The following is a 57,671-nucleotide window of genomic DNA, read 5'->3' on the forward strand; positions in this document are numbered from 1 at the left end:
AAATGGAATAGCCGTTCCGCAGTAGCGGAACTGGCATTCCGTTTAAGCATAATTTGCAGAATGTATTTACCAGCCAACAAAGACCGAATGCTAGAACTACTGCAAACATACCTGTACGAAATACTGGCTGATCCAGAAGCTTGTTACTGTCTGTTTTTGTAAGAAGAACCATAAGTGCTGCTGCAACCAGCATGAAAATCTCAATAACTGATGTCAGCGGAAGGCTTGTTTCATCTGCAAATACCGGAACAAGAGATTTTACTGCACCAAGTAATACGATTCCAACCATTGCAATAAGAAAGATTGCTACGGAAATCTTTGCCTCTTTTGTTGCCTGGAATTTTGTTTCTTTTTCGTTTCCCTCTAATGTTTTTTTTGCAAGATCTTCAATCTCACCAGCTGCAACTCTTCTCTGAAACTCCGGATCGTCCTTCAGTTCTTTACCTTTTTTCAGAACAGAAAATGCTGCTGCAACTGTACCGATCAGAGTTGCCGGAACACATACCAGAAGCAATGTGAAAATATTTACAGATGTGTACTGTGATTCTGCAAGAAACGCCAGTACACTGACAGTCGCTGCCGAAATCGGACACGCTGTGATTGCCTGCTGTGATGAAATAATAGATGCGGAAATCGGTCTTTCCGGACGAACTCCTGTTTCGATGGAAATTTCATTGATAACCGGAAGAAGACTGTAAATAATATGTCCTGTTCCGCACATAAAAGTAAAAATATAAGCAACGATCGGCGCCAGAACCGTTACCATTTTGGGGTTTTTACGAAGGATTTTCTCCGCAATCTTTACAAGATAATCAAGTCCTCCACAGGACTGCATCATTCCAGCTGCACAGATTACTGCGATCATGATTAAAATTACAGTTACAGGTGGATCTGATGGTTTTACATGAAGCCCAAATGTCATGATCAGCATTCCAATTCCACCTGCAAATGCTAAAAACGGTCCACTAAGGCGAACACCCACAAAAATAATCGCCAGGACGATCAAAAGTTCTATCCAAAACATAAACTCTACCTCCCAATTTTTATTTGTTTTGATAGTATCTAAAGATCATGCGCATATCTTTATTAGTAGTACATACAATTGTAATTTCATATCTCATGTTTGATATGTATTACTTTGTATCTGCTACAATAGTATATCCGCAAAACTCCTTTGTCAATCCCATTTGTTTTTTTCGCTTAATTTTACAATTTTCCCTACTTGTTTTTGTTGTATCTGCACAATAAAAATACATTATAATACATATTCTATTTCGAAATATATCTTTTTCGCACTTATAAATGCACCCATAGATGTATTTATCAATATCATCCAACTCATTCTCTGTATTATATTGTTATATTAGAATCATAAAAGTTTGTATTTTATTTTTCAATATTTTTTTCTTTTTTTGCTTAAAAAGAACAAATCTTCATATACAAACAGTTTTAAATGTATTATCATATATATACAAAAAAGTATTTAACTATAAAATCAGATTACAATATCTGTTTTTTATTTATCGGAAAGGAGTTTTCATTAAATGGAACTTGATAATGCCATAGCCACACCACTTTATAAACAGCTTGAAGAACTGATCCTAGACAAGATCACCAGTGGAACACTTACTCCCGGCAGTAAACTCCCGACAGAAAATGAACTAAGCGAACAATATCATGTCAGTCGTGTTACTGTAAGAAAAGCCCTTGCTGCACTGGACAGTCAGGGATACCTGGAGAAGAAATCAGGAAAAGGAACCTTTATCGCAGAAAAAAAAATGCAGCGTTCTCTTTCTCCTGCTGTTGTAAGCTTTTCTCAAATGTGCCAGCGCATGAACAAAAAACCCGGAGCAAAAACCATAAAAATTGCCATTGAAGATCCAACTCCTAATGAAGCAGAATTAATGGGACTTGATGAAACCGAAAAAATTTTAGTAATAGAACGTATTCGCTATGCGGATGATAAACCTATGCTTCTGGAGATCAATAAATTTCCCGAGTCCTTCAGTTTTCTGTTCAGTGAAAATCTGAATAATACATCTTTATATGAGCTCTTGAAAAATAAGCATAATATTGTCTTTGATCATTCTTCCAAAACCATTGACATTACCTTTGCTTCTTCAAGAAATGCCAAAATACTGGGAATCACAAAGGGTTACCCTCTTCTTCGGATCGACAGCATTATACATGACTCAACTTCTGCCTATACACAGCTTTCTCTGCAGCTGTGTATAGGAGATAAATACAAATTGATCGTCTAAATACCAACATAGTCAACAGCAAAAAATCCCCGGGGGCAATTTTGAAACCCCCGGGGATTTTTTCTTAACAGCTATTCATACTCACTGTATCTTTTTCCATTTTTCTTCAAAAAGAGCATAATCCTTCCACAAGGTATCTGCTCCTGTAGTATCTTGCTGTACTTCAGCTCCTTTATATCCTATCACATAAGCTCCTGCTGCTTTTCCTGCCCGGATTCCAGAAGGAGAATCCTCTATGATCACCGTTTCTTTCGGCATAACTTCCAGATACTCCATTGCTTTCCTGTACCCCTCCGGGCTGGGTTTTTTCTTTGTTACCATATCACCGCAGATCAGAACCTCCGGAAAGCTCATAAGCTTCATCCGATTTAACGCCGTTACAATAAGTCTGGTGCTGGTAGATGATACAATGCCAATTTTATACCCTGCCGTTTTCAGCCAGACGAGAAATTCTACCAGTCCTTCCATAGGCTTCAGATCCTGACTGTTTTCATATACATTACCAAGTGTCCTTCTTTCTTCCAGAAATTCCTCTGCTGTTTTACAGATTCCATTTTTTTCGAGCAATTTTCTTGTTGGTTCTTTTCCATCTGTTCCTATATATGAAATTTTTTCTTCCATACTCAAAACCGCACCGTACTTAAAAAACAGTTCCTCTGTATAAGCAAGTGTCTTCATTTCCGTATCTGCGATCACACCATCAAAATCAAATAATACTGCCTTTTTCATTTTTACCTCTTTTTGTGATTGTTTATAGCTTATCAATAATACATACTAATACATTTATTATCATGCGTCAATTATTTTTCCTATACTATCTTTTATTTTCAGTCAGTGTTTTCTTGTTAAATATATTTATATGTGTATTTTATACAATTTCTTTCTTGTATTTTTTTATATTATGCCGAAATATACAATACTTGTTGACATTCCATATAATTTTACGCATAATTGTATTAAATACATTTTAATACATTAAAAATAAAGATCTGTGCACAATCTTTATATAGCAACTCAAAACTAACGATGAAAGAGGTTAACGCTTATGAAGTCATACAAATTTCTGGCAGCCATAACTGCCGCAGCTATGATCAGCACCATAACACCAACCATGATATTTGCACAAGAACAGGAAGAAAAATCCGAAAATAGCAGTCAGACAAGCGATGAATATTCTTTTTATGAAACAAAAAGTGGTCTTTCCGTAACTGTTTCCAACAATGAAAAAGAAGATCTTCCTACTGTAGCAGTTTTAGCAACAGGCGGTACTATCGCCGGATCAGGAACTGCCGGGAAAGCTACCAACTATACCGCTGGACAGTTAGATGTAGGAACACTTGTAGACAGTGCTGCCGGAGTAACAGATATTGCCAATGTCCGTGGTATTCAGGTATGTAATGTAGGCTCCGATGATATCACCGACGAAAACTGGATCACCCTTGCCAATACGATCAATGAATTAGCTCAGGATGAAAATATTGACGGTTTTGTAATCACACATGGAACAGATACGCTGGATGAAAGCTCTTATTTTCTGAATCTTACCGTGAAAACAGATAAGCCAGTTGTTATGACCGGCGCTATGAGGCCTTCTACAGCTACTTCCGCAGATGGCCCCATGAATCTTTACCAGTCTATCGCTCTCGCTGCCAATGAACAGGCTAAGGGAAAAGGTGTCATGGTAGTATTCTCTGATGGCATTTACGGGGGACGTGATGTTCAAAAAATCAGCACCTGTCAGACAGATGCTTTTGACTCTAAAGACTTTGGCGGAATGGGATATATGGTAGATGGTGTACCTTATTTCTATAACGATTCTGTCAAATGTCATACCACCGAAACCGAATTTGATGTATCCAGCTTAAAGGAACTTCCTAAAGTAGGAGTTGCCTATTTCACAATTGACGCAGATCCTGAAATTCTGGATTATTACAAAGAGAGCGGCGTACAGGGCATTGTCATTGCCGGAGCAGGATCCGGTTGCTACAGCGAACAGTGGAACAATAAAATTGATGAGCTGGCAGAAACAGGCATTCCTGTAGTTCGGTGTTCTCGAATTGGTTCCGGTGTTATTACACAGGATGATTACTTTATCGGAAATATTGCAAGAGGAAATGATCTTGCTCCTCAGAAAGCAGCTACATTGTTAAGATTGATCTTAACTGTGACCAATGACATCGAACAGGTTCAGAATATGTTTGATAAATATTAAAGAAAAAGTGCTGTGATATTCTTTCAATACCACAGCACTTTTTTACAATAATGCAACTCTTTGCAATCTGCTCTTACTTATTTCTATTCCTCAACAAAATAGTTATCTGTATGACTGGAACCGCTTCTGTGGTTTCCTGTGATGGAATATTCCACCCACTCTGCAATGTTCACAGCGTGATCACCGATACGCTCGAAATATTTTGCAGCCATAAGGATATCCAGACCGATGCTTGCATCCGGTTTTCCGTTATTCAGAACCTCGGCCAGCTTTTCCTTAATATCATTGAAGGCATCGTCCACCTTATCATCATCGTCAATAACCTTTCTGCAAAGCTCAAGATCACCCTTTACAAAGGCATCGATACTTTCTGTAACCATCCGGACAGTATCCTCTGCCATCTTCCGGATATTAATGATATCTCCGGTAACTGCTTTGTCCTCGATATGCTTGGACAGATCCGCAATATCTGCTGCCTGATCACCGATGCGTTCCATATCGGAGATCATCTTCAGCGCTGCGGAAATGGATCGCAGATCTCCGGCTACCGGATGCTCATGAAGAAGAAGCTTCATGCAGAGATTTTCAATCTCTTTTTCCTGTGCATCGATCTCTTTTTCCGTCTCAAAGATCTTGCCAATGAGAGTCATCCCGCCTTCACCCTGAATAGCTTTGGCAGAAAGTGAAATTGCTTTTTCGCAGAGACTTCCCATGGTGATCAGTTCCACGTGAAGCTCTTCCAGCTGTCTTACAAAACGTTCTGACATAATCTCAACCAAACCTTCCTGTAATATAATCCTCTGTACGCTTATCTGCCGGCATGGAGAACAGCTTGTCTGTATCCGCAAATTCCACAACCTCACCAAGAAGGAAAAATGCCGTCTTGTCGGAGATACGGGTTGCCTGCTGCATGTTATGTGTGACCATGACAATGGTGTAATCCTTTTTAAGCTCTACTGCCAGATCCTCGATCTTGGAAGTGGAGATCGGGTCCAGGGCAGATGTGGGCTCATCCATAAGAAGCACCTCCGGCTGTACTGCCAGGGCACGGGCAATGCAGAGACGCTGCTGCTGTCCGCCTGACATTCCAAGAGCACTTTTTTTCAGACGGTCCTTGACCTCATCCCAGATGGCCGCATCACGGAGAGATTTTTCCACGATCTCGTCCAGCTTCGCCTTGGAACGGATACCGTGTGTTCTCGGGCCGTATGCAATGTTATCATAAATGCTCATCGGGAACGGATTGGGCTTCTGGAATACCATTCCCACACGTTTACGCAGAAGATTCACGTCCATATCTCCGTAAATATCTTCCCCGTCAAGCTCTACCTTTCCTGTGATGGTACAGCCCTCCACAAGGTCGTTCATACGGTTTAAGGATTTCAGAAGTGTGGATTTACCACAGCCGCTTGGTCCGATAAATGCTGTGATCTCTTTTTCCGGGATCTCCATATTGATTCCCTTCAGGGCATGAAAGCTTCCGTAATGGAGATTCATATTGTCAATTGAAATTTTTGTATTTTCACTCATGATCGATCATTATCCTTTCGCAATTTTTCTGGCTACCAGACCGGACAGTCCGTTGATAACAAGTACAAATGCCAGAATGACTACTGCTGTTGCAGATGCCTGGTTTACATGAAGTCCCTCGCTGGAAAGCACATACATGTGAAGTGCCAGGGTACGTCCGGAACCCATCAGGCTGTTTGGAACTGCCGCAACGGTACCGGAAGTATAAAGAAGTGCTGCTGTCTCACCTACCACACGTCCGATGGCAAGGATCACACCTGCCAGGATTCCGGGAACTGCGGAAGGAAGTACAATGGTAAAGATCGTACGGAGTTTTCCTGCTCCAAGTCCGAAACTTGCTTCACGGTAAGAATCCGGAACTGCTTTCAGCGCTTCCTCAGAAGTACGCATGATCAGTGGAAGTACCATAATTACCATAGTCAGCGCACCGGAAAGAAGGGACATGCCCCAGTGTAATGCGGTTACAAAGAACAGCATACCGAACAGACCATATACAATAGATGGAATACCGGAAAGTGTTTCTGCGGTGATACGGATCAGTTTTACAAAACGGCTGCCTTTTTTTGCATATTCTACAAGGAAGATTGCTGCAAAAATTCCAATCGGTGCCGCAATAGCCAGAGATACCAGTGTCATGATCAGGGTATTGATCAGGGACGGGAGAAGGGAAACGTTCTCTGAGGTATAGGTAAAACTGAACAGGCTTGCGTTCAGGTAAGGGATACCTTTTACCAGCACATAGCCGATCAGGAAAAACAGCAGTGCAAAGGTAAGTACTGCGCCAAGTAATGTGAGAAATGCCAGGATTCCTGCGCCAGGATGTCTGGTGTAGGATTTCAGCTGGTCTCCCAGGGAAATTGTATTTCTTTTCTTCATAATAGTTTCTGCCGCAGGATCTGCGGCTACAGATACGTTAGTTTGCATGTTCCGCCCTCCTGTTCAGCAGTGAAAGACTTAAGTTGATGATGAGAATAAATACAAAGAGCACAACTCCTGTAGCGATCAGTGCTTCTCTGTGAAGGCCTGATGCATATCCCATCTCTGTTACGATGTTTGCAGTCATGGTACGGACACCCTGGAGAAGTCCCTTGGGCATACGTGGCTGGTTTCCGGCTACCATGATCACGGCCATGGTCTCACCGATGGCACGTCCGATCCCAAGGACAACGCCTGCCAGGACTCCGGACTTTGCTGCAGGAAGCATAACAAAGAAAATGCTTCTTTCTTTTGTTGCGCCAAGTGCAAGTGAACCTTCATAGTAGCTTTCCGGAACGCTTCGTACTGCCGATTCTGTAACTCCGATGATGGTTGGAAGGATCATGATTCCCAGAAGGATACATGCTGCCAGCATACTGCTTCCGGTTCCTCCGAACAGCTGACGGATCAGTGGTACCAGGAGAACCAGGCCAAAATAACCATATACGATGGATGGAACGCCTGCCATAAGCTCAATACCGGATTTCAGTGGTTTATAGATTTTTTTCGGACAATATCTTGCCATAAATACGGATGTAAAAAGTGCGATCGGCACTCCGATAAGGATTGCTCCTGCAGTTACATAAATACTTGCCACGATCATTGGCAGGATTCCGAATTTATCGTTGGTTGGCCGCCACTCTGTTCCGAAGAGGAATTTTAACGGTCCGATTTTTCCCATTGCCGGAAGGCCGTTTGCAAAAAGGAACACGCAGATCAGAAATACTGCAAGTACCGATGCACAAGCCGCAATGAGGAAAACGATCTTCATGACCTTTTCTCCTAAATGATTCATAAAACACCTTTCCTTTTGATACAGTGAGTTTCCACTGTCCTGATATATAACAGAGCGGCTTTCCTGACCTGGTCATGATTGCCGCTCTCTGTAAGATACTTCAATCGTTTTTTTTGCCTGGGAAAATTATTTGGTTACGTCTTCCCAGTCTGTGATGTCACCTGTGAAGATGGATTTTACCTGATCGCTTGAAAGCTCCTCAAGGTCATTGTCGTTGTTTACGATCACTGCGATACCATCTCTTGCGATCTCTGTAGCCTTGACACCTTTTGCTGTCTCTTCGTCTTTCAGATCACGGGATGCCATTCCGATATCACATACACCCTCTGTTGCGCTGTTGATTCCTGTTGTGGAGTCGCTGACCTGAACCTCAACGGTGATGCCTTTGTTTGTTTTCTGATATGCTTCTGCAAGCTTCTCCATTACAGGGCCTACAGAAGAAGATCCCATAACTACTACTTTACCTTTTGCATCGCCGGCTTTGTATGCTTCTGCTTTATCATCTACTTTGATGTAGCCTTCTTTTTCGATGATGTCCTGTCCGTCAGAGCTCATGATGTAGTTGATGAAATCCTGTGCTGCATCGCTGAGCTTGTCGCCTGTTACGATGTTGAACGGACGTGCTACCTTGTATGTATCGTCTGCAACGTTCTCTGCTGTTGCCTCTGCTCCGTCGATCTTTACTGCTTTTACTGTATCGTTGAGGGAACCAAGGGATACATATCCGATAGAGTTCTCATCGCCTGCTACTGTGGTAAGCATTACATCTGTGTTGTTTGTGATGCTTGCTTCCTGTGTTGTCATATCTACTTTCTCGCCGTCTTTTTCTTCTTCGATTCCAAACAGCTCTACGAATGCTCCTCGTGTTCCGGAACCGTCCTCACGGGAAATTACATCGATCGCTCCGGATGGTGCTGCCATTACGACTGTTCCCATTACTGTAGTTCCGATCAGTGCTGCTGTTAAAATACCTGCGATTCTTTTTTTCATGATTTTTTTCTCCTCGTTTCTATGATCATTTTTGTTTGCTTACTGCTTAAGTACAGGTGTTATTATAGGAACGGAAGGTAAAATATAAAATCGCGGTTTTGTAAAATATTGGTAAAGAAATAAAAAGAAGCGGATATATGTAATAAAAAAAGCTGCTCGCGCAGCTTTTTTTATATCACGTATTCATCCGCCTTCACGGCCTGCCAGTTCATCAGGTCTTCCAGCGTTATATTGTCTACCACACCTTTGATAGCATCGTCCAGTTTTTTCCAGAGGATCTGTGTAACACAGTTTTCCTCCCGTTCGCAGATGGCCCCGTTGTCGTCCAGACATTCCACAGGGGAAAGACTTCCTTCTGTGAGGCGGAGAATCATGCCGATGGTGTATTTATCCGGTGTCTGCTGCAGTGCATAGCCGCCCTGAGGGCCGCGGACGCTGCGGACAAAACCAGCTTTGTTCAGGATGGAAATGATCTGCTCCAGATATTTGTCGGAGATCTCCTGGCGTTTGGCTACGTCCTTCAGACGGATAGGCTTGCCTGTATAGTTTGTGGCAAGATCCAGCATCAGTCTCACCGCATATCTTCCTCTTGTAGAAATCCTCATGTAATATTTACCTCCAATACTTCAATTCTTATCTTGTAAACTTTATTCTGTATATTCTTAATAGGTTTTATTCGTTTTCTTTATTATACCCGAAAAAACTACGGGATACAATGGAATTAAGAACAAAACCGGCGCTCCGGCAGCCTGCTTGGACAGGCATTCAGGAGCGCCGTAAATAATTCCGCAGAAGTACGCTTCGGGGCAAAAGAAGCGGTCTTCGGATCAATTATTTTGTAAACAGTGGTGTGGAGTAGTAACGGTCTCCGCTGTCCGGAAGAAGCGCTACGATCACTTTACCTTTGTTCTCCGGGCGTTTTGCAAGCTGGATCGCAGCATAGAGAGCTGCACCGGAAGAAATTCCTGTAAGGATTCCCTCTTTCTTGGTGAGGAGTTTGGATGTCTCAAATGCATCCTCATTTTCTACTGCGATGATCTCGTCATAAACCTTGGTGTCAAGTGTGTCCGGAACAAATCCTGCGCCGATACCCTGAATCTTATGCGGGCCTGCTTTTCCCTCGGAAAGTACAGGAGATGTTGCAGGCTCAACAGCTACTACCTTCACGTTCGGATTCTGGCTCTTCAGATACTCACCTGTACCTGTGATTGTTCCGCCTGTACCAACACCAGCTACAAAGATGTCTACCTTTCCGTCTGTGTCGTTCCAGATCTCAGGACCTGTAGTTGCTGCATGTGCCTTCGGGTTGGCCGGGTTCTCAAACTGTCCGGGGATGAAGCTTCCCGGAATCTCTTTGGCAAGCTCTTCTGCCTTGGCAATGGCACCTTTCATTCCTTTAGCTCCATCTGTCAGAACTACCTCTGCGCCGTATGCTTTCAGGATGTTTCTTCTCTCAACACTCATGGTCTCCGGCATGGTAAGGATTGTCTTATATCCCTTGGCAGCTGCGATGGCTGCAAGTCCGATTCCTGTATTACCGGATGTTGGTTCGATGATGGTTGCGCCCGGTTTCAGAACGCCTCTCTGCTCTGCATCCTCGATCATTGCCTTACCAATTCTGTCCTTAACACTTCCTGCCGGGTTAAAATACTCAAGCTTGGCAAGAATGGTAGCCTCAAGTCCCTCTGACTTCTCTACATTCTTGATCTCTACAAGTGGTGTGTTTCCGATCAGTTCCAGTGCGCTTCCGTAAATTTTCCCCATGGTGATATCCTCCTTAATTCCTTATCTCTATTTCCTTATTTCCTAGTAACTATATATGTTTTCTGTGATTTGATTGAATTATATCATAGTACAGGGATTTGTCAATACATTTCCGCCAAAAAAACGCAGGAATTTTTCTCCAGAAAAATCCTGCGTTTTGTGCTGTTTCATTTATTCTGTTTTTATAATTTGGGCCAGCAGACGCATCATCTCATCCACGTCCAGTGGCTTCGCCAGAAAACCATCCATTCCCGCTTCCTGTGCCTTCCGTCTGTCTTCATCGTAGGCATTGGCAGTCATGGCGATGATCGGGATCTCAGCTCTCGAATCGTCCAAATCCCGGATCCTCTGTGTTGCCGTGTAACCATCCATATTTGGCATCTGGACATCCATCAGGATCACATCATAATATTTCTCCGGCATCTTTTTCAGTTCTTCAATACACTGGAGGCCATCTTCCACCCGTTTCACTTCTATCCCAGCTTCGACCAGAACAGTCTCCGCAATTTCCGCATTCAGGTCATTATCCTCCGCAAGAAGAATCTGTTTTTCCTTCAGCTTCTCTGTAATATCCGGAATATTCTGTTTTTCTTCTTCCCGAACCTGATTTTCTGAACTGACAGGAAAAGAAAATTTCATAATAAAGCGGGTACCTTTTCCCTCTTCACTTTCTACTTCGATGGTTCCACCCATTCGGTCAACCAGAGATTTTACAATCGGAAGTCCAAGCCCTGTGCCTGCAACTCTGGTTTCCGTAGAAGTATGCTCCCTGGAAAATTCCTCAAAGATATGTGGAAGATAATCCTGGCTCATTCCAATCCCGTTATCTTCTACAACAACTTTATAGTCTGCGTTTTTCTCATCCTCGGAATCCAGCTCATCAATAGATACTGTGATCTTTCCATGAGGATTGGTATACTTGATGGAGTTGCTGACAACATTCAGAATGATCTCTTCCATCTTTGTTTTATCACACAGGATCTGATCGTGGACCACATTCAGGCTGCACTGATATTCCAGAGATTTTTTTGTAAGGGATGATTCAAAAACGGTGTTCATGGCATCCACCATCTCACGGATATTTACACTTTCCGAACTTAGAGTGATCTTTCCACTTTCGATACGGGCCATTTCCAGAACCTGATTGATGATCGTCAGCAGAATATCGCTGGAAACCCTGATCTTTTTTATATAATCAAGAGATTTCTTTTCGTCATGAATGCTTTTTTCAAGGAGTCCGGAAAATCCTACGATGGCATTCATTGGTGTCCGGATGTCATGACTCATGTTAAAGAGAAATCTCGTCTTTGCCTCATTTGCTTTTCTGGCTTTTTCCGCAGACTTCCGGATTTCTTCTGTATACAGTTTTTCTCTCTGTTTTCTGTGAAGCATCAGATAACAGATCGCAGTGGCCAGAACCGCTATGCTTACAGCAACCAGAAAAACCAGTGCCTGCTGTTTCACGGTAACCCATCCGGTATGTGGAATAATCTCAAAATACCAGGTGTCATTTGGAACCTTACAGCTGATCTGTACAGCTCCTTTGTGAATCGCATCTCCCCCCTGGGCGATGATGGTTTTCTTTCCGGAATTTCCGTCTTTTTTCCACATCTGATAACAGTAGGAAGCATCGGTAAGCTTATCCAGTTCCAGTTCTTCCAGAAATCGGTTCCAGTCAAGTACCAGGATTGAGAATCCCCAGAAGGATTTTTCCCCGGATTTATCTGTAATATAAATCGGTTCAAACAACAGTGAGCCAAGGCCTCCCTGATTCAGCTCATAAGGACCGGCTATGGTATACTGGCCGCTTTTCATTGCCAGATTCGCTTCATATTTACGGGCCGGATTATTTAGCATATCAATTCCAAAAGCTGCCTCATTTCCTTTCAGAGGATAAATATCCTTAACTACTCCGTCCGGTGCCTGTTCAATAACTTTTATAATTTGAGAATCATCGGAGATCATCTGCGACAGAGCCTGAAATTCTTTGCTGTCCATCTGATGTCCGGATCCAATGATATTCTGAAAGAATTCTGAAACATCAAGATATCGGTTAAGCTGTGATTTTATCCGGTTCACGGTTGTTTCCGCTGTAAAAGCAGCTCGCATTTTCTCTTCATTTACAGTATTCCTGTTGAGCAGCTGTCCACAGACGGATACTATAAAGAAGGAAATGATCCCCACGACCAGACAGTAGATCCTGATCTGTTTTGAAGTATTATCTTTTTTTATCATTTGATTTTTTTAACCTTCTCCTGCTCAGTGTAACGTTATGTCAAATGTATATTTTACCATCCTGCTATTTTATTTACAACAAAAAGAATCTCCCAAACAGCAGTGTTTTTGTCTGCTGCTGTTCAGAAGATTTCTTTTTACTGGATTATTCTTTTATTATCTGGCGGATTCGGTTAATGTAATATCTCCGTCGCTGCTGTTCACATTTAAAGTCGGTGCGGAAGCGCCCACTTTGTTCTCATAAACCGAGAGGTCTTCCTCATTGCTGGATTTTCCCCGGGAAAGATCTCTGGTATCCACATCCCCGTCTGTGGTTTTCAGATAAATGTTGGTTTTATCCACGCTGCCATTTTTCATTTGTATGGAAACATCTCCGTTGGAGTTAGTGATTTCCATATCTCCGTTAAAACTGCTGTTGCCCATCTGAAGCTCACCATCATCAAGAGAAATCTGGCCGTCTGTAAGATCTACTTTTTTTATGCTCACATCCCCGTTTTCAGATTTCAGCTGCATGTTATCCGTGCATTGCAGCTCTTTTACATCCAGATCTCCGTCGCCAAGCTTTGCCTCAAATTTTTCAAACACGCCTTTGTCCAGCATCAGATCTCCATCGGAAAGTTGCGCTGTCATTTTTTCACATAAAAGCTGATCGGCAGTAAAATCTCCGTCCGAAAGCTGAATCTCAGCTTCCAGAAGCTGCGCTTTCTCCGGCACATAGAGAATCACTGTATTTACCGCATCTTCTTTCTGGGTCTGCTCTATATGTGTCCGAAAGACTCCCAGATCATATGTTATAAAATAACCTCCCGTTCCTCCTTCGGACTCCTTAAGTGTAAGTTCTCCGTCTTTATCCTCCCAGGTCAGGGGATCTTTCTTTCCGTTTTTCTCAAGTTTATATTCCATATAATAATGGTCATCATCCGAAGTCCGGATATCCAGGTCAAGATCCTCAAAATCTACATTCAGTTTTGTAAAATCATCGATCTGTTCTTTTTTCATAACTGCAAGGTTTTTATGAGCAGAAGAATTTCCTCCGGATACATACACATGATCTGAAGCATATGTGAAATCTTTTCCCCCGGCAAAATATCCTGCTGTAGAAAGAACGACTCCCGCCACACAGAGCGCTGTGCCTGTCATCAATGCTGTTTTTGCGATCTTATTCATTTCTTTGCACCTTCTTTCTTACAAATCGGTTTACCAGACGTCCGATTCCTGTTGCACACCATTTACAGATATATATGGTAAGCACACCGACCAGGATTCCGGCTCCTGCCATAAGAAATCCGCCGCCAACCATCATGCAGGCTGCTGCCACAGATTTCAGGATCAGTGTGGCTCCAAAACCGGCTACCATGATTCCTCCGGCTATGGTTGCGATGCTGGCCACACCCAGGGAAAAAATCACGGCTGCGATCACAACTACTACGGCAAACAATACTGCCAGCGCACTGAACATAAGTGCCAGACTTACCGGTGACGCACAGAGGACAAGAATTGCAAGGAGGATGATCTTACCCGGAGAACGTTTCTTCTTTGTAGAATCACTGGTTGAAGCAGCTGCATTTTGTCCTGCTGCACTCCGTCGGTTGCCAGAACCTTCTGCCGGCAGTTCCGTCTCTTTTTCTCCGGTACTGTCTTTCCCGTCTCCCACACTCTCCTGCAGAAGATTCAGAAGCAGTTCCCTGGCTGCTTCCTTCGGCTCGCCAAGTTCCTCCATTACCTGCTGCTCATTCTCCGGACCTGCCTCATCGAAATATTCCGAAAAATATTCAATGGCATTCTCATAATCTTCTTTCGGAAGCCGCTTCAGATATTTCCTGAGCTGCTCCATATACTCTTTCCTCGTCATTTTCGAAGTCTCCCTTCCACAATATCATCTATGGTATCGCGGTATTCTCTCCACTCTTTCCTCAGATATTCCAGATGACTGCGTCCTTCCTCTGTGATGGAATAATACTTGCGCTTCCTTCCCTGGAACTCCTCGGAATAAGTTGTCAGATATCCGCCTGTCTCCAGCTTCCTCAAAATAGGATACAGAGTTGATTCCTTAATCGATGCTACCATCTTCACAGTCTGACTAATCTCATATCCGTAGGAATCCTGCTGTTCCACAACAGAGAGGATCAGGCATTCCGTCAGCACAGCTGACACCGGATAGTAATACATACGCTCACCCCTTTATGTAATTATTTTATATATAAAATTTTTATATATAATTATTTTACATATATAGTATCATACTTTTCTCTTTTGTCAAGGAGAATTTCGCAATTGCTTTTTCCGAAGTCCTTCTTTATAATGTTTTACAAATACAAACTATTTTCCCAGAAAGGACATGATCTTATGGAAAAAAAGCCCCATCTGATGGCGATCGTCCTGTTTCTGACGGGTCTTATCTGTATTGGACTGCTTTTTGGCTTAAGTTACAAAACCTATCAGAAAATTGATGCCGCAGACCAGAAAATGACTTCCGTCATCGAACCGGTCAAAACGAAGCAGAAAGCCATGAAAGAAGATATTGACCTTTATACAGCCAAGATCGAAAAGAAACAGGCAGCCGACAAATATCTGCAGCAACGCTCCCAGACTGAACAGGCAGTAAAGAACAACACCGGCGAACACGAACGCGCACCGGAATCCGAAAACAGCCAGAAAAGTTCCAAACCTTCTGTTTTCAGTGAAGCCGGTGGTGAGGGATTCTCTGACGGAGACAGCGATAACACTGCTTCTGCTGCAAATGGTCACATCGTAGGAATTGATCCCGGACATCAGGGTGAAAACGTTGATATGAGTGCCACCGAACCAAATGGTCCCGGTTCCTCCACCATGAAGGCAAAAGCTTCTACCGGAACCAGAGGTTCCTACAGCGGCCTTCCGGAATATCAGCTGAACCTGGATGTATCCCTCCTTCTAAAAAATATTCTGGAACAGCGTGGATACCAGGTAGTAATGACAAGAACTGATAATGACACTGCCATCAGCAATAAGGAACGTGCAGAACTGGTTGCTTCCCAGGGTGCGGAAATCTGCGTACGTATTCATGCAAACGGTGATGATTCTTCTTCTGTTTCCGGAGCTCTTACCATGTGCCCGTCCCAGCAGAATCCTTATGTTTCCAGTCTCTATGACAGTTCCAACCGACTTTCCCAGTGTATTGTTGATTCCTACTGTGCAGCTACCGGTTTTCAGAACCGTGGAATTATCTACACAGATACCATGACAGGTATCAACTGGAGTACCATACCGGTGACCATTGTGGAAATGGGATTTATGACCAATCAGAACGATGATCTGAAAATGGCAGATTCTTCCTTCCAGCAGACAATGGCCGAAGGGATCGCCAATGGAATTGATGCTTATTTTCAGTAAAAAGGAGTAACTTTTATGAAAAAAAATGTTTTCTTATATATTGTGATTGCAGTCCTTGCCGTTGCTCTGGCAGGACTTGGCGCACTGAATGTCCGATCCCTGGACAAACTTGCATCCCTTCAGTCCAAGGTCAATGAACTGCAGAAAAGTGTACAGGAAGTTTCGGATTCTGCTGCAGAATTAAGCACCAAGGCAGACCAGCTGGATGCCCTCTACCCGGATGACCCTACTGTTGCCAGCGCCGCTGCTGCCGCAGGCGTACAGTCTGATTCTCAGAATTCCGGAGAAGTTGCAGGTCCGTCCGCATCCTCTGACAGTCAGGACAGCTCTTCTTCTCAGGAAGCGGGAACTCTTTCTCCTTCCAGTGGAAGCAGCACTTTTACAGATAATTCTGATTCCAGCATGGACAATCTTCTGAATCAGGTACAGTCCCTTCTTCCTTCCGGCAACGGTACCTGGTCTGTATACGTATGTAACCTTGCCAAAAATACCGAAGGTTCCATCAATGACCAGCAGATGCAGGCTGCCAGCCTGATCAAGCTCTATATCATGGGCGCTGTATACGAAGATTATGACAGTCTTTCCGCCACCTACGGAAAAGATAAACTGGATGACAATCTGAATTCCATGATTACAGTCAGCGACAATGATGCTGCCAATACCCTTGTCAATTATCTTGGCGGTGGTGATGACGCTGCCGGAATGGCCCGCGTCAACAAATTCTGCCAGGATCATGGATATACCAGTACTTCCATGGGACGTCTCCTTCTTGCAGACAACTCCAATGGAGATAATTACACCTCCGTAAAAGACTGTGGAAAATTCCTGAAAACCATTTATCAGATTGATAAAGGTACTTCCACCGATGACACGCTTGCAGGTGCGGAATATATGTATCATCTTCTGAAGATGCAGACAAGAACAAACAAAATCCCGGCACAGATGCCGGAGGGCGTAAAAGTTGCCAACAAAACCGGCGAACTTGACACCGTAGAAAATGATGCAGGTATCATCTACGATACAGCCAAAGGCATTGATCTGGTTGTCTGCTTTATGTCCCAGGATCTTAATGATACTGCCGCTGCCCAGAATAGCATTGCTCAGATCAGCCGTTCCATTTACGGTTATTACAACGAATAAAGCACAGACAAAAAAGGATGACGCGCCAGATACGCATCATCCTTTTTTTCAGCTTTTTTCTTCCCCTTCTTCGTAGGATTTCTCCCATATCTCGGAAAATACTGCCAACGGGCAGTCTGTCAGCAGACACATGAGGATGAAACACTCATATGGATTTACTATGTAGATCTCACCCATGCCGCATCGTGCCAGGATTTCCTGGATCTCATCCAGAAAATAGCGGTATCTTGTATATGGATCATCATCTGCCATCTCCTGAGAGATCACAAAAAATTCCAGCGTGATCAGATCAAATCGTTCTACCGGAAACTTATGGTTCAGAATGTTATTGATCCTCTGGCGGCTGAACCGCTTCTGGCTGAAATGTTTTGCCAGAATGGAAGCGGACATTTTTTTCAGATTTCCCATCTTGTTAATGGGAATTCCGCTGCATATCACTTTCTCCAGATCGGAAGCACTGATATTTTCAGGTTTCCAGATTTTTTTACCGCCATTTTCCTCTTCATCTTCCTGATACATGGCTGCAATAATCTTTTTTGCACGCTCCACAAGAATCATAAACTCCTGAAAAGCCTGGCTCTTTTCAGATTTCGGATCATCGCATCTGCCTTTGAGAAATGCCAGATATTCCAGAAGTTTTTCCTCACTGTCCAGACAGAGCCCTGTACCATATACAACCTCACCGGTCTTTTTTTCCACAGGCGTCAGCTCTTTATAGGTTTCTCTGTATTCTTCCGCCTTATAGTAACCAAGATGGTTCCGGTAACAGTACCAGTAAATCACTTCTTCCGGATTATGAAAATCAAAATCCTGCTCCCGGAGCACCCTGGTCAAAAAGTCGGATACGTCCTCCGTACTCATTCGAAGTCCGAATCCCAGCAGAAAAACGGTTTCACGCTTCACAGACGCCTGTGTCAGCCAGTTGTTCACCAGCGAACTCAGTTTGGCCGAAGTCGGAGACATGGATTTTGGTGTATAAGTTTCCTTGAAAGATTCCACCACAATATCCCTGTAAACCTCCTGGGGTACCTGGGAAAAAGGCTCTTCCAGCTCTGCACGCTCGTAAACATATCGTTTCAGATAATCACCGAAAGAAACCAGTTCCATTTCTTTATAAAGATAATGAAAAATAACGTCCGCATCCTCATCCTCAAAAGAATCCAGACTGACAACCTGGCGGAACTTCTGTGCCGCCTTTCTTGTAAATTCAAAGTCCTTCACAGAATCGAAGGCAACTGTCTGTTCAAAATCAAGATCCTGCATTCGATTTCTCATCGTAAATTCTCCTTATCCCTTAAATTCCTCCCCGGCAGAATTGTCCAAACAGCAGTATGAACATCCTTTGCTGCAGATTTTCTACCGCCCGGTACTGTACCGTTCTGCCCATCGTTTGAGAGGATTCCTTTCTTCGTAGCCACTGATCTGTGCAAGAACCATGGTTACATTATCTCTGCCGCCTTTGGCCAGCGCCATTTCCAGCAGTTCCTCTACTTTCTCCTCTGCTGTACTGTTTTTCCCAAGGATTTCCCGGATTTCCTCATCAGAAAGCATATCCGTAACTCCATCCGAACAGATCAGATAACTGCTTCCGGTCTGATATCCGATTTCCACAATAGACGGCTCCAGAGCCATATTTTCTTCCTGAAAGCCCAGATATTGTGTCAGAGGGGCTTTTCCCAGCATTTTCCCGCCAATGACATGGTCTGTGGATATCTGGCGGAGTTTTCCCTGAAAATGCCGGTAAATACGGCTGTCTCCAAGATTACAGGCATAAATAGCTCTTTCACTGAAAGACAGCAATGCCATGGTGGTTCCCATGCTGTTGATACAGTTTTCTCTGCTGTAACGACATACTGCTTCATTCATATTTTCGCAGGCTCCTGTCAGAAAAGCCACCGGTTCCTTTTTCAGGCTCCTGCGGTTTTCTTCATAAAAACTGCCCAGTGCTTCCACCGCAGCAGAAGCCGCCATTTCTCCACAGCTTTCTCCTCCCATGCCATCAAAAACAGCCAGAACGGGAAGCTGCCAATGCTGTGTATGACCTGCCAGGATTCCGTCAACTCCCTGGTTGTGCACCGGCAGGCGCACACCGCAGCACCAGAAATTATCCTCATTATTTGCTCTCACCTTTCCGGTGTGGCATGTGTATGCATAATCAATCTGATAGGCCATTCTTTTTCCTTTCGTAAAAACCCTTTCGACATTACTGCTGAAGCTCCATTACCGAATTACTCCAGTATTTGTCTCCCAGTTCTACATATTCATCGTTATCGCTCTCTTTATCATGGACCTTTCCATCCTTATCAATCCATCGGATCAAAAGGCCGTCCTGATAATAGAAATACTGTTTCTCGTCTCCGTCCCATACATAAGTATAAAACATCTGCTCTCCCCAGTAAAAATATTCCTCATAAACACCATCAGCGGAACTGTCCGGATATACAAGCACTTTGGCAATTTCTCCTGACCCATTATAAAAACGCAGGCGATCCCCCTCTGTGCCTTCGCGTTTATAACTGTCCAGAGCATCCTCTATGGTTGTCGCATGTTCTCGTATGGTTTCCATTTCCTGGGCAAAACTCTTATCCGAACTGTCTGCAGTCCCAAAATTTCCTTTATTCAGAGCATCCGAATCATCGGTATCTACATATGTATCTTTTCCACCATCTGCAGAATTCAGAACATTTCGTGCCACGAGGATTCCGCCGATCAGCACAATAAGTATAACAGCTGTAATGATAATCCTGGAAAAGCTCTTCCGCTTTTTTCTTTCAGAAACACTTCCGTCATACTCTGTTACAGGTTCTTCCCATTCCCGCAGATCCTGGTCACGGCTGTCTTCCAGATCGGTTATAGAAGTGACTTTTGGCTTTACCGCTCTGGATACTGGTTTTCCAGGTGCTGATTTCTGTGGACTCTGTACCACACTCTGCACTTTTGCCGTATTCTGCGCTGTATTTTTTGCCGTTTCTCCTGTGGAACGTTTCTCAGGCTGTACAGACACCTGCCCGGAATTTTTCCGTGCCTGACGGATCGCCTCTGTATTCAGCTGACTTGTTCTGGCCAGCTGTTTGGCGGCACCTTCCTGAAGAAACTTCGGCATGGACTCCGGAACCGGCCTTTCCCCGGTGGTTCTCGGTTTTGAAGGAGTTGTACCCTCATACCGGATTCGCTCCAGCGCCTGCCTCAGTTCCTGCGGCGTCTGATATCGTTCCTTTTCCTCATAGGCACAGGCTTTTAAAATAACCGCGCCAAAAGCTTCTCCCGCATCTGCCGGCGCAGGCGGTGTTTCACCTGACATTCTCCTTGTCAGCGCATTTTCTTTATCTCTGTATGTGATCAGCTGTTTTTCAAGATTCAGAAACGGAAGCCTGTTATGATTCATCAGTTTATATAACACCAGGCCAAGTGCATAAATGTCCACTCTGCTGTCGTACTGTTCTCCCCTGTACATCTCCGGCGCCATATAGGAATAAGTTCCCTTTTTGGAAAGGGTACTCATGGTTTTTTCCAGTTCTCTGGCGATTCCAAAGTCCCCCAGCTTGAAATCCCCGAACCTGGATACAAAAATATTCTCAGGTTTGATATCCCTGTGGATGATGTGAAGCTGCCCACAGTATTCCAGTGATCTGCAAAGATCGATACCCAGCTTCATCACTTCTTTTTCTGTGAGATTTTTTCCCGCATAATATTCCATGAAGCTTGTGAGATATTCCATGCGGATAAAAATATCCCATCCGATCTCGTCCAGATATTCCATCACCTTGTAATCTTCTACAGATACAATATGGGAATTTCCCCGGAAATACTCCATGGTGCTTACTTCCTGAATGCACTCCTCCACCAGATTTTCAAAATAACCGCGGACAGATTTTTCATCACCGGATTCTGAGCGCACACTGTCCAGCTCCCCTTTACTGGCGGGGATTGTGATTATCTTAATTGCCGAGTAAAAAGAACGTCCCTTCTCAGTTCTCTGAGCTTTATACACTCTTCCAAAAGAGCCTTCCCCGATCTTGCTTACGATCTTCCATTCCGGCCACGGGGAAATTGGCAGTTCCTTGTCCATCGCAATCCCTCCTCTCTCAGAAAATCCCTGCTTATAAACAGAAATCTCCCTCCGGATTTCCGGGGGGAGATTTATTTATATTAGCAAGGTATATCGACTTATTCTTCTACCGGTGCAGTTTCCTCTGCTGTCTCTTCAACAGCAATGGTCTCTTCCTCCGGAGCAGTCTCAGTCTTCTCTTCCTCTACGGAAATTTCCTCTGTATCCTCAGGCTCCTCGGAAGCTGTTTTTACCTCCGGCATTCCTGTGTCAAGACTGATCTCACTGTAACGCTTCATACCTGTACCTGCAGGAATCAGCTTACCGATGATAACGTTCTCTTTCAGACCGATCAGCGGATCGATCTTACCTTTGATAGCAGCCTCTGTCAGGACTTTTGTTGTTTCCTGGAAGGATGCTGCTGACAGGAAGGAGTTTGTAGCAAGGGATGCTTTGGTAATACCAAGCATAACCTGTTTGCCCTCTGCCGGCTGTTTGCCCTCTGCCTCAAGTTTCTCGTTAACTTCCTCAACATCAAGGACATCAACAAGTGTTCCTGGCAGGAACTCTGTATCTCCGTTATCCTCGATACGGATCTTCTTCAGCATCTGATGAACGATAACCTCGATATGCTTATCGTTGATCTCAACACCCTGCAGACGATATACACGCTGAACCTCACGAATCATGTAATCCTGAACTGCACGCACACCCTTGATTCTCAGGATATCATGCGGATTTACACTACCTTCTGTCAGCTCATCGCCGGCCTCAAGAACCTGTCCGTCAAGGACTTTGATACGAGAACCGTATGGGATCAGGTAAGTCTTGGAATCGCCTGTCTCCGGATCGTTTACGATGATCTCACGTTTCTTCTTAGTGTCGTTGATCGTGGCAACACCTGGGATCTCTGTGATGATTGCAAGACCCTTCGGCTTTCTTGCCTCAAAAAGCTCCTCGACACGAGGAAGACCCTGTGTGATATCTCCACCGGCAACACCACCGGTATGGAAAGTACGCATGGTCAGCTGTGTACCTGGCTCACCGATAGACTGTGCTGCGATGATACCAACAGACTCACCAACCTGTACCGGCTCACCGGTAGCCATGTTCGCACCATAACATTTTGCGCAGACACCAACCTTGCACTTACAGGAAAGGATGGTACGGATCTTCAGTTTGTCGATCGGTCCGCCTGTCTGGTTGCTTACGCCCTCTTTCATGATACGGGCTGCACGCTTCGGTGTAATCATGTGGTTTGCTTTAACAAGGATTTCTCCATCTTTATTCTTAACTGTCTCACAGGAGAAACGTCCTGTGATACGCTCCTGAAGGCTCTCGATCTCTTCTTTTCCGTCCATGAATCCACGAACGACCATACCGGAGATCTCTGCTCTGTTCTCACAGCAGTCCGCCTCACGAACGATCAGATCCTGGGATACGTCAACAAGTCGTCTTGTCAGGTATCCGGAATCGGCTGTACGAAGAGCGGTATCAGAAAGACCTTTACGAGCTCCATGAGCGGACATGAAGTACTCCAGTACGTCAAGACCTTCACGGAAGTTTGACTTGATCGGGAGCTCGATGGTATGACCGGTTGTATCAGCCATCAGTCCTCGCATTCCGGCAAGCTGTTTGATCTGCTTATCGGAACCACGGGCTCCGGAGTCAGCCATCATGAAGATGTTGTTGTACTTATCAAGACCTGTAAGAAGTGCCTTTGTAAGCTCATCATCGGTCTTCTTCCAGGTATCAACAACCTCTTTGTAACGCTCTTCCTCTGTGATAAGACCACGTTTGTAGTTCTTTGTGATACGGTCAACAGTATCCTGAGCCTGCTTGATCATCTCCGGCTTCTGCGGCGGCACGGTCATATCGGAAATGGATACGGTCATGGCTGCACGTGTGGAGTATTTGTAACCCATAGCCTTAACGGAGTCAAGTACCTCGGCTGTCTTTGTTGCACCGTGAGTATTGATAACCTTTTCAAGGATCTGCTTCAGCTGTTTCTTACCTACAAGGAAATCAACCTCAAGAAGCAGTTCGTTTCCAGGTACGCTTCTGTCCACAAATCCAAGGTCCTGCGGAAGGATCTCGTTGAACAGGAAACGTCCCAGTGTGGACTGAACATTGCCGCTTAAAACAGTTCCGTCCGGCATTGTCTTATGACAATGGACAATGATCTTTGTCTGGAGTGTGATGACCTTGTTCTCATATGCAAGAATTGCCTCGTTGACACTCTTGAAGAACTTGCCTTCACCCTTATTTCCAGGTCTCTCCTGAGTCAGGTAGTAGATACCAAGGACCATATCCTGTGAAGGAACGGCTACAGGACCACCATCTGACGGTTTCAGAAGGTTGTTCGGTGATAACAGAAGGAAACGGCACTCTGCCTGTGCTTCCTGGGAAAGCGGAAGATGTACAGCCATCTGGTCACCATCGAAGTCAGCGTTGAACGCGGTACAAACAAGCGGATGAAGCTTGATCGCCTTACCTTCTACAAGGATCGGCTCGAATGCCTGGATACCCAGACGATGCAGTGTAGGTGCACGGTTCAGCATAACCGGATGCTCCTTAATGACGTCCTCAAGGACATCCCATACTGCCGGCTCAAGCTTCTCTACCATTTTCTTGGCATTTTTGATGTTGTGGGAAGTTCCGTTGGCAACAAGCTCTTTCATAACGAAAGGTTTGAACAGCTCGATAGCCATCTCTTTCGGAAGACCACACTGATAGATCTTCAGTTCAGGTCCTACGACGATTACAGAACGTCCGGAATAGTCAACTCGTTTACCGAGAAGGTTCTGACGGAAACGTCCGGATTTACCCTTCAGCATATCGGAAAGGGATTTCAGTGCTCTGTTTCCAGGGCCTGTTACAGGACGTCCGCGGCGTCCGTTATCGATCAGGGCATCTACAGCCTCCTGCAGCATACGCTTCTCGTTGCGGACAATGATATCCGGAGCACCAAGCTCCAGAAGTCTTTTCAGACGGTTGTTTCTGTTGATGATCCTTCTGTAAAGATCATTCAGGTCAGATGTTGCAAAACGTCCTCCGTCCAACTGTACCATAGGACGAAGATCCGGCGGGATAACCGGGATAACGGTCATGATCATCCACTCAGGACGGTTGCCGGACTCACGGAAGGACTCCACAACCTCAAGACGTTTGATGATCCTTGCACGCTTCTGGCCTGTTGCGTCCACAAGCTCTGCCTTCAGTTCTTCGGAATCCTTTTCAAGATCGATAGCCTGAAGGAGCTCCATGATGGACTCAGCACCCATACCTACACGGAATCCCTCTCCGTAAGACTCACGTGCTTCCTGGTACTCACGCTCGGTGAGTACCTGTTTGTACATAAGTCCGGAATCTGCAGGATCCAGAACGATATAGTTAGCAAAGTAAAGCACTTTCTCCAGTGTTCTCGGAGAAATATCAAGGATCAGACCCATACGGGACGGAATTCCTTTAAAGTACCAGATATGAGACACCGGAGCTGCAAGCTCGATGTGTCCCATACGCTCTCTACGAACGGCAGATTTGGTTACTTCAACACCGCATCTGTCGCAGACAACGCCTTTATAGCGAATTTTTTTGTACTTTCCACAGTGGCACTCCCAGTCCTTGCTCGGTCCGAAAATCCTTTCACAGAAAAGACCATCCTTCTCAGGCTTCAAGGTTCTGTAGTTGATCGTTTCAGGTTTTAAAACCTCACCGTGTGACCACTCTCTGATCTTCTCAGGGGACGCCAGTCCGATCTTGATGGCATCGAAAGTCATTGGCTGATATGTTTCATTGGCGTTGGTTGTTTCTGCCATGTATTCTTTCCCCTTTCTTATTCCTCATCATCAAAGGACTCTTCAAACTCGATCATATCATCTTCGTCTTCCATGTCCTCATCTTCTTCTACATTGACAAGCTCTTCTCCGCTGAACTCCTGCTTGGTGTAGCCGTGTTTACCGAAGGACTCCTCATCTCTGCGTCCTCTGGAATCGCCCTCGATGACATGACGAAGATCAGTATCTCCGTAATCAGAGGTTTCCATAATGTGTACCTCTGATCCGTCCTCGCTGAGCACACGTACATCCAGACCAAGAGACTGAAGCTCTTTAAGAAGTACCTTAAAGGACTCAGGAATACCTGGCTCAGGAATGTTGTCACCTTTGATGATCGCTTCATAGGTCTTAACACGTCCGATCACATCATCAGACTTCACTGTCAGGATCTCCTGCAGTGTGTAGGAAGCACCATATGCCTCCAGTGCCCAAACCTCCATCTCTCCGAAACGCTGTCCACCGAACTGAGCTTTACCACCCAGAGGCTGCTGTGTTACCAGGGAGTATGGACCCGTGGAACGTGCATGGATCTTATCATCTACCAGATGATGCAGCTTCAGGTAGTGCATGTGACCGATCGTTACAGGGCTGTCGAAGTACTCGCCTGTTCGTCCGTCACGAAGTCTTACCTTACCATCTCTGGAGATCGGAACGCCCTTCCAGAGTGCTCTGTGAGCTTTATTCTCATCGAGATACTGCATAACATCCGGTGCAAGGATGTCTTTATATTTCTCACGGAATTCCTCAAAGTCTTCCGTATTAACGTAATCGTTGGCAAGCTCCAGAGTATCCTGGATATCAACCTCGTTTGCGCCATCGAATACAGGTGTTGCAATATTGAAGCCAAGTGCTTTGGCAGCAAGGCTCAAGTGGATCTCCAGGACCTGTCCGATGTTCATTCGGGAAGGTACACCCAGAGGATTCAGCACGATATCAAGAGGACGTCCGTTTGGAAGGAATGGCATATCCTCAACCGGAAGTACACGGGAAACGACACCCTTGTTACCATGACGACCAGCCATCTTATCACCAACGGAGATCTTTCTCTTCTGTGCAATATAAATACGTACTGCCTGATTTACTCCAGGGCTCAGCTCATCGCCGTTCTCTCTTGTAAATACCTTGGCATCTACGATAATACCATACTCACCGTGCGGTACCTTAAGGGAAGTATCACGTACCTCTCTTGCCTTCTCACCGAAGATAGCACGAAGGAGACGCTCCTCAGCAGTAAGCTCAGTCTCTCCCTTAGGAGTAACCTTACCGACAAGGATATCACCGGCACGTACCTCAGCACCGATACGGATGATACCGCGCTCATCCAGATCCTTCAGAGCGTCATCGCCGACACCCGGAACGTCACGTGTGATCTCTTCCGGTCCCAGCTTGGTATCACGGGATTCTGCCTCATATTCCTCAATATGGACAGATGTATAAACATCATTCTGTACCAGTTTCTCACTAAGAAGAACAGCATCCTCGTAGTTATAACCCTCCCAGGTCATAAATCCGATCAGCGGGTTCTTACCAAGTGCAAGCTCACCATTGGATGTAGACGGGCCATCCGCGATAACCTGTCCTGCCTCAACATGCTCACCTTGGAACACGATCGGTCTCTGGTTGTAGCAGTTGCTCTGGTTGCTTCGCATGAATTTAGTCAGATGATAATCATCTTTTGTTCCGTCATCATTCTTGATAGAGATATCTGTAGATGTGGAACGAAGTACTGTACCTGCTTTTCTTGCAACAACGCATACACCGGAGTCAACAGCTGTCTTGGTCTCCATACCTGTACCAACAACCGGAGCCTCTGTTGTAAGAAGCGGAACGGCCTGACGCTGCATGTTGGATCCCATCAGCGCACGGTTCGCATCATCGTTCTGCAGGAACGGAATCAGGGCTGTAGCAACGGAGAATACCATTCGCGGAGATACATCCATGTAATCGAACATGTGCTGCTCGTACTCCTGTGTCTCCTCGCGGTAACGACCGGAAACGTTCTTATGAATGAAGTGTCCCTCTTCATCCAGCGGCTCATTCGCCTGTGCTACATGGTAATTATCTTCCTCATCCGCTGTCATGTATACAACCTCATCGGTTACACGCGGGTTGGAAGGATCTGTTTTGTCGATCTTTCTGTACGGAGCCTCTACGAAGCCGTACTGATTGATCCTTGCATAGGATGCAAGGGAGTTGATAAGACCGATGTTCGGTCCCTCAGGAGTCTCGATCGGGCACATTCTTCCATAGTGGGAATAATGTACGTCTCGAACCTCGAATCCGGCTCTGTCTCGTGACAGACCGCCAGGTCCCAGTGCGGAAAGTCTTCTCTTGTGAGTCAGCTCTCCAAGCGGGTTGTTCTGATCCATGAACTGTGACAGCTGGGATGATCCGAAGAACTCTTTTACTGCTGCAGTTACAGGTTTGATATTGATCAGGGACTGCGGAGAAATACTCTCTGTGTCCTGTGTTGTCATTCTCTCACGTACCACACGCTCAAGTCTGGAAAGACCGATGCGGTACTGATTCTGAAGCAACTCACCGACAGCACGGATACGACGGTTGCCCAGGTGGTCGATATCATCATCGTTACCAAGGCCATACTCCAGATGCATATTGTAGTTAATGGACGCAAGGATATCTTCCTTGGTGATGTGTTTCGGGATCAGGTCGTGGATATCACGTTTGATCGCATCACATCTGTCCTCAAATGTGTCATTTTCTTCCAGAATTTTTTCGAGCACTGGGTAGTATACTAATTCTGTAACACCCAGGGACTTCGGATCCTCAAGCTCCGGCAGATAGTGACGGATATCAACCATAAGGCTAGAAAGAACTTTGATCTCTCTCTCCTCACCCTGGATCCATACGTACGGAACTGCGGAATTCTGTAATGTATCAGCAAGCTCTTTTGTAACAAGTGTCTCAGCCTCAGCAAGGATCTCACCTGTTGTTGTATCTACAACATCCTGGGAAAGCTTGTGGCCTACGATACGTTTATTGAAATGAAGCTTCTTATTAAATTTATAACGTCCGACTTTGGCAAGGTCATATCTTCTCGGATCGAAGAACATTGCCATGATCAGGCTCTCTGCGCTCTCTACTGCAAGCGGCTCGCCCGGACGGATCTTCTTATACAGCTCAAGGAGACCTTCCTGATAGTTTGTGGAGGTATCCTTTGTAAAGCTGGCAAGGATCTTTGGCTCTTCACCAAACAGATCAATGATCTCAGCATTGGTTCCAATGCCCAGTGCACGGATCAGAACAGTGATCGGAACCTTTCTTGTTCTGTCTACACGTACATAAAATACATCATTTGAATCTGTCTCGTACTCCAGCCATGCACCTCTGTTCGGAATTACAGTACTGGAAAACAGTCTCTTACCAAGCTTATCATGAGCGATCGCGTAGTAGATTCCAGGGGAACGTACTAACTGGCTGACAATAACACGCTCAGCACCATTGATAACAAAGGTACCCGTAGCTGTCATCAGCGGTAAATCTCCCATGAAAATCTCGTGTTCGTTGATCTCTTCTGTTTCCTTATTGATCAGCCTTACTCGAACCTTCAAAGGTGCGGCATAAGTCACGTCACGTTCTTTACACTGCTCGATGGAATATTTTGCATCTTTTTCATCGTATGTGAAATCGATGAATTCCAGACTGAGCTTTCCGCCGTAATCTGCGATCGGAGAAATATCATCAAATACTTCTTTTAAACCTTCGTCAAGAAACCACTGGTAGGAATCTTTCTGAACTTCGATCAGGTTTGGCATTTCCAGGACTTCTTTTTGTCTCTGGTAGCTCATACGCATGCTTTTTCCAGTTTTTACAGAACGAATTCTGTTTTTTTCCATTGACGTTTCACCCCTGTTTTTTTATTATTTATTACAACATGATCCCGCCTGACCTTTAGGCAGGCATATCTAGCCATAATATAGCATCCTCCACTTTAACATAAGAAAAAAAGTGTGTCAAGCACTTTTTTTGATTTTTTTACATTTTTCAAAAAAAAGATTCTGTTCCTTCTATACATACGATGTATGGATATCCGGAACAGAATCTTTTTTATCACACATACTTACTTCACAACAGTATTTACTGTTACTGTATTTCCGTATTTATCTTTTGAGACAAGTTTCAGAGCAGTATTCTTTTTTTGCTTCTTTATTTTAATAACGTACTGTTTCTTTTTGTTTACGGATGATACACCCAGCTTTGTCTGTTTTCCGGAACGCTGCACATATGCAATAACTGTCTGGCTACCTGATGCAGTTCCGCTTATAGCTGTACTTCTTGATGTAACAGTTCTGCATGAAGGACGGTTGATGCCGTTCCATCCTTTGCAGCTTTTTACATATACCGCCTGAACCTTTCCGTTTTCGCAAAATGTATTCTTTTTCATGACCGGTATTACAGATGCATATGCATAAACACCATTCCCCGTATTTTTCTCCGCACGGTTTCCTGATACTTCGGATACTTTTGATTTCCAGAGCAAAATACCACTTTTTGCATTTGATGTCACACGATTGCTTTTTACCCTGACTCCGCCGGCCACATACTCAATTTTCACGCCATGATTTTTGTTGGATAAACAGATATTACCAAGAACATTATTGTTCTTTCCTGCATTTACACGTATTCCCGAGCCGGCCACTGATTTAACAGTATTCTTCTGTGCAGTGGATGAAGTATTTACAGATTGCAGATAAATTCCATCTCCGCCTGCTCCGGAAACAGTATTCTGCTCTACAAGATTTCTCTGTTCTGATCCTGCTGCATAGACAGAACCGGAGAGATAAATTCCCGTATTTGCAGTTCCGGACACTGTATTCCTGCTGATAACGCTTCCTCTGGAATCCTGGGCATAAATCCCAAAATTGGAATATGAAGAAGTTTTTTTCATTGTTACCTGATTATCTGTTACGGTATCTGTGTCAGTAAGAGACATGCTGATTCCGTTTCCATATCCGCTGATCTGATTATCTTCTACAGTCACACCTTTCACCGGATATATCTTTTTAGGGAGCACAGCTCCATCTTTTTTCATATTATAGCCTGAAACTTTTATACCACTGCAGATCCATGCAATTCCACCAATGCTGGTAGTTCTGGCAAGACTGATGTAGTTTCCTGCCACACGAAGATTCCTGTTTTTCAGCATGTCCGGCCCATCATCATAGCCTGGCGTCTGGTGTGTATTGCTGCTCACAGAAGAAATGTCCACTCCATTTCCCACATTTACCATGGTATTATTTTCTGCTGTAGAATCTTCATAATTCATAAACCTTATACAGCGTTTTTTTACATTATGGAAAGTATTATTCGTAACTGTGATCCTTTTATATGTTTTTCCGGACATCATACTGTGCGTTCCCAGCCCTGTAAAGACATCTTCGAACACATTTCCATCAATCACAAAATCTTCACAGGTCGTTCCATCATAAGGTCTGTACTGCGGAAAAACATTGCTCTCATCTGTACAGCAGTCGATCTGAATACATTCCTGTCCGCCTTCCACATAATTCTTATAATAGCCACTGAATGTACAGCCTGTGATCTTGGCATTTTTCACTCCGCCAAATTCCAGAAAATGAGATTTTAGATTATTAAGAAATGTAGCATTTTTAATCGTAACATTCGTAGCATGTCCAATGCAAAATCCCACAAATCCGCCTGGTGCATCCTTATTTTCCACACACTGATAATTGTAGTCCCAGGTTCCTCCATCGATCACAATGTTGCGATATCCATCATATCCGCCTTCTGAATCTTTGGTATTTCCAAGACGGAGGATCAGATGTTTGGTGGTAGACGTTTTTGTAATATTAGCGTCTCTTGCATATAAGTACATATTACTGTACATGCAAAGTGTACCTGTCAGTTCATAATTTCCCGGTGGAATTATGATCTTGCAGGGATTTTCATCTGTGGCCTGATCTTTCAGTTCAAGAAACAGTGTGTTCAAGGGTGCTGTGATATCCTGTCCTTCCTCAACTTCCAGAGTCACAGTCTGATAAGTTCCAAGTTCTCCATCTGAAGCATCTCCTGCGGAAAAATCCCCAGCAGCATTGGCATCATCTGTAAAATCAGTCTGTGCCTGACCTGCGCCTTCATCAGCTTTATTATTATCCGGCTCTGCGACGTTTTCTACATTACCGTTTTCCTGCTGAAGCTGAAGTTCTTCGGAACCGTTATCGCCGTTCTCCGTTCCTTCGGAAAAATCTGCCGACAATTCTCCGCTGATACTGCCATCTACTGTCTGAATATCCTCACTGCCAGCTTCCGTTGCTGCATTGTCAGAAATATTCTTATTTGTGTCAAAATCTCCATCTGTGCTTCCATCTGAAAATGTGTCTTCAGTTGAATTTTCCGATATTTCCTCATCCCCCGGTGCCTCTGATACATCCACTGCTTCTACAGCACCTGACTCTATCTTTGTCCAGGATGCCTGTGATGCAGGAACCACACTGCCATCGTTATCCAGCACAAGCGGATCCAGATCCTGTTCCGGCATATTTTCCTCTTCTTCAAGCTCCTCCTGCTGCTGCATTGCAGCTTCCTGAGCCCGAAGTTCATCCAGAGGATTTTTCACGTTTACAGTTATATTTTTTACATTTTTTCCGACAGACACTGTCCTGGCTGCCGTCGGAAAAGAAACTCCTGTGATTCCCAACGCAGCAGCAAGGATACAAGCCATTATTTTTCGTTTCATATTCCATCCACCCTTTCCTGTCTCCTTTATTATCCTTTCTTTTTCTTCAAAAAGCAAGATTTACCCTGGATTTTTTCACTAAAAAAGGCTGCTGTGCCGCCGGTAAACCGGCAGTCACAACAGCCTTTAAAACTTCTGATCTGATCGGATTATTTAAGTGTAACCTTAGCTCCCTCAGCCTCAAGTTTAGTTTTGATGTCCTCAGCCTCAGCTTTGGATGCGCCCTCTTTAACAACCTTCGGAGCACCATCAACGATAGCTTTAGCCTCTTTAAGTCCAAGACCTGTAACCTCACGAACAACTTTGATAACTTTAACTTTGTTAGCGCCAACCTCTGTAAGCTCTACGTCAAACTCATCTTTCTCCTCAGCTGCCTCGCCTGCTGCACCTGCTGCTGCTACAACAACACCTGCTGCTGCGGAAACGCCGAACTCTTCCTCACAAGCTTTTACAAGGTCATTTAACTCTAATACAGATAATTCTTTGATTGCTGCAATAAATTCTTCTGTTGTTAATTTTGCCATTTTAATTTCCCTCCATTTATAAATTTTAATTAATAATCATGCGGTCGTTATGCCGCCAATTGCACGTTGCTGGGATTACTCAGCAGCTGCTGCGTCAGCTCCGCCGTTCTGCTCTGCGATCTGATTAAGCACACGAGCGAAGTTTGCGATCGGAGACTGCATGCTTCCAAGCAGTTTTCCAAGAAGTTCCTCTCTTGAAGGAATTGTGGACAGTGCCTGAATTCCGGCCTGATCATTGTAGTTACCTTCAACTACACCTGCGATCAGCTCCAGTGCCGGGAACTGTTTTGCATATTTAGCAAGGATTCTTGCCGGAGCAGTTGCGTCTGTCTCGGAGATAGCGATCGCATTTGTGCCATGTAAATGATCACTAAGGCTCTCAAATGCTGTACCCTCGAATGCACGACGCATCATGGTATTTTTGTATACCTTGTACTGAACACCAGCTTCTCTTAACTCTTTACGAAGAATTGTATCCTGCTCAACTGTAAGACCGCTGTAGTTTACAAGTACAACAGACTGTGCGTCTTTAATGCTGTTAGAGATCTCTTCTACGATTGGTTGTTTCAGTTCTACTTTTGCCATGAAATGGTACACCTCCTTATAGATTTTGTATACCGCCGTCGCAATAAGTCAATCTGTTTTAAAAAAAGACCTTACTGCTTCGCAATAAGGCCTTGTGTAATCTTAACTCAGAATACTTGGACCTCGGTAGGCGTTTTGATCCTTATGCCTTACGGCACCTACTGTCTTCGGCAGCGTTCTTAGGTACAATACCATAACAGTGCCGGGTGTGTCAAGTATTTTTTAAGATTTTTTCAAAATTATTTAGTACCAAAAATTCTGTCACCGGCATCACCAAGTCCCGGGCAGATATAAGCGTTCTCATTGAGCTCTCTGTCAAGGGAACCGCAGTAGATCTGTACATCCGGATGTGCCTCATGGAGACGTTTCAGTCCCTCAGGAGCTGCGATGATGCACATAAACTTGATATTCTTTCCGCCCTGTTTCTTGACAAAATCAATGGCAGCTTCGGCAGAACCGCCGGTTGCAAGCATCGGATCAACGATCACTGAAATACGCTCGTCAATAGATTCAGGAAGCTTACAGTAATACTCATGGGGCTCATGTGTTACCGGATCACGGTAAAGTCCCACATGTCCGACCTTTGCAGACGGTACCAGTGTGAGAATGCTGTTTACCATTCCAAGTCCTGCACGGAGGACCGGGATCACTGCCAGCTTCTTACCTGAGATCATCGGTGTCTTACAGGTTTCTATCGGTGTCTCGATTTCCACTTCCTCTGTAGGAAGATCACGAAGCGCCTCATATCCCATCAGGATTCCGATTTCCTCCACCAGTTTACGGAACTCGTTTGTTCCTGTATTTTTATCACGGAGCATTGAAATTTTGTGTTTGATCAGCGGGTGATCCATAATATAAACATTTTTCATTTTTTCCATCGTGATTTCCTCTCTTTGTCTGTGTTTTTTGTAAAGCGAAACTTCTCATTCCACTCTGCTTCATACACCGGAACGCAAGCCTTTCGCTTTTCTGTATTCATCTTTCTACATTATAATATATATGGCACTTTTTCAAAAGGGGGGAAAAACTATTTTCCCTGGCGTTCCAAAACCTGATCGATAGCATAGGCCACACCAAACTCATTGTTGCTCTTTGTGATGTATTTTGCTGCCTTTTTGATCTCCGGAACTGCATTTTCCATTGCAACGGTTGCGCCGAAATCCATGGAAATCATGGAATAATCATTAAGGCTGTCACCAAGAACCATCACCTCATCCATGGTATATCCCAGAGACTCGATATATTCTTTCAGCACCGGGCCTTTCTGCGCCTCTACTGCTGTAATCTCCTGATTATATATAAAGGAAGAAGCCACTGCAACGGCTGGATTTTCTTTCAGCTCATCGCTGAGTTTCTCCAGCTGCTCCACATCTGCCGCAAAAATGAAGATCTTATATATCGGCGCACCGCTGCTCTCCAGGGAACGGATATCGGAAATCCCTTTCGTGTTTCCGGCGATTCTGCGGTACTGCAGGGATTTCCGTACAATCTCCTCGCTGGTATCTATGTCCATATTGAAAAGACGGATCTGCTGAATGATCCCGTCTTCAATTTCCTTCTTTGTTCCAATACGGTAATCATAGCGATCCGTAAAAAATGCTACAGATACCGGGTATTTTTTTGCCGTATTGTAGACCTCCTCACACAGTTCAATAGAGATCGGTGTACTCTTTACAACCTCCTGCTGCGGATTCCGTACTTCAGCACCGCTGCTCACCACATAATCACAGGTCAGCTCTGTTCCCTTCAGCTCCTCCATGGCACCGGGAAAATTCCGGCCGGTGGCAACCATAAAACGGATTCCCGCATCGCAGGCACGCCTGACCGCCGCAAGGGTTTCCGGTGCGATCCTATGGTCATCACCAAGAAGTGTGCCATCCATATCACTTGCAATTACTTTTATCATGAAAAATTTCTCCTTTTATCTGTAAAAATTCCGGTCAATCATTCGGATCCATAGCAAATATGTCCTTTTTTCGGAGAAATTATATCTTATATTATTGCAAAATACAATGATTTTTGCGACAGGCATATGCCTTTCTGATTTCAGAAATACATGGTATAATGAGATTTCATAAATCTGTCCGATGTCGGTCAAGCGTATATCCGCAATCCGCGTCGCTGCTTGATCCGGTTAAGTGAATAACCCCATCCACATGTACTACATAGATTTGCATCAAATAAATGCTCTTCAGTTAAGTCAGTCAATCAGAAAACAGGAGAATATTATGTCAACTTATTTTTTTCATTCCAAAAGAAGCCGCTCGCATTCCCGTTTCTTCTATTTAATATTGTGCACAGTCCTTGTCTGTCCAATACTCCTTTTCACAGGCTGCCAGAATACCACTGGCACCAGCACTGCCACCGAGAAGGAGCCTATCAGCATCAGCAGCATCAAATTGAACACAGCCATACAGATCACCATTTACGATTCCCAGGATAAGTCCCTCCTGGATGACTGTCTGGCACTGTGCGATAGGTATGAGCTGATCTTCAGCCGGACAAATGAGAACAGCGAGCTTTATAAATTAAATCACCGGATATCAGATTCCGCTGTATCAAATCAAACCATTGAAACTCAGACCACTCCCTACCAGGTCAATGGCACCACAAACACATGGCATATATCCGAATACCTTGCTGCTCTGCTTTCCGAAGGACTCGATATCACCAGGGAATCCGACGGTGCCTTTGACATCGCCATTGCGCCTTTGACCTCTCTCTGGGATTTCACAGCAGAAGACCCGAAGGCTCCGGATGATGCAGATATTCAGAAAGTTCTCCCCCTGTGCAGCTCCGACGGCGTCACCATTGACGGGCAGGATATCACACTTCCCTCTGATGACATCCAGTTCGATGTAGGCGCCATTGCCAAAGGCTATATTGCAGACCGCCTGAAAGATTTTCTGGTAAAAAAAGGCGTAAACAGTGCTATCATCAACCTTGGCGGCAATGTCCTCTGCATCGGCTCAAAGCCCAACGGCACTCCCTTCAAGATCGGCATCCAGAAGCCTTTTGCAGATCGCAACGAAACCGAAGCCGTTATGGATATCACCGGAAAATCTGTTGTATCCTCCGGAATTTATGAGAGGTGCTTTAAGCAGGGCGGTAAATTATATCATCATATCCTGAATCCCCAAACCGGCTATCCTTATGAAAACGGCCTGATTTCTGTGACGATCATCTCCGACCAGTCTGTGGACGGCGATGCCTTAAGCACCACCTGTTTCGCCCTTGGTCTGGAGGACGGACTGAAATTTGCGGAGAAAAAAGGCGTGCAGGCTGTATTTATCACAGAAGATTATGAACTGCATTATACGGACGGATTCCAGGATGAGATCAATGTCACTGATGTGGAATCCTGAACCATGAAATCTTTTTCAGTAACAACCAAAAACCTTACGGATAGACCATATTTGTCACATAAGTCTGCGGATAATCTTTCAGAAGATTTGCCATTGCTGTCTGTGTCTGTGTCGTTGAAAATGGCTAGGATGGACCGTCCCACAGACATTCATAATCTGCCTCCGTACCGTGGATGTCTCTGTTCCGCAGTTGTAGGGCCACAGGGGGAGGCAAAACCTTCCGGATTCACAATCTGCTCCCAAGCTTCTTCATATCCCTTATCCGGAAGTTCAAAACACCATGGGATAAATCCGAGCAAACAGTGATCTTCTGGAAGCAGATAATGCCGAAGATGGCCTGAAGATCATTCTCAAAGAGCATCCTGACATTATTATCACAGATATGAAAATGCCCGTCATGGACGGAATACAGCTCTAAAAAAAGCCGGAAGAACTTCACATCGACAGCAAAATCAGTGTGATCAGCGGATTCAGCGATTTCAAATATACAAGACTTGCGATCCAGGCCGGTGTTATTGATTACATACTGAAGCCTGTTGATCCCCAGAATTTGAACAATGCGCTTTCAGCCACAATTTCTCAGTTGGAAAGTGAAGCAGGCAAAACTTGGACTTCCGATTCTGCTTCATCACCCGAACCCTGCTCTGCGTTCACCAGTAGGGTAATCAGTGATGTTTTTGATTATATCAATGCACATTATCTGGAAAATATCTCCCTGGCCGATATTGCAGAATCTTTTTTCTAAGTAAGGAGCATCTGTCCAGATTGTTTTAAAAAAACGTCAGAATCTTTTTTCCTATACTATGCAGTTAAAGCTCACCGAGGTGAAACGGCTTCTGCAGTCTACGGATATAACTCTCGACGACATTGCCTGGCATCTTGGTTTCAGCAATGGAAATTACTTCAGCAAGGTTTTTAAAAAGAACTGTCAGATGTCTCCCAGTGAATACCTGAACGTACAGCTATAGTTCTTCAGAAAACTTTTCTCCGATAAAAAGTAGCTGTAACTGAGCGTATCCGTTCAGTTACAGCCACTTTATTCAATATTATTATATTCAGTTATTGATCATATCCGGCCAGGAAAGAATCTCTGCAGAAATCTTCTCTTCATAATCTCCGTCAATGTCCTCACTTCTTCCAGCCGCATAAATATTGGTCTCGGCACCCCAACCGTTGTCCTCGTATTCCCATACATGGAATTTCAGTCCACGGAACATGAAATCCAGACTTCCGCAACCATCTTCCTCTGTGTATTCGAATTTGATATTTTTTTTGTTCAGAGCATCCTGTACTTTCTGTAAACGCATATAATATCGCTCCTTCCACGCCTAAAATCTTCCTTTATACACAAAGTATAACATGTTGTGATTTTTGACACAAGTCAAGGATGAAAGTGCCTGTGAGCTGCAGATATCTCAGGCCCAGTAGAGTCTCATTCCAAACTCATGGCTCATACGGTCCGGATGCCCATCAACTCTTGAAAGCAAAGTACAGATATCCTGATAGGTATTCTTTGCCATACATTTACCGCTATTATCAGAAAGAATTAGTGTAAGGTTCCACTTCTTGCCTTTTCCGTATTCTTTCTCAAAGGTTTTTACCATGACACGGCTGTCTGCCGGAACTTCTGCTTTAACACTTCCCTTTTCCACCAGTTCTCCGTTCAATGTTTCTGTAATGATCCATGTAAGTTCACACTTTCCCAGAGCTCCATCTGTATCATTTACAATATACAGACTGTCCAGATAATCTTTGTGCTTTGCAAAAACACCCACTGGTGCGTTGCTTTCCAGTATAGCCTGAAGACCCTTTTTGGGAATTCCCCACCAGTCATATAAACCGTAGAAGCTCTGAGGACACAGGTCGATAAACATAAACTGTACATATCCTGAGCAAGGTTCATATTTCTGGATCCTGTAATGCTCTGTATAATATTTCAGAAGCTTATACTGATATTCCTGGATCTTCGGGATATCATCCACCAGTTTTTCCAGACGATGATATACCGCCGGAACAGTTTTCAGATTTTCACTGCTGCCCGGTGCATCAAATCCGTACTCTGTATTCAGCTTTTCTGTCTGCTCATAAATATCTGCATATTCTCCACCGCTTAAAGAACCCAGATAATTGTGGCTGTCCCCGCTAAGCGGATCATCTTCGCAGAAAGAACCCTTGATGATCGGTCTGCCCGGATCCATCTTCTGTACCTCCCTATACAGAGCAGGTCCCGGATTTTCCTCCATAAATCTCCTTCTCACATTTCCATCCGGATCAACACATCCCGGTTCATTCATAATGATCCAGCAGATCAGAGACGGATGATGCTTCAGAAGTTTCACATTTTCTCTGTAAACATCTGCAAATCTCTGCGCCCATTCATCTGTTGAAGGATGCGTCCAGTTGTACTCCGAATCCTGAAGAACTGCAATTCCCAGCTCGTCACACAGATCATAAAAAACTTCCTGCTCTGTGTGGACATGTACTCGTACCAGGTTAAAACCTGCCGCCTTTACATTAAGAAGATCTCTCAGGTACCGTTCCCTTGTCATTGCGGAAATATAACAATCCGGAAAATAAGAGGTTCCTCTTATATACAGCTTCCTGTTATTAAGCCAGAATCTTGTTATTTTTTCATTACGCTCAATCTGAATGTCCCGGAAAGCAAAATTCGTTGTTCTGCTGCTCAGTATGTCTTTTCCCCTGCTTAACGTAAGTTCTGCCTGATACATCCAGGGATAACCATGATCCCATGTGGACCACAGTCTGACATCTTCCACTTTAAGCTCACATTTAAAACCTGTCTCTGCTTTCTCTGCCATTATCTGAACAGTTTTTTCTGCCTTTATAAGACCGGACTCTTTTTCCCGGATCTTTACATTAAAATCATATGTCTCCCCGGATTTCAGACCTCGCGCTTCAGTTTCCACATATACGTCTGCTTTCTTTCCATCTGGATCCAGTTCATACTTCAGATCTGTCTGATCTTCCAGAACACCTTCTTCTGTCAGGATCAGCTCCACTTTTCCGTAGATTCCTACAGGATTTACATCTCTCTGGATAAATGTATCAGAATGTTCGTAGGTACCTTTTACCATATTTCTTTTTACCAGGGTGGTTCTGGAATCCTGTGCATCCAGCTCCACCTCATCATCCCATGGAGAACTTACCTTTACAATGAGATAATTTTTCTTTCCAAAAACAAGCTTATCTTTTACATTAAAGGAAAATGGAGCGGAATATCCTTCATGCTCTCCAAGAAATTCTCCGTTAAGCCATACTTTTCCATAATAATCCACATTGGTAAATTTAAGGACAGCATCCGTAACTTTCTGATCCGGAACTTCAAACTCTGTTTTGTACCACCAGGGTGCCTGATTGAAATATCTCAGTTCACGCCCGAAATATGGCTGTCTGGCATAGATAAGCTGCAGATGTTTCAGTTCCTCCAGTTCCTCCCATTCAGACACCTGGGAACCTACGGAAGTATCTGCTTCCCTGGCAGCATAAAGCCCGATCTTTTCCCCTGTATCATGAACATCCTGCAAAATTTTCCATCCTTGTTTCAATTCAATCCTTGTTTCCATTTCAGCCTCCTAACTCTTGACCGCACCTGCAGCCATACCTTCGATTATGTTCCTGTTAAGAATAAAATACACGATCAGTGTAGGCAGGATCGATATTACGATCGCCGCAAATGTACTTCCCCAGTCCACTCTTCCGAACTGCCCCACAAAGTCATTCAGGCCAATTGGCAGAGTTTTCATATCAGAAGATGAGATAAACGTATTGGCATAGGTAAATTCATTCCATACAAAAACAAAATTGTATGTAAGAACTGTCATTGTAGTATTTTTAGCCATAGGTACCACGATCTTGCGGAATGTGGTTCCCATTGTGGCACCGTCAATAACTGCCGCTTCCAGAAGAGAATCCGGCATAAATTTAAAAAATCCGGTGTAAAGATAGATACACATTGGAAGTCCGAACCCGATCTGCGGAAGCACCAGTGCCCAGTATGTATTTCTCAGTCCGATCCTGTTATAAATCTGGAACATGGGTACAAGGCAGGAAAAAATAGGCACCATCATTCCAAACAGGAAAAATGCCATCAGTGCATTGGCATATTTTACCTTTACCTTACTGATCACAAATGCAACCGGGCATCCCAGGACTACGATGCCAAGAAGTGTGAGAACTGCCACAACCGTACTGTTAAGAAAATATCTTGGAATGGATGAGATCGTCAGTGCGCTGATATAGTTTCCAAGATAAAATCCTGATGGCAGGGCATACTGTGCAGTATATGTCATTTCATCCGGTGTTTTCAGACTGGAGCAGATAACCCAGAAAATAGGGTAGACCTGTATCATGACAAAAATAAGGATCACTACATAGAACACAGCACGAATAGGTATATTTTTTCTTGATTTTATCATTCTGACCCATCTCCTTTCGCCGATCCCAGGCATTTCTGTATAATCCCTACTGCTACCAGACATTCAATGACCAGAAAAACGGACAATGTACTTCCATAGCCAAAGTCAGCCGAATTAAAAGCGGTTTTATACATATAAGTTGCCACCATCTCTGTTGATCTGGATTTATTGTCAAGAATATAGAATACATCAAAGGTTTTCAGACAACCATTTACAAGCATTACAATGACAATGCTGAATATATTTTTCACCAGTGGAAGCTTTATGTAACGATACTGTTGAAAAACATTGCAGCCATCCATTGTAGATGCCTCGATCACATCCTTTGATATGGATACAAATGCGGAATAAAAAATGATCATGTACAGACCACAGTATTTATATCCATCGATCAGGGTTATGGTAATCAGCGCTGTATGGGAATTTGCCAGCAAAGCGATAGGTTCCATTCCCAGTTTTTCCATCACATAGCAAACCAGGCCCTGGGGCTGGACAGAAAGCATTTTGGAAAAAATCTGGCAGATCGCCATAGATGAAATGATACATGGAATAAAATAAATAACCCGCAGAATATTTCCACCTTTGGAAATATGTGTAAGCAAAATTGCCAGGATCAGTCCTGCACATAACTGGAACAAACTTCCCAATACAACAAATTTAAGATTATTTACAACAGCCTCACGAAATGTCTCATCCTGAAACATCCTCACATAATTTTCCAGTCCGATAAACTTCATATCACCGATTCCATTCCAGGAAAAAAGGCTGTAACCCATTGACCACAGAATTGGGATGATAACAGTAAGAATATATACGAACAGTGCAGGAAGAACAAACGGTAAAGGCTGGATTTTATTTCTGGGCTTCATATCCTCTCCCCTTTCATACGCAGATGCAGATAAAATTCCGCATCTGCGTATTCTCTCAGTTATTCTTCAGTGTCAAAATAATCAGATGCATACTGTTCTACAGCTTTGTCCATGTTTTCGCAGAACTCTTCAGGAGTTGATTCTCCCATTCCAAGGCTTGCCAACTCTTTTCTGTAAACCTCGTTTGTAGAAGGATCCAGACGAACATCCCAGCACTGGGCAAAAGTGCCGCAGTTCTCAAGATCACTTAAAATCTGCTGTGTAAGCTCCGGAAGCTTCTCCGAATCACTTGGCATCATGGATGGAAGCATATTGAACTCATACATTGCCGTATCAGCAAAATTATCCCATACATAACTGATGAAATCTTTCATCTCATCACTCATGGAATCCTTGAGAATGGCAGTTCCGATTCCACAATTCGCATAGTAATCATTTTCTCCTGTAGCGGTTCCTTCGCTGTCTACAGGAAGTTTGAACATGGAAATGTCATCTTTAAGATTTCCCTCATCATCTGTAAGATCCGGTGTATCCCATGTTCCGGTGTATAACATTGCCGCACCACTGTTCAGAAACAGATCCATCTGTGCGGTAGTATCTGAACTTGTCCATCCTTCACTGAAATACTGGGCTATATCCTGTGTATACTGGGCTGTTGCGATACCTGTCTCAGAATTAAATTTTTCTTTTCCCATTCTTGCATTGTCAATGAAGTCATTTCCTTCCAGTCTGAAAGCCTTAAATGCAGGATAACGCATGATCATGTCGTAATTTCCTGCGGATATCGGGGTCATTCCCGCATCTTTCAGCTTCTTGCACACATCCAGGAGGTCTTCCAGTGTCTGAGGTGTTTCAGTAATTCCGGCTTTTTCAAACATGTCTTTGTGATACCAGAAATACTCTACATTTCCCTGCCAGGTCATAAGGTAATTGCTTCCGTCACTGAGTTTCGGATAATTCAGTGCAATATCAAAGAACTTGTCTTTGATACCCAGTTCATCATAAAGGTCATCCACACTGTAGATCAGATCCTTTTTGCAAAGTCCTTCAAAAAATGCCTCCGGATCTGCGTCAAACCAGTCCGGCAGTTCATTGCTGGATGCAAGGATCTTGATCTTCTGAAGATATGTTTCTCTGTCTGCAATAGACTCTACATTGAATTCAAAATCCGGGTGATCTTTTTTATAATCTTCTGCAAGCTTCTTCAATGTTTTCAGTGCCGCATCTGTTTCGCCCCTGGCACTGATATAATTGATCACAAGTGGTTCGGAATCCTCTTTTTTATCTGCCCACACATTCATCATGCTGAATGAAGAGAGACACATCATTGTGGCAAGTGTAGCAGCCATCACTTTTTTTAATTTCATTTTCGTCCTCCTTTTGGTACATTTCTATTCATCCGGATTGAATATTTTGTTCCGCTTTCCTTATCGATGAGACCATTATATTAAATCCGTCCGGAAAAATACATGGAAAATCTTCGCTGTACCTGGAATATTTTCTCCAATCTTTCCCCCACACTTGTGAGAATTTTTCCCTTATTATATAATGTAGCCAATAAAACCAGAGGGGGGATTCCATGATAGAAAATCTGAAAAAAAAGGTGTTTCACTTATTTTTAGGAATCAGTCTGAAACGCAGGCTTTTTATTACATATCTGCTGCTCAGTTCTCTGATACTCATGCTTACTTCCGTGTTTTTTTATACTGCATCCAAAAAAGTACTGATCAAGCGTGCCGCACTTTCCAGTCAGCAGCAGCTATCCCTGATCACCAGCAACCTTGGAGAAAAGATCGATAATATATCAAACTATGCCATCACCCTTTCCATCAACAGCAATATCGCCGATGTTTTAAAAGAAAATCCCACAGTTCCCGAAAACACACTGGAACATTTTCTGGTAAATTCCGAGCTTACAGACCAGGCCCAGCGTATCATCGGACTTCACAAAAACATCTATGCCTGGGATATCCTGGATACAGAAAACCACTGGTTTCACAGCAGTACCACAGAAACAGATCAGCTTGATTCCATTTTAGGTCCCGAAGTCCTTGACAGCCTTCAGACTAATCTGGCCTTTCAGTTTCTCGGACCCTTCCAGATAAGTGGGGAGCCAACCTTTGTAGCCTTAAAAAGTATTACAAACATTGATAACACCAAATATCTGGGCGCCCTGGTCCTTCTGATCAGAGAAACAAATATTTCCTCTGCATTCCGCGACCTTCCGGACAGCTCTTCCAGGGATTTCTATATTACTGATGAAAATGGACAGATACTTTCCTCTTCTTCATCCGGAGGTATTTATAAAGACTTCTCATCCTATACAAAAATCAGTTCAGAGAATTATAAAACCCTGACAGAAACCGACAGGCAGTTTTTTTCCGTAGACGGCACTGACACTCTTTTTATCTGCAAATCCTATCCTGACCTAAACTGGAATGTGATCAACCTGATTCCTCTGGAAAGCCTGACTCTGGATCATATGGTGATCCTGCACAACATTCTTCTGATCAGCATTGTAGTGTTTATTTTATCTGTATTTTTTTCCATATTATGTACAGGTACTGTCACCGCACCTATACAGAAACTTGTGGAAAAAATGAAATCTGCATCTGCCGGAAAGCTGAATATTTCTGCCAGTTACTCTTCAAATGATGAACTTGCAGTTCTCTATAACCAGTTTAACCTTATGATGCAGAAGATCCAGACATTACTTAACGATATCTATGAGGAACAAAATGCCAAACAGAAAATGGAAATACGTCTTTTACAGTCCCAGATCAATCCCCATTTTCTTTATAATACTTTAAACACCATCAAGTCTCTCATAGAAATTGATATGAATGATACCGCAGTAAAAGCAGTGTCTGCCATGTCATCTTTCTACAGAAACTCTCTTTCAAAGGGACAGTTTATCATTCCTCTGCGCCAGGAGCTGCTTCTTACAGAACAGTATCTTTATATCCAGAATCTGCGGTATATGGATTTTGTTGATTACGAGATCATCTATGAGCCGTCCTGGGAGGATCATGGGGCAGAGATACCCAAGCTGACCATACAGCCTGTTGTGGAAAATATTTTTGTCCACGGACTTACCAGCCAGATATGCCATATTCACTTAATTGTTTCTATCAAAAATGGTACCATCTGTATTTCTGTTTCTGATAATGGTTCCGGTATCCCGCCGGAAAAACTTGCCGAACTTAACCGTTCTATCAGAGACTTCAAAACTGCCCGACATTCTTTCGGGCTTCCAAGTATCAACCACAGGATTGCTCTTCTCTACGGTGAGAATTACGGACTTACCATCGAAAGTTCACCTGAAAAGGGAACCACTGTAACCATAGTAATACCTGACAAAAATCTGATCGAGGGGGAAATATAAAGTGAAAACACTTGTAATTATTGACGACGAAGTTTTTTTCAGAAAATCTCTGATCAATTTTCTTGAAAAACAAAACCTTTATAACATTGCAGGGGAAGCTAATAACGGACAGGCCGGAATCCGGCTTATTGAAAATGTTAAACCCGATATTGCCCTTGTGGATATATCCATGCCGGTTATGAGCGGTCTGGATATGATCGCAGCTCTTGGAACAGACTGTCATACCAGGTTCATCCTTTCCACAGGATACGAAGATTTTGACTATGCCAAAAAAGCCATCTCTCTTCAGGTCCGCGGATACCTCCTGAAGCCATTGGATCACCGGGAGCTTATGGAGACACTCCAGAAAGTAAGTGACGAGATCGATCAGGAAAATTCCAGAAACAGTTATGTGAATAATTATTTTCAGTTCCGCGATCTGTATACACGGCAAATGCAGCTTAATTTCTTCCAGAAGGTGATCAGCGGAACAACCATTTCCCCGGATGATCTGGAAAAAATTCCGATTCATAAAACTTCCGATTATCTTACCATTCTTATGGAGATCCACAATGCCAATCCGGAAATATGGGATGAAAAAGGTGATTTTTCTCTGCTCCACACCATCCTGGAAAATATATGCAGGGAAATCTTACAGCCTGTGTGCAAAGAGCTTATTTACATTGACTATTCTCAGATGAGACAGTATATCATCATGGAAAAAAGCTCTGATTTTTCTTTTACCGATCTGGAACAATCCTGTCTCAGACTTGCCGGGATATATGATAATATCGCACAGATTTCCACTTTTTTCTGCTGTGGAACACCTCATGAAGGCGTGGAAGGAATCCGCTATTCCTATGAAGAGGCTCTTTCTGTTTTTCATAACAGAACTGCGTCTTCTTCCGGATTTCTTTATTTCACGCCCCAGTCCCATTCCGGTGATTTTACATTAAAGCCTCTGGTTTATAATGATATCCTGATCTTTCTGCGCCAGCAAAATTCACCGGCTCTCTGTAAATATATTGATGAATATTTCAACGATATCATCACCAAAAAAATCCATATCCGGCAGACCTGGAGTGTAGCTGCTGCTTTTCTTACTGTACTTGACGGTTTTATCACGGAGTGCAGTCAGCGTGAAACGCTTTTTCCTCTTCTGGAAAACGCCCTGAATACTTACCAGAACTGCCAGAGTGCCCTGCAGTTAAAACAACTGCTCCAGTCTACCTGCAAGGCAGTTCTGGATTCTCTTGCTGATGAAAAAAATCCGCGGAAGTCAGCTCTTGTATCCCAGGTTCAGGAATATATCTGTCTGAATTTTAATCAGCCGGATCTTCGTCTTGAAACCATTGCTTCCCATTTTTTTGTCAATCCCCAGCATCTCTCTGCTGTATTCAGTCAGGAATCCGGAGTTACACTTACCTCATATATCAATGTCTGCCGCATGAAAAAAGCCAGACAGTTTCTTCTGGAAGACAGCCCTTCCATTCAAAATGTAGCTTCTTTATGCGGATTTTCTGATTCCGGATATTTCAGCAAATGTTTCCGGAAATATTACGGAATCTCTCCAAAAAACTTTGTATCCCTGACTGAAAAGAACAGTTATCCAGGTTCTATCGGCATATGATCTTTATCTCATTAAAGCGTAACGTTTCACCGCTTCATCTTATTAAAATTACATTTTACTCTAACATATGTTTTATGTAAAATGCAAGTTCTTTTTATTGTGCAATATCCCGGAATGTGTTAAGATAAAACCTGCGACTTTATACAAATAGCAGTTTACCATACTGCAATAATGAGGTGAGTTATGAAAGAAAGAGAAAAACTTGGATCCCGTCTGGGATTCATTCTGATTTCTGCTGGCTGTGCCATCGGAATCGGAAACGTCTGGAAATTCCCTTACATGGCCGGACAGGGCGGTGGCGGCACATTCGTACTGTTTTACCTGATCTTCCTGGCCCTTCTTGGACTTCCTGTTATGACTATGGAGTTTTCTGTTGGACGTGCCAGCCAGAAGAGTCCTGTCAAAGCATATTACGCACTGGAAAAACCAGGACAGAAATGGCACATCCATGGATATATCACTCTGATCGGATGTTATCTCCTGATGATGTTTTACACCACTGTTACAGGCTGGATGCTGAATTACTTCTATATGACAGCCACCGGTAAATTCCAGGGACTTGATTCCGACGGTGTTGCAGGACAGTTTACCAACATGCTTGGCCAGCCCGTTACTATGGGATTCTGGATGATCGTTGTTGTTATTGCAGGTGTTTTTGTCTGCTCCCGCGGTCTTCAGAACGGCCTTGAAAAAGTTACCAAGGTTATGATGATCTCTCTTCTGGTGATCATGGTTGTTCTTGCCATCAACAGTTTTACCATGGATGGTGCCAAAGAGGGACTGAAATTCTACCTGATCCCGGATTTCGAGCGTATGAAAGAGATCGGTATTATTTCTACCATTACCGGTGCTATGAACCAGGCATTCTTTACTCTCAGCCTTGGTATCGGTGCTATGGCTATCTTCGGAAGCTACATCGGAAAAGATCATGCACTGCTTGGTGAATCCATGAATATTGCGCTTCTGGATACTTTTGTTGCGATCACCTCCGGACTTATTATTTTCCCGGCATGTTTCACATTCAATGTTGACCAGACTTCCGGACCGAGCCTGATCTTCATCACACTGCCGAATATTTTCAACCACATTCCGCTTGGAAGACTGTGGGGAAGCCTGTTCTTTATCTTTATGTCATTTGCAGCTTTCTCTACCATCCTGGCTGTATTTGAAAATATTATTTCCTGCGGTATGGAGCTTACCGGCTGGAGCCGAAAAAAATCCAGTCTTGTAAATGCCATCGCCATCATCCTTCTGTCTCTGCCATGCGTACTTGGATACAATGTATGGTCCTGGGACTGGCTCAAGGTATTCGGCGGCGCAATTCTCGACCTTGAAGATTTTCTGGTAAGCAACATTCTGCTCCCGCTTGGTTCTCTTGTATACCTGCTTTTCTGTGTTTCCAAACGGGGCTGGGGCTGGGAAAACTTCACAGAAGAAGCCAACACCGGAAAAGGCATGAAGATCCGGAAATGGATGCGCGGATACATCACTTATATCCTGCCGCTGATCATTCTGTTTATCTTCTTCTTTGGTCTGTACGATAAGTTTTTTGCATAAAATAAAACACCCCTGACGGATATCGTATGTGATTTACACACGCGATTTCCATCGGGGGTGTTTTTGTTGAATCAGGCGGATATTCACAGCCTGCACTCTTCCTGATACAAGCAAGTCCCCTCACCGCGTATTGCTTTTCGTAATTGAAGCAAGGAACTTACTTGATTCAGTTAAGAATTTTACCTGCCTAGCAGCTCCAGTACTTCCTCTCTGCTGATCAAAGCCTGACCGATTCCCTCGCCGCTTAAGATCTCATCAGCCAGTTCCCGTTTTCTTTCCTGAAGAGCCCGGATTCGTTCTTCTATGGTGTCTTTCATAAAGAGGCGGTAGACACTGACAACGTTCTGCTGACCGATGCGGTGGGCACGGTCTGTTGCTTGATTCTGCACAGCAAGATTCCACCAGGGATCGTAGTGGATCACAATATCAGCTGCCGTAAGATTCAGGCCTGTTCCTCCTGCTTTCAGAGAAATGCAGAAAACAGAAGTATCATCCTCATTAAATGCATGTACCATCTGCGCCCGTTTTTCCTTGGAAGTCGATCCGGTCAACATATAAAAAGAAACTTTTGCTTTTTTCAGACGGACAGCCAGCACATCCAACATGGTAGTAAACTGGGAAAACAACAGGAGCTTATGTCCGCCATTCACCGCATTCTGAACCAACTCCATGCACATCTCCAGCTTGGAAGAATTCCCTTTGTATCCTTCATATACCAGTCCCGGATAACAGCAGATCTGCCGCAGCCTCGTGATCTCTGCAAGGATCTGCAGTTTAGAAGTGCGAAACTCCGCATCCGACTGCATCCCAAGCATCAGGCGAAGCCGTTCCGTATGGGCCTCATACAGCTCCTTCTGCTCGCTTTCCAACGGGGAAAACATATCTTTTTCCAGCTTATCCGGAAGATCCTTCAGCACATCCCTCTTCAATCTCCGCAGCACAAAAGGACGGATCATTTTCTGCAGACGCTCCATCGCATCGGAATTGCTGTACTGCACAGCCGGAAGTTCGATTTCCTTACGAAATTTTTCGTAAGAATAAAGGAAACCCGGCATCAGAAAATCAAAAATACTCCACAGCTCACTGAGCCTGTTCTCCACCGGTGTACCGGTCAGCGCAAGCCTGAATTCCGACCGGATCTCCTTCACAGCCTTTGCCACCTGAGTTCCGTGATTCTTGATATACTGCGCCTCATCAATGATCTGCACAGCAAAATCCAGGTTCTGATAAGCCTTCAGATCCCGTTTCAGAAGGTCATAGGAGGTGATCAGAACCTCCCGTTCTCCCGCATTTTTGATCAGTGCTTTCCTCTCCTTCACATCACCAGTCACAACGGTAGCCGGAAGTCCCGGCGCAAAACGTTCGATCTCGTTCATCCAGTTAAACACCAGCGAAGCAGGCGTTATCACAAGGGCACGTCTGTTTTCTCCCGGCGCAGATTCCTGAAATTCTGACCAGAGAAATGTGATCACCTGGAGGGTTTTTCCAAGTCCCATATCATCTGCCAGGATCCCTCCAAACTGATTATGCTTCAGAGTTTTGATCCAGTAAAAGCCCTCTTTCTGATAGCCCCGGAGGATTTTTTCCTGCTCCCTGGGAATCTGAAATTTATGTTCTTCCATTGTCTGCATGTTCCGGATCAACGCACGAAAGGCATTGTCCTTCTCTACCTTGATCAGATCGCCGCCCTTCAGCTGACTGTCCAGATACATAGCACGATAGGCCGGAACCTGAGTCTTTCCTTTTTTCAGTTCACGATCACTGATCTGCAGTCCATTTTTCAGAGCAGAAAGCTCCCTGAGCTGACCATCGGAAACATCCAGAAAGCTGCCATCCTTCAGGCGGAAATATTTTTTCCTGCGATCGTACCTGGAAAGAATATCAAAAAGCTGCGCCTGATCCATCCCCTCCACATCCAGATCCAGGTTCAGAAGTCCGGCTGACAGAGAAACGCCAAGACGGATGTTTGGCAGCTTTGTCACCCTCATCTGTTTGATGGACTGGGAAATATAGACAGCTGCAACTTTCTGCATGGCGGGGATCCCTTCAGTAAGAAGCTGGTAGAGCTTTTCTTCGGAATCTTTCACACTGTCGGGTTTCCCTGAACCTTCCCTGCACAAAGATTCCAGTTCCTCGGCACGACAATCCAATGCCAGCTCCATCCGCTGGTCATCATATCCGTTAAAATATTTTGACAGCAGCGCAAACACACCAAGCTCTCCCGGAATATCCCTGGTGCGGGCAGACACATCTCGGTCAAAAACCGAAAATTTATCCTTCCCGTAAACAGAAAATGCCTTACAGGTGATCCAGTCACGCTCCGGCGCATCCAGATAGATCTCATATGCAGCCTTGTAGCATTCAAGACCTGTTTCTTCCGGGAAATCCCTGAGATCACAGTGAAAAAATTTTTTCAGGGAAGGAAGCAGCTCACGCACAAACGCAGGCACATCCGGTTCATCAATAAAGCCTCGGCCTGCAGGAAGCCGCTCCAGACAAGCAACAAATTCCTCCACTGCTCCAAGCTCCTGCCTGGAAACCAGATATACCTTCGCATTATCAAAATACATATGATACCGTATGCCTGTCACACTGTATACCGGCGCGATCTCAAGAGATAACCCCTGATCCTTCTTCCGGATCATCAGCGTCCTGTTCGGAATTTCTCTGACAGAATGCCATGTTGTCTCCGGATCATTGTTCATTTTGAACTTGAAACTTTTTTCGCCAAGTATAAGAAGCAAATCCTCAAGTTCTTTTCTGTCAACGGTAAGATCCCTCACCTTTTCCACAGCTATATTCTTCAGCTGTTCATATCTGGACATGTAAGTGCCGTGATGATTCTCGACCCATTCCCGGATAAAGGCCAGCACGCTTCTGGATCCTTCTGAAAAGGCTTCATCTGAATGGATAAATTCCAGATTTTTTCCATAAGAAACCTTCTCATTATGATCCAGATTCCACACAAAGGCCAACACATCCTTGAGGATATATTTTTTCTCACAGCCAACGCGGAATTCCACGGTAAAACAATTTCTCACAGAATTAAATTTCAGGCAGGTTTCCAGCTCCACCCTGCCAAAATACGGATCCCCGGAAAACGGAAGCATACGGCTGTATAGCTGGCGATTAAGGAGGCTTTTCAGCTCAACGGTGGTTTTCGTTGCAGGCTGCCCTGGTCCGGATAAAGCAGCCGGAAATGCTGTTCCGCTGAATGACTCTGCCTGCTTCTGTTCCTCATCCTGCTGTCTGCGGATTTCCACACGCTCATAGGCCTTACGGTCTCCATATTCCAGAAGCACTGCCACGCAATGCTTACAGATTCCGGAATAGCTGCGAAAGGCCGGGCAGTCACAGTATGCTTCTTTTATGCGGTCCGCTTCTGTATCATACTGAAATCCTGTATTGTATACATTACGCCCACTTCCCTTCACTGCTGCAGATATTTTATCCACAGCTCCTTCCGACTTAATATCCAGCGACTGGATCCTCTTTCCGGTACGGTAAATATCAAGACCTCTCTGATATGCCGTTGTATTACAAAGTGCCCGTATGGCTGTTCGTTTAAGCATGCATCTTTCCCTTCTTTTCTTATCGCGTTTCTTCCATTATAAAAGGAGACCTGCACTGTGACAAGTCTCCTTATAGTACTCATTGATATCTCATTCCTGATCTGCCTATAGCATTTCCATAAAATCCCGCATCAGGTTCAGCTGCTCTGAAATGAATTGCTGCATCAGACGTTCCCGTCATACGTTGGTACAGATAACTTTCTCAGCAGGCTTTCCTTCTTGCTTCATCCTCTTTCCGCTCTTCTCCGACTTCTGTCATCAGATACGGATCAAGAACCTCTTCCAGCTCTTTCTCAGTCATGATCCCTTGTTCCAGAACAAGTTCCCGGACAGACTTGCCAGTTTTTACTGCAGTTTTTGCGATGGTTGCAGACGCCTTGTAGCCAATATGCGGGCAGAGAGCCGTTGCGATTCCTGCACTGCTTTCCATCAGGTCTTTGCAGTGTTTGCGGTTTGCGGTGATTCCTGTGATGCAGTTTACGATCAATGTATCCACTGCTTTTTCCAGAGTCGTAATGGATTCAAAAAGATTACAAAATACAACCGGCTCAAAAGCATTCAACTCCAGCTGTCCGGCTTCTGCCGCCATGGTAATGGTGGTATCATGTCCTACGATGTGGAAAGCAACCTGGCTTACTACCTCCGGAATGACCGGATTTACCTTACCTGGCATGATGGACGACCCATTCTGCTTCGCCGGAAGGTTGATCTCCCCAAATCCGGTTTTCGGGCCGGAGGACATCAGTCGAAGATCGTTGCACATCTTGGAAAGATCCACCGCACAGGTTTTTACCACACCAGATACGGCAACAAAACCGTCCAGATTTTCTGTTGCATCAAAAAGGTCCTCAGCCTGTTTCAGCGGATAGCCTGTAAGCTTTTCCAGATTTGGCACGATCTTATAAAAATAAGAATCGGACACGTTGATAGCAGTTCCCACTGCAGTTCCTCCAAGGTTTACAGTGTACATTTCCCTGTGAGCCTTTTCGATACGTTTCCGGTCTCTGGAAACCATGGACGCATAACCGTGGAACACCTGGCCAAGACGGATCGGAACTGCATCCTGAAGCTGTGTACGTCCCATAGTGATCACATCATCGAACTGCTCTGCCTTTTTTGCAAGCTCCTTCTCAAGTCTTACCAGTGCTTTTTCCAGAGGTGCAAGAAGATCCAGAACGGTAAGCTTACCGGCCGTCGGGATCACATCATTGGTGGACTGTGCCATGTTTACGTGATCATTTGGATGGACCATTTTATAGCTTCCCTTCGGACATCCGAGGATCTCACCGGCTCTGTTTGCGATCACCTCATTCATATTCATATTTGCGCTGGTTCCGGCACCACCCTGAATGGCATCTACGATAAATTCCTCAGCCAATTTTCCTGCGATCACTTCATCACAGGCTCTGACAATGGCGTCTGCCTTATCCTCCGGAAGAAGCCCTGCATTATTATTAGTGATAGCTGCTGCTTTTTTAATCTGTGCCAGGTTCCTGATAAATACCGGATGAAGCTTTGTACCTGTAATAGGAAAATTCTGTTTTGCCCTTAAAGCCTGAACTCCGTAATAAGCCTCTGCAGGCACTTCCATAGTTCCGATCGAATCTGCTTCCAGTCTTGTTTCTGTTGTCATTTTATCATCCCTCTTCTTTCTTCTGATCCTGTGCACATCTGATTTGCTCCGCCCTCTGATCTCATTTTTTCAGTCCGACGGATATTCACTGTTTACAAATCATTCTGTTATTTTCATTTTTATCAGCAGCTGTTTTTCTGATGCCTAAGAAACTAACACTTTCTTTGTAGCTTGTAAATACTTTTAATGGAAAACCACGATTATCCGTGTTTTTCAATAGTTTACATTAATCTTTTTAAGAATTTCTTTTATTTTTCTTATTTTTATTAAGTCGTTTCTTGTGTTGTGATAACACACGCAGTATAATCAATACAGAAAAACATATTTTCAATCCACTTCCCTACGCAGCTCTGTACCAGTTACAAATAACATTTTTCATCGAAAGGATACATTCTACATGGAACACAAACTCGACAACATCGACCGAAAGATCATCGAAATGCTTCAGAAGAACGCCCGCACTCCGGTAAAGGAAATCGCAAAGGAAGTCTTCCTCTCATCCCCCGCTGTCTCCGCCAGGATCGAACACCTCGAAAAAAACGGGCTGATCACAGGCTACCACGCCCAGATCAACCCAGTATTTCTCGGTTATCATATAAAAGCATTCATCAACCTGGAAGTAGAACCCAACCAAAAAAAAGACTTCTATCCCTTCATCCAGTCCATCCCAAACGTCATCGAATGCAACTGCGTCACCGGCGATTACTCCATGCTCATCGAAGTAGCCTTCCGCTCCACCATGGAACTGGACCACTTCATCAACGAACTCCAGCAGTTCGGCCGCACCAAAACACAGATCGTATTCTCCACCAGCGTAGAACACAGAGATCTGCCTGTGGAGTAACCCCCACCGGCATTTTTTATAAACCATATCACATCGCTCTACCAGCCGACAGCGAAGCGCCTCGGCCAGCCTACCGTCAGACAACCGGAAACTCAGCCTTTCCTCCCAGCTATCCAGCGCAGCGCTGATAGCTCATCCATCTCCCGGCAAACCACAAGGAAACTCAGCCTTTCCTCCCAGGCATCCAGCGCAGCGCTGATGCCTCATCGCATTCCCGGCAGACCACTCAACCCAACATTTACACCCAAACTCCCGAGCAGCCACCCTCCCCTGACGCCTTGAAAAACCAGCCCGTGAGGCGTGTGCTGCCTGTCGCCGGACTCTGCAGGAGGGGAGCTGATTCTTGGCTGGCGGAAATCTGCGTTGTTTTTCAAAAGTCCGCTGTCTGAGCGGCTGCAAGACGCGAGTTCGGACTTTTGGAAAACGGTTTTAGCAGAATTCCGGCAGCCTAGAAGCCAGCCCCCGACGAAGCCCCGGCGACAGGCAGCACACGCCTCACGGGCGTCCGTATTTCAACAAAAAAAGAACAGCAATGAACCTCAAATCCACCACTGCTCTTCACTCATGTCCTAAATCACTTTCCCATCAAAGCAACAATCTTCTCCTTCAGCTCCCGCGCATTCTTCTTAGGATCCTCCGCCTTCATGATCGCAGAAACAACCGCCATACCACTCATACCGGCGCCCTCAAGCACATCCATATTCCCGGCATTCAATCCCCCGATCGCAACCGCAGGAATCGGAACCGCCTCACAGATATCCTTCAACGTAGAAACCTTGGTAAGGATCGTCACCACCTTAGTAGTAGTAGGATAAATCGCCCCCACACCAAGATAATCCGCACCATCCTCATAAGCCTTCACAGCAGCCTCCACCGTCTTGGCAGTAGCCCCCACGATCTTATCCGGTCCCATCAGCTTCCTTGCCACAGCAACCGGAATATCAGAAGCTCCAACATGCACACCAGCCGCATCACAGGCCAGCGCCACATCCACACGATCATCAATGATCAGTGGCACATTGTAACGATCTGTGATCTCCTTCACCTTAAAAGCCTTATCCAGATACTCCCGTCCACCCTTATTCTTCTCGCGAAGCTGGACCAGAGTCACACCACCCTTACAAGCCTCCTCAACCGTACGAAGCAAAGACTCCTCCGTATGATAAGAACTATCCGTCACCAGATACAACGTTACATCCAAATCTTTTCTATCCATCCTAATCCCCTCTTTTTCAGTACATTTCAATCTTCAACAGATCCAGCAGCTGTCGATCCGAAAGCCCATAGATCTCATCCAGCAGATTTACCTGAAAGCTTCCCGGACCGCGGGAAATCTTCTCCGCTTCCTCGCCGGCGATACCCATAAGTGCAGTACCAAGCACTGCCGCAGCCAGATAATTCCCGGATCTCCCATTTAATTCCATCTCAACGCCAGACCAGACACCTGCCTCTATACTATCCGTCATCTCTTTCGCAATATTATCTTCGCACCCCGGCAAAAACGCCGCAGTCAGTGCACCGACCATACAGCCGGTTCCTGTGATCCCGGACAGCGCCGCACTGCCATTTTGTACCAGAACAACCCGTTCACCATCCGTAACAAAATCCTGTTTCCCGGTAGCCAGCACGATTGCCTGATTATTTCTGGAAAAAGCCTTAAGCACTTCACTGACTCCATCGATATTTTCCTCAGTCAGAGCATCCTCGACACCCGCATCGATTCCGATCGCATGAGACGGCAGCCCGGAAACAGCCAGAAGCTCTGACATATTTCCCTTCAGCACTGCCGGATGACCGATCCTTAAAAGCTCCCGTGCCAGATCCAGCCTGAGATCACTGCAGGCAACCCCTACCAGGTCCAGAAGAACCGGAATCTTATTTTCCATCGCTGTTCTCATAGAACGCTTCATTGACTCGATCCTGGCATCGGTAATATTCCCGAGATTCAGCATCAACGCACCAGCCGATGCCGTAATACCTGTCACCTCTGCCGGATGCTCCGCCATGATCGGCCTTGCACCTACTGCAAGGACCACGTTGGCACAGTCATGGATCGAGATCGGATTGGTGATGCAATGGATCAGCGGCTTTTCTTCTTTAATTCGCTTTCGCAGTTGTAAAATTCTTTGTCTCATATGTTTTTGAACCCAAAGCTGCCTGGAATTTCACCAGAAGACCTGCTTTACTCAGAGCCTTCAGGAAAATATAGGCAACACATCCTCCCATTGTGGTTGCTGCAAGGAACATCGGCGTATAATAAAATGCTGTCAGTCCGCCTCTTCCCATCAGGAATGCCATCACCGGATAAGAAACCATGGATCCGATGATACCCGTTCCAAAGATCTCACCGATCACCGCGCAGATGATCTTGCCTTTGGAAAGTCTGTAGAACACACCTGAAAGGAATGCGCCAAATACTGCACCGGTCAGTGCAAGTGGCGGGATTCCCATGAACATCATACGGATCACGCCGATCATGGTCGCACAGAGAAGGGAATACCACGGTCCCATCAGAACCGAGCATACGATATTGACAAGATGCGCCGTGGGGCACATTCCCTCAATCCTCAGGATCGGTGAAATAACGACACCGATCGCAACCATCATTGCCAGCATTACCATACGAAGCGTGTGCATCCTTTGTTTTTCCATAGTGTTTTTCCTCCCTGAAATATCAGGCAGAACCCTGTCAGATCCGGGCAAAAGCTTCCCGTCTGCTGCAGTCTGCCCTTAGATTTTGGCGGTCGAAGTTCCCTTACTTCCTCTCACTCCGAAAACACGGATTCCCATCGCTTACATGATCCTTCCGGAAAAATCCTCCGGAATATCACTCTCCTGCCAGACATTAAGGCGCTCCCCTTCCTGCCCGCTCTTTCGCAGAAGCTCCACATGCAGTCTCTGTCACTTTCACATCCCCCCATTGTCAGACCATTCCAGTTCCATTCCTGCATCCGAAAAGAGCGCATCCCATGGCAAACTCCACGGAGACACGCTCTCAGATCACAATCCCTCCGTTGGCATTACCCAAATCAGGTACGGTCGAAGATCTATCTTCCTCTCAGCCTGTCACACAAGCTCCCGCTGGCTCTTTTCTTTTCTGTTTTTCAATATAGCACACACCTATCCCGTTGTCAAACCTCCACTGCTTATTGCTCTTTGCACTCCCGCCGGAGACGTTACTGTTCACTCCGTTCTCAGCAACACGCTTCGCGATGCACAGAATTTATGCTAATCGCATAAATTCGCGCGGTATGTCTCGGGTTTTCTGTGACCTTCGCTCACAAAAAACACCTCGCGGAATATTACCAGTAAACAGTAACCCGGAAACTTTCCTAATTCAGTTAAACAATTATTTTGGCATAAAAAACTCCCTGCTTCACTACTTTTCATAGTAAAACAGGAAGTATATAAATCT

The 57,671-nt window shown here is 44.6% G+C and carries 47 protein-coding genes, 1 riboswitch and 1 other annotated feature (1 of these 49 running past the window's edge); of the genes, 12 read left to right on the forward strand and 35 right to left on the reverse strand.

Going from position 1 to position 57,671, the window contains the following annotated elements; genetic code table 11:
* Positions 1–1,024 (reverse strand): anaerobic C4-dicarboxylate transporter family protein (locus tag DWW77_RS15785; protein ID WP_118609095.1); only part of this gene is annotated, 1,024 nt, incomplete at its 3' end.
* A 520-nt stretch (positions 1,025–1,544) separates the two neighbouring features.
* Between DWW77_RS15785 and DWW77_RS15790 the strand changes: the two genes are divergently transcribed.
* Positions 1,545–2,261 carry a GntR family transcriptional regulator gene (locus tag DWW77_RS15790; protein ID WP_118609096.1) on the forward strand — a complete coding sequence of 239 codons (717 nt, stop codon included), beginning with the start codon at positions 1,545–1,547 and terminating at the stop codon, positions 2,259–2,261.
* A gap of 81 nt (positions 2,262–2,342) precedes the next feature.
* Here the strand turns inward: DWW77_RS15790 and DWW77_RS15795 are convergent, their stop codons facing one another.
* Positions 2,343–2,990, reverse strand: coding sequence for an HAD family hydrolase (locus DWW77_RS15795; protein ID WP_118609097.1), 648 nt, complete (start codon positions 2,988–2,990; stop codon positions 2,343–2,345).
* A gap of 316 nt (positions 2,991–3,306) precedes the next feature.
* Between DWW77_RS15795 and DWW77_RS15800 the strand changes: the two genes are divergently transcribed.
* Positions 3,307–4,473: an asparaginase gene (locus DWW77_RS15800; RefSeq protein WP_243101040.1), complete on the forward strand. Its 1,167-nt coding sequence runs from the start codon at positions 3,307–3,309 to the stop codon at positions 4,471–4,473.
* Between the two features lie 83 nt (positions 4,474–4,556).
* Here the strand turns inward: DWW77_RS15800 and phoU are convergent, their stop codons facing one another.
* The 11 genes from phoU to DWW77_RS15855 form a co-directional block, all read right to left on the reverse strand.
* On the reverse strand, positions 4,557–5,240 hold the full coding sequence (phoU, locus tag DWW77_RS15805) for a phosphate signaling complex protein PhoU (protein WP_022427023.1): 684 nt from the start codon (positions 5,238–5,240) through the stop codon (positions 4,557–4,559).
* A gap of 4 nt (positions 5,241–5,244) precedes the next feature.
* The gene (gene pstB, locus DWW77_RS15810; RefSeq protein WP_015526284.1) at positions 5,245–6,003 is read right to left on the reverse strand and encodes a phosphate ABC transporter ATP-binding protein PstB; all 759 of its coding nucleotides are present in this window, start codon (positions 6,001–6,003) and stop codon (positions 5,245–5,247) included.
* Positions 6,004–6,012: 9 nt separating this feature from the next.
* Positions 6,013–6,879, reverse strand: coding sequence for a phosphate ABC transporter permease PstA (pstA, locus tag DWW77_RS15815; protein WP_286188033.1), 867 nt, complete (start codon positions 6,877–6,879; stop codon positions 6,013–6,015).
* A gap of 37 nt (positions 6,880–6,916) precedes the next feature.
* Positions 6,917–7,774 carry a phosphate ABC transporter permease subunit PstC gene (gene pstC / locus DWW77_RS15820; protein ID WP_118609099.1) on the reverse strand — a complete coding sequence of 286 codons (858 nt, stop codon included), beginning with the start codon at positions 7,772–7,774 and terminating at the stop codon, positions 6,917–6,919.
* 126 nt (positions 7,775–7,900) lie between these two features.
* Complete coding sequence (locus DWW77_RS15825) at positions 7,901–8,764, reverse strand: substrate-binding domain-containing protein (protein WP_118609100.1); 864 nt, start codon at positions 8,762–8,764, stop codon at positions 7,901–7,903.
* 170 nt (positions 8,765–8,934) lie between these two features.
* Positions 8,935–9,369: an RrF2 family transcriptional regulator gene (locus DWW77_RS15830; RefSeq protein WP_118609101.1), complete on the reverse strand. Its 435-nt coding sequence runs from the start codon at positions 9,367–9,369 to the stop codon at positions 8,935–8,937.
* A 226-nt stretch (positions 9,370–9,595) separates the two neighbouring features.
* Positions 9,596–10,528: a cysteine synthase A gene (gene cysK, locus DWW77_RS15835; RefSeq protein ID WP_118609102.1), complete on the reverse strand. Its 933-nt coding sequence runs from the start codon at positions 10,526–10,528 to the stop codon at positions 9,596–9,598.
* 171 nt (positions 10,529–10,699) lie between these two features.
* The gene (locus DWW77_RS15840; protein ID WP_118609103.1) at positions 10,700–12,763 is read right to left on the reverse strand and encodes a sensor histidine kinase; all 2,064 of its coding nucleotides are present in this window, start codon (positions 12,761–12,763) and stop codon (positions 10,700–10,702) included.
* A 156-nt stretch (positions 12,764–12,919) separates the two neighbouring features.
* On the reverse strand, positions 12,920–13,930 hold the full coding sequence (locus tag DWW77_RS15845) for a DUF4097 family beta strand repeat-containing protein (protein ID WP_118609104.1): 1,011 nt from the start codon (positions 13,928–13,930) through the stop codon (positions 12,920–12,922).
* Positions 13,923–14,615 (reverse strand): DUF1700 domain-containing protein, encoded by a 693-nt coding sequence (locus DWW77_RS15850; protein ID WP_118061754.1) that lies wholly within the window; start codon positions 14,613–14,615, stop codon positions 13,923–13,925. The genes DWW77_RS15845 and DWW77_RS15850 overlap by 8 nt, the downstream gene beginning before the upstream one ends.
* Positions 14,612–14,932, reverse strand: coding sequence for a PadR family transcriptional regulator (locus DWW77_RS15855; protein ID WP_118061753.1), 321 nt, complete (start codon positions 14,930–14,932; stop codon positions 14,612–14,614). The genes DWW77_RS15850 and DWW77_RS15855 overlap by 4 nt, the downstream gene beginning before the upstream one ends.
* Before the next feature lie 177 nt (positions 14,933–15,109).
* Here DWW77_RS15855 and DWW77_RS15860 point away from each other — a divergent pair, with 177 nt between their 5' ends.
* Together DWW77_RS15860 and DWW77_RS15865 are read left to right on the forward strand one after the other, a co-directional pair.
* On the forward strand, positions 15,110–16,135 hold the full coding sequence (locus tag DWW77_RS15860) for an N-acetylmuramoyl-L-alanine amidase family protein (RefSeq protein WP_286188031.1): 1,026 nt from the start codon (positions 15,110–15,112) through the stop codon (positions 16,133–16,135).
* Between the two features lie 15 nt (positions 16,136–16,150).
* The gene (locus DWW77_RS15865) at positions 16,151–17,275 is read left to right on the forward strand and encodes a serine hydrolase (RefSeq protein ID WP_118609105.1); all 1,125 of its coding nucleotides are present in this window, start codon (positions 16,151–16,153) and stop codon (positions 17,273–17,275) included.
* Positions 17,276–17,323: 48 nt separating this feature from the next.
* On the opposite strand, the gene DWW77_RS15870 is transcribed toward DWW77_RS15865, so the two are convergent.
* The 10 genes from DWW77_RS15870 to DWW77_RS15915 form a co-directional block, all read right to left on the reverse strand.
* Complete coding sequence (locus DWW77_RS15870) at positions 17,324–18,550, reverse strand: hypothetical protein (RefSeq protein ID WP_118609106.1); 1,227 nt, start codon at positions 18,548–18,550, stop codon at positions 17,324–17,326.
* 81 nt (positions 18,551–18,631) lie between these two features.
* Positions 18,632–19,447: a PP2C family protein-serine/threonine phosphatase gene (locus DWW77_RS15875; RefSeq protein WP_118609107.1), complete on the reverse strand. Its 816-nt coding sequence runs from the start codon at positions 19,445–19,447 to the stop codon at positions 18,632–18,634.
* Between the two features lie 31 nt (positions 19,448–19,478).
* Positions 19,479–21,344, reverse strand: coding sequence for a serine/threonine protein kinase (locus DWW77_RS15880; protein WP_118609108.1), 1,866 nt, complete (start codon positions 21,342–21,344; stop codon positions 19,479–19,481).
* Between the two features lie 98 nt (positions 21,345–21,442).
* The gene (gene rpoC / locus DWW77_RS15885; RefSeq protein WP_118609109.1) at positions 21,443–25,141 is read right to left on the reverse strand and encodes a DNA-directed RNA polymerase subunit beta'; all 3,699 of its coding nucleotides are present in this window, start codon (positions 25,139–25,141) and stop codon (positions 21,443–21,445) included.
* Positions 25,142–25,158: 17 nt separating this feature from the next.
* A complete protein-coding gene (gene rpoB, locus DWW77_RS15890) occupies positions 25,159–29,016 on the reverse strand; it encodes a DNA-directed RNA polymerase subunit beta (RefSeq protein WP_021652198.1) in 3,858 nt (1,285 codons plus the stop codon).
* A gap of 224 nt (positions 29,017–29,240) precedes the next feature.
* Positions 29,241–31,877, reverse strand: a complete 2,637-nt coding sequence (locus tag DWW77_RS15895; RefSeq protein ID WP_147419597.1) for a right-handed parallel beta-helix repeat-containing protein — start codon at positions 31,875–31,877, stop codon at positions 29,241–29,243.
* Positions 31,878–32,026: 149 nt separating this feature from the next.
* Complete coding sequence (gene rplL, locus DWW77_RS15900) at positions 32,027–32,401, reverse strand: 50S ribosomal protein L7/L12 (protein ID WP_015526302.1); 375 nt, start codon at positions 32,399–32,401, stop codon at positions 32,027–32,029.
* Positions 32,402–32,476: 75 nt separating this feature from the next.
* Entirely contained in the window at positions 32,477–32,986 is a 510-nt protein-coding gene (gene rplJ, locus DWW77_RS15905; RefSeq protein ID WP_021652200.1) for a 50S ribosomal protein L10, read from the reverse strand.
* 52 nt (positions 32,987–33,038) lie between these two features.
* Positions 33,039–33,175, reverse strand: a sequence feature (ribosomal protein L10 leader region).
* Positions 33,176–33,225: 50 nt separating this feature from the next.
* Positions 33,226–33,855, reverse strand: a complete 630-nt coding sequence (gene upp, locus DWW77_RS15910) for a uracil phosphoribosyltransferase (protein WP_044961929.1) — start codon at positions 33,853–33,855, stop codon at positions 33,226–33,228.
* 158 nt (positions 33,856–34,013) lie between these two features.
* Positions 34,014–34,892, reverse strand: a complete 879-nt coding sequence (locus tag DWW77_RS15915) for a Cof-type HAD-IIB family hydrolase (RefSeq protein ID WP_015526305.1) — start codon at positions 34,890–34,892, stop codon at positions 34,014–34,016.
* A gap of 493 nt (positions 34,893–35,385) precedes the next feature.
* Here DWW77_RS15915 and DWW77_RS15920 point away from each other — a divergent pair, with 493 nt between their 5' ends.
* Entirely contained in the window at positions 35,386–36,351 is a 966-nt protein-coding gene (locus tag DWW77_RS15920) for an FAD:protein FMN transferase (protein WP_286188032.1), read from the forward strand.
* Positions 36,352–36,500: 149 nt separating this feature from the next.
* Here DWW77_RS15920 and DWW77_RS18660 read toward each other — a convergent pair whose 3' ends face one another.
* Positions 36,501–36,650 carry an MGH1-like glycoside hydrolase domain-containing protein gene (locus tag DWW77_RS18660; protein ID WP_412123123.1) on the reverse strand — a complete coding sequence of 50 codons (150 nt, stop codon included), beginning with the start codon at positions 36,648–36,650 and terminating at the stop codon, positions 36,501–36,503.
* A gap of 11 nt (positions 36,651–36,661) precedes the next feature.
* On the opposite strand from DWW77_RS18660, the gene DWW77_RS18585 reads away from it, so the two are divergent.
* From DWW77_RS18585 to DWW77_RS15935, 3 genes are read left to right on the forward strand one after another with little or no spacing between them, the layout of a single operon-like run.
* Positions 36,662–36,769 (forward strand): response regulator, encoded by a 108-nt coding sequence (locus DWW77_RS18585; RefSeq protein ID WP_180211352.1) that lies wholly within the window; start codon positions 36,662–36,664, stop codon positions 36,767–36,769.
* 39 nt (positions 36,770–36,808) lie between these two features.
* Positions 36,809–37,096 (forward strand): response regulator, encoded by a 288-nt coding sequence (locus DWW77_RS15930; RefSeq protein WP_114001821.1) that lies wholly within the window; start codon positions 36,809–36,811, stop codon positions 37,094–37,096.
* A gap of 19 nt (positions 37,097–37,115) precedes the next feature.
* On the forward strand, positions 37,116–37,319 hold the full coding sequence (locus DWW77_RS15935) for a helix-turn-helix domain-containing protein (RefSeq protein ID WP_255363757.1): 204 nt from the start codon (positions 37,116–37,118) through the stop codon (positions 37,317–37,319).
* An 87-nt stretch (positions 37,320–37,406) separates the two neighbouring features.
* Here DWW77_RS15935 and DWW77_RS15940 read toward each other — a convergent pair whose 3' ends face one another.
* The 5 genes from DWW77_RS15940 to DWW77_RS15960 form a co-directional block, all read right to left on the reverse strand.
* Positions 37,407–37,658, reverse strand: a complete 252-nt coding sequence (locus DWW77_RS15940; protein ID WP_044961921.1) for a hypothetical protein — start codon at positions 37,656–37,658, stop codon at positions 37,407–37,409.
* 108 nt (positions 37,659–37,766) lie between these two features.
* Positions 37,767–39,935 (reverse strand): glycoside hydrolase family 2 protein, encoded by a 2,169-nt coding sequence (locus tag DWW77_RS15945; RefSeq protein ID WP_118609112.1) that lies wholly within the window; start codon positions 39,933–39,935, stop codon positions 37,767–37,769.
* 9 nt (positions 39,936–39,944) lie between these two features.
* Positions 39,945–40,787 carry a carbohydrate ABC transporter permease gene (locus tag DWW77_RS15950; protein WP_021976595.1) on the reverse strand — a complete coding sequence of 281 codons (843 nt, stop codon included), beginning with the start codon at positions 40,785–40,787 and terminating at the stop codon, positions 39,945–39,947.
* Positions 40,784–41,656 (reverse strand): carbohydrate ABC transporter permease, encoded by an 873-nt coding sequence (locus DWW77_RS15955; protein ID WP_015526310.1) that lies wholly within the window; start codon positions 41,654–41,656, stop codon positions 40,784–40,786. Before DWW77_RS15955 ends, DWW77_RS15950 begins: the two co-directional genes overlap by 4 nt.
* A gap of 59 nt (positions 41,657–41,715) precedes the next feature.
* Positions 41,716–43,023, reverse strand: coding sequence for an ABC transporter substrate-binding protein (locus DWW77_RS15960; protein WP_114001823.1), 1,308 nt, complete (start codon positions 43,021–43,023; stop codon positions 41,716–41,718).
* A 212-nt stretch (positions 43,024–43,235) separates the two neighbouring features.
* Here DWW77_RS15960 and DWW77_RS15965 point away from each other — a divergent pair, with 212 nt between their 5' ends.
* The 3 genes from DWW77_RS15965 (at position 43,236) to DWW77_RS15975 (ending at position 48,207) form a co-directional block, all read left to right on the forward strand.
* Positions 43,236–45,041 (forward strand): sensor histidine kinase, encoded by a 1,806-nt coding sequence (locus DWW77_RS15965; protein ID WP_118368587.1) that lies wholly within the window; start codon positions 43,236–43,238, stop codon positions 45,039–45,041.
* Between the two features lies 1 nt (position 45,042).
* Positions 45,043–46,650: a response regulator transcription factor gene (locus DWW77_RS15970; RefSeq protein WP_021652212.1), complete on the forward strand. Its 1,608-nt coding sequence runs from the start codon at positions 45,043–45,045 to the stop codon at positions 46,648–46,650.
* A gap of 183 nt (positions 46,651–46,833) precedes the next feature.
* Positions 46,834–48,207 (forward strand): sodium-dependent transporter, encoded by a 1,374-nt coding sequence (locus tag DWW77_RS15975; protein ID WP_110103604.1) that lies wholly within the window; start codon positions 46,834–46,836, stop codon positions 48,205–48,207.
* A 179-nt stretch (positions 48,208–48,386) separates the two neighbouring features.
* On the opposite strand, the gene DWW77_RS15980 is transcribed toward DWW77_RS15975, so the two are convergent.
* Both DWW77_RS15980 and DWW77_RS15985 read right to left on the reverse strand, forming a co-directional pair.
* Entirely contained in the window at positions 48,387–51,779 is a 3,393-nt protein-coding gene (locus DWW77_RS15980) for a DEAD/DEAH box helicase (protein WP_118609113.1), read from the reverse strand.
* 202 nt (positions 51,780–51,981) lie between these two features.
* The gene (locus DWW77_RS15985; protein WP_092069682.1) at positions 51,982–53,412 is read right to left on the reverse strand and encodes an aspartate ammonia-lyase; all 1,431 of its coding nucleotides are present in this window, start codon (positions 53,410–53,412) and stop codon (positions 51,982–51,984) included.
* A gap of 397 nt (positions 53,413–53,809) precedes the next feature.
* Between DWW77_RS15985 and DWW77_RS15990 the strand changes: the two genes are divergently transcribed.
* Complete coding sequence (locus DWW77_RS15990) at positions 53,810–54,256, forward strand: Lrp/AsnC family transcriptional regulator (RefSeq protein ID WP_021652217.1); 447 nt, start codon at positions 53,810–53,812, stop codon at positions 54,254–54,256.
* A gap of 574 nt (positions 54,257–54,830) precedes the next feature.
* Here DWW77_RS15990 and thiE read toward each other — a convergent pair.
* From thiE to DWW77_RS16010, 4 genes are all read right to left on the reverse strand, one after another.
* A complete protein-coding gene (gene thiE, locus DWW77_RS15995; RefSeq protein ID WP_015526321.1) occupies positions 54,831–55,472 on the reverse strand; it encodes a thiamine phosphate synthase in 642 nt (213 codons plus the stop codon).
* Between the two features lie 16 nt (positions 55,473–55,488).
* Positions 55,489–56,391 (reverse strand): hydroxyethylthiazole kinase, encoded by a 903-nt coding sequence (thiM, locus tag DWW77_RS16000; RefSeq protein ID WP_118609114.1) that lies wholly within the window; start codon positions 56,389–56,391, stop codon positions 55,489–55,491.
* Positions 56,354–56,908 (reverse strand): energy coupling factor transporter S component ThiW, encoded by a 555-nt coding sequence (thiW, locus tag DWW77_RS16005; protein WP_015526323.1) that lies wholly within the window; start codon positions 56,906–56,908, stop codon positions 56,354–56,356. Before thiW ends, thiM begins: the two co-directional genes overlap by 38 nt.
* 337 nt (positions 56,909–57,245) lie before the next feature.
* A riboswitch (TPP riboswitch) is annotated at positions 57,246–57,348 on the reverse strand.
* 322 nt (positions 57,349–57,670) lie between these two features.
* Position 57,671 carries a 1-nt sliver of an aldo/keto reductase gene (locus DWW77_RS16010; protein ID WP_059086650.1) on the reverse strand. It continues 989 nt past the right edge of the window, so a 1-nt sliver of its 990-nt coding sequence is all that appears in the window; the start codon falls outside the window, past its right edge; only part of the stop codon is in view: it crosses the right edge, with 1 base visible at position 57,671.

The organism is Ruminococcus sp. AF17-12 (assembly GCF_003479245.1).
In the GTDB taxonomy this organism is placed as follows: Bacteria; Bacillota; Clostridia; order Lachnospirales; family Lachnospiraceae; genus Blautia_A; species Blautia_A fusiformis.

Excerpts from the sequence above, each read along its gene's own strand:
- DWW77_RS15980 (WP_118609113.1), bottom strand. The coding sequence starts at position 51,779 with ATGCTTAAACGAACAGCCATACGGGCACTTTGTAATACAACGGCATAT.
- DWW77_RS15790 (WP_118609096.1), top strand. The coding sequence starts at position 1,545 with ATGGAACTTGATAATGCCATAGCCACACCACTTTATAAACAGCTTGAA.
- DWW77_RS15860 (WP_286188031.1), top strand. The coding sequence starts at position 15,110 with ATGGAAAAAAAGCCCCATCTGATGGCGATCGTCCTGTTTCTGACGGGT.
- DWW77_RS15945 (WP_118609112.1), bottom strand. The coding sequence starts at position 39,935 with ATGGAAACAAGGATTGAATTGAAACAAGGATGGAAAATTTTGCAGGAT.
- DWW77_RS15915 (WP_015526305.1), bottom strand. The coding sequence starts at position 34,892 with ATGATAAAAGTAATTGCAAGTGATATGGATGGCACACTTCTTGGTGAT.
- DWW77_RS15855 (WP_118061753.1), bottom strand. The coding sequence starts at position 14,932 with ATGTATTACTATCCGGTGTCAGCTGTGCTGACGGAATGCCTGATCCTC.
- DWW77_RS15830 (WP_118609101.1), bottom strand. The coding sequence starts at position 9,369 with ATGAGGATTTCTACAAGAGGAAGATATGCGGTGAGACTGATGCTGGAT.
- DWW77_RS15865 (WP_118609105.1), top strand. The coding sequence starts at position 16,151 with ATGAAAAAAAATGTTTTCTTATATATTGTGATTGCAGTCCTTGCCGTT.
- rplL (WP_015526302.1), bottom strand. The coding sequence starts at position 32,401 with ATGGCAAAATTAACAACAGAAGAATTTATTGCAGCAATCAAAGAATTA.
- rpoC (WP_118609109.1), bottom strand. The coding sequence starts at position 25,141 with ATGGCAGAAACAACCAACGCCAATGAAACATATCAGCCAATGACTTTC.
- pstB (WP_015526284.1), bottom strand. The coding sequence starts at position 6,003 with ATGAGTGAAAATACAAAAATTTCAATTGACAATATGAATCTCCATTAC.
- DWW77_RS15960 (WP_114001823.1), bottom strand. The coding sequence starts at position 43,023 with ATGAAATTAAAAAAAGTGATGGCTGCTACACTTGCCACAATGATGTGT.
- DWW77_RS15870 (WP_118609106.1), bottom strand. The coding sequence starts at position 18,550 with ATGAGAAATCGAATGCAGGATCTTGATTTTGAACAGACAGTTGCCTTC.
- DWW77_RS15880 (WP_118609108.1), bottom strand. The coding sequence starts at position 21,344 with ATGGACAAGGAACTGCCAATTTCCCCGTGGCCGGAATGGAAGATCGTA.
- rplJ (WP_021652200.1), bottom strand. The coding sequence starts at position 32,986 with ATGGCAAAAGTAGAACTGAAACAACCAATCGTAGAAGAGATCTCTAAC.
- DWW77_RS15795 (WP_118609097.1), bottom strand. The coding sequence starts at position 2,990 with ATGAAAAAGGCAGTATTATTTGATTTTGATGGTGTGATCGCAGATACG.
- DWW77_RS15800 (WP_243101040.1), top strand. The coding sequence starts at position 3,307 with ATGAAGTCATACAAATTTCTGGCAGCCATAACTGCCGCAGCTATGATC.
- DWW77_RS15940 (WP_044961921.1), bottom strand. The coding sequence starts at position 37,658 with ATGCGTTTACAGAAAGTACAGGATGCTCTGAACAAAAAAAATATCAAA.
- DWW77_RS15850 (WP_118061754.1), bottom strand. The coding sequence starts at position 14,615 with ATGACGAGGAAAGAGTATATGGAGCAGCTCAGGAAATATCTGAAGCGG.
- DWW77_RS15840 (WP_118609103.1), bottom strand. The coding sequence starts at position 12,763 with ATGATAAAAAAAGATAATACTTCAAAACAGATCAGGATCTACTGTCTG.
- thiE (WP_015526321.1), bottom strand. The coding sequence starts at position 55,472 with ATGGATAGAAAAGATTTGGATGTAACGTTGTATCTGGTGACGGATAGT.
- DWW77_RS15875 (WP_118609107.1), bottom strand. The coding sequence starts at position 19,447 with ATGGCCTATCAGATTGATTATGCATACACATGCCACACCGGAAAGGTG.
- thiW (WP_015526323.1), bottom strand. The coding sequence starts at position 56,908 with ATGGAAAAACAAAGGATGCACACGCTTCGTATGGTAATGCTGGCAATG.
- upp (WP_044961929.1), bottom strand. The coding sequence starts at position 33,855 with ATGAAAAATGTTTATATTATGGATCACCCGCTGATCAAACACAAAATT.
- DWW77_RS15845 (WP_118609104.1), bottom strand. The coding sequence starts at position 13,930 with ATGAATAAGATCGCAAAAACAGCATTGATGACAGGCACAGCGCTCTGT.
- cysK (WP_118609102.1), bottom strand. The coding sequence starts at position 10,528 with ATGGGGAAAATTTACGGAAGCGCACTGGAACTGATCGGAAACACACCA.
- DWW77_RS15955 (WP_015526310.1), bottom strand. The coding sequence starts at position 41,656 with ATGAAGCCCAGAAATAAAATCCAGCCTTTACCGTTTGTTCTTCCTGCA.
- DWW77_RS15825 (WP_118609100.1), bottom strand. The coding sequence starts at position 8,764 with ATGAAAAAAAGAATCGCAGGTATTTTAACAGCAGCACTGATCGGAACT.
- DWW77_RS15965 (WP_118368587.1), top strand. The coding sequence starts at position 43,236 with ATGATAGAAAATCTGAAAAAAAAGGTGTTTCACTTATTTTTAGGAATC.
- thiM (WP_118609114.1), bottom strand. The coding sequence starts at position 56,391 with ATGAGACAAAGAATTTTACAACTGCGAAAGCGAATTAAAGAAGAAAAG.
- rpoB (WP_021652198.1), bottom strand. The coding sequence starts at position 29,016 with ATGGAAAAAAACAGAATTCGTTCTGTAAAAACTGGAAAAAGCATGCGT.
- DWW77_RS15950 (WP_021976595.1), bottom strand. The coding sequence starts at position 40,787 with ATGATAAAATCAAGAAAAAATATACCTATTCGTGCTGTGTTCTATGTA.
- phoU (WP_022427023.1), bottom strand. The coding sequence starts at position 5,240 with ATGTCAGAACGTTTTGTAAGACAGCTGGAAGAGCTTCACGTGGAACTG.
- pstC (WP_118609099.1), bottom strand. The coding sequence starts at position 7,774 with ATGAATCATTTAGGAGAAAAGGTCATGAAGATCGTTTTCCTCATTGCG.
- DWW77_RS15895 (WP_147419597.1), bottom strand. The coding sequence starts at position 31,877 with ATGAAACGAAAAATAATGGCTTGTATCCTTGCTGCTGCGTTGGGAATC.
- DWW77_RS15990 (WP_021652217.1), top strand. The coding sequence starts at position 53,810 with ATGGAACACAAACTCGACAACATCGACCGAAAGATCATCGAAATGCTT.
- DWW77_RS15975 (WP_110103604.1), top strand. The coding sequence starts at position 46,834 with ATGAAAGAAAGAGAAAAACTTGGATCCCGTCTGGGATTCATTCTGATT.
- DWW77_RS15985 (WP_092069682.1), bottom strand. The coding sequence starts at position 53,412 with ATGACAACAGAAACAAGACTGGAAGCAGATTCGATCGGAACTATGGAA.
- pstA (WP_286188033.1), bottom strand. The coding sequence starts at position 6,879 with ATGAAGAAAAGAAATACAATTTCCCTGGGAGACCAGCTGAAATCCTAC.